Annotated in this window: 46 protein-coding genes and 1 other annotated feature (1 of these 47 running past the window's edge); of the genes, 35 read left to right on the forward strand and 11 right to left on the reverse strand. The window is 52.4% G+C overall.

Features of this window, described 5'->3' with window-relative positions; translation table 11 throughout:
* The coding region (locus AC0YN3_RS28455) for a fibronectin type III domain-containing protein (protein ID WP_475778287.1) at nt 1-2,163 on the reverse strand (2,163 nt) is incomplete at its 3' end.
* Nucleotides 2,164-2,380: 217 nt separating this feature from the next.
* Between AC0YN3_RS28455 and AC0YN3_RS28460 the strand changes: the two genes are divergently transcribed.
* Nucleotides 2,381-2,692, forward strand: coding sequence for a hypothetical protein (locus AC0YN3_RS28460; RefSeq protein WP_475778288.1), 312 nt, complete (start codon nt 2,381-2,383; stop codon nt 2,690-2,692).
* A 321-nt stretch (nt 2,693-3,013) separates the two neighbouring features.
* Entirely contained in the window at nt 3,014-3,331 is a 318-nt protein-coding gene (locus tag AC0YN3_RS28465) for a MazG-like protein (protein WP_475778289.1), read from the forward strand.
* A 95-nt stretch (nt 3,332-3,426) separates the two neighbouring features.
* On the opposite strand, the gene AC0YN3_RS28470 is transcribed toward AC0YN3_RS28465, so the two are convergent.
* Genes AC0YN3_RS28470 through AC0YN3_RS28480 form a run of 3 tightly spaced genes read right to left on the reverse strand, consistent with a single transcriptional unit; the run spans nt 3,427 to nt 6,513 of the window.
* On the reverse strand, nt 3,427-4,575 hold the full coding sequence (locus AC0YN3_RS28470) for a DHHW family protein (RefSeq protein ID WP_475778290.1): 1,149 nt from the start codon (nt 4,573-4,575) through the stop codon (nt 3,427-3,429).
* 25 nt (nt 4,576-4,600) lie between these two features.
* On the reverse strand, nt 4,601-5,983 hold the full coding sequence (locus AC0YN3_RS28475; protein WP_475778291.1) for an MBOAT family O-acyltransferase: 1,383 nt from the start codon (nt 5,981-5,983) through the stop codon (nt 4,601-4,603).
* 5 nt (nt 5,984-5,988) lie between these two features.
* On the reverse strand, nt 5,989-6,513 hold the full coding sequence (locus AC0YN3_RS28480) for a DUF4358 domain-containing protein (protein WP_475778292.1): 525 nt from the start codon (nt 6,511-6,513) through the stop codon (nt 5,989-5,991).
* A gap of 363 nt (nt 6,514-6,876) precedes the next feature.
* Here AC0YN3_RS28480 and AC0YN3_RS28485 point away from each other — a divergent pair, with 363 nt between their 5' ends.
* From AC0YN3_RS28485 to AC0YN3_RS28545, 13 genes are read left to right on the forward strand one after another with little or no spacing between them, the layout of a single operon-like run.
* Entirely contained in the window at nt 6,877-8,232 is a 1,356-nt protein-coding gene (locus AC0YN3_RS28485; protein ID WP_475778293.1) for an AMP-binding protein, read from the forward strand.
* Nucleotides 8,232-8,501, forward strand: a complete 270-nt coding sequence (locus AC0YN3_RS28490; RefSeq protein WP_475778294.1) for a phosphopantetheine-binding protein — start codon at nt 8,232-8,234, stop codon at nt 8,499-8,501. Before AC0YN3_RS28485 ends, AC0YN3_RS28490 begins: the two co-directional genes overlap by 1 nt.
* On the forward strand, nt 8,498-9,556 hold the full coding sequence (locus tag AC0YN3_RS28495) for a Gfo/Idh/MocA family protein (RefSeq protein WP_475778295.1): 1,059 nt from the start codon (nt 8,498-8,500) through the stop codon (nt 9,554-9,556). Before AC0YN3_RS28490 ends, AC0YN3_RS28495 begins: the two co-directional genes overlap by 4 nt.
* Before the next feature lie 14 nt (nt 9,557-9,570).
* The gene (locus AC0YN3_RS28500; protein WP_475778296.1) at nt 9,571-10,698 is read left to right on the forward strand and encodes a DegT/DnrJ/EryC1/StrS family aminotransferase; all 1,128 of its coding nucleotides are present in this window, start codon (nt 9,571-9,573) and stop codon (nt 10,696-10,698) included.
* A 57-nt stretch (nt 10,699-10,755) separates the two neighbouring features.
* On the forward strand, nt 10,756-11,040 hold the full coding sequence (locus AC0YN3_RS28505; protein WP_475778297.1) for an acyl carrier protein: 285 nt from the start codon (nt 10,756-10,758) through the stop codon (nt 11,038-11,040).
* The gene (locus AC0YN3_RS28510) at nt 11,037-11,996 is read left to right on the forward strand and encodes a DUF6005 family protein (protein WP_475778298.1); all 960 of its coding nucleotides are present in this window, start codon (nt 11,037-11,039) and stop codon (nt 11,994-11,996) included. The genes AC0YN3_RS28505 and AC0YN3_RS28510 overlap by 4 nt, the downstream gene beginning before the upstream one ends.
* Nucleotides 11,980-13,350, forward strand: coding sequence for a glycosyltransferase family 4 protein (locus tag AC0YN3_RS28515; protein ID WP_475778299.1), 1,371 nt, complete (start codon nt 11,980-11,982; stop codon nt 13,348-13,350). The genes AC0YN3_RS28510 and AC0YN3_RS28515 overlap by 17 nt, the downstream gene beginning before the upstream one ends.
* On the forward strand, nt 13,337-15,154 hold the full coding sequence (locus AC0YN3_RS28520) for an ABC transporter ATP-binding protein (protein ID WP_475778300.1): 1,818 nt from the start codon (nt 13,337-13,339) through the stop codon (nt 15,152-15,154). Before AC0YN3_RS28515 ends, AC0YN3_RS28520 begins: the two co-directional genes overlap by 14 nt.
* Nucleotides 15,151-16,758, forward strand: coding sequence for a class I adenylate-forming enzyme family protein (locus AC0YN3_RS28525; RefSeq protein ID WP_475778301.1), 1,608 nt, complete (start codon nt 15,151-15,153; stop codon nt 16,756-16,758). The genes AC0YN3_RS28520 and AC0YN3_RS28525 overlap by 4 nt, the downstream gene beginning before the upstream one ends.
* On the forward strand, nt 16,712-16,975 hold the full coding sequence (locus tag AC0YN3_RS28530) for an acyl carrier protein (protein ID WP_475778302.1): 264 nt from the start codon (nt 16,712-16,714) through the stop codon (nt 16,973-16,975). Before AC0YN3_RS28525 ends, AC0YN3_RS28530 begins: the two co-directional genes overlap by 47 nt.
* A complete protein-coding gene (locus AC0YN3_RS28535; protein WP_475778303.1) occupies nt 16,972-18,111 on the forward strand; it encodes a phenylacetate--CoA ligase family protein in 1,140 nt (379 codons plus the stop codon). The genes AC0YN3_RS28530 and AC0YN3_RS28535 overlap by 4 nt, the downstream gene beginning before the upstream one ends.
* A 47-nt stretch (nt 18,112-18,158) precedes the next feature.
* A complete protein-coding gene (locus tag AC0YN3_RS28540) occupies nt 18,159-19,109 on the forward strand; it encodes a hypothetical protein (protein ID WP_475778304.1) in 951 nt (316 codons plus the stop codon).
* Nucleotides 19,109-19,981 carry a sugar phosphate isomerase/epimerase family protein gene (locus AC0YN3_RS28545; RefSeq protein WP_475778305.1) on the forward strand — a complete coding sequence of 291 codons (873 nt, stop codon included), beginning with the start codon at nt 19,109-19,111 and terminating at the stop codon, nt 19,979-19,981. Before AC0YN3_RS28540 ends, AC0YN3_RS28545 begins: the two co-directional genes overlap by 1 nt.
* Before the next feature lie 27 nt (nt 19,982-20,008).
* Here AC0YN3_RS28545 and AC0YN3_RS28550 read toward each other — a convergent pair whose 3' ends face one another.
* Nucleotides 20,009-20,860, reverse strand: a complete 852-nt coding sequence (locus tag AC0YN3_RS28550; protein WP_475778306.1) for a helix-turn-helix transcriptional regulator — start codon at nt 20,858-20,860, stop codon at nt 20,009-20,011.
* 118 nt (nt 20,861-20,978) lie between these two features.
* Between AC0YN3_RS28550 and AC0YN3_RS28555 the strand changes: the two genes are divergently transcribed.
* The 9 genes from AC0YN3_RS28555 to AC0YN3_RS28595 all read left to right on the forward strand — a co-directional run bounded on the left by AC0YN3_RS28555 (nt 20,979) and on the right by AC0YN3_RS28595 (nt 35,082).
* Complete coding sequence (locus AC0YN3_RS28555; RefSeq protein ID WP_475778307.1) at nt 20,979-21,251, forward strand: acyl carrier protein; 273 nt, start codon at nt 20,979-20,981, stop codon at nt 21,249-21,251.
* A gap of 45 nt (nt 21,252-21,296) precedes the next feature.
* A complete protein-coding gene (locus AC0YN3_RS28560) occupies nt 21,297-22,427 on the forward strand; it encodes a hypothetical protein (RefSeq protein ID WP_475778308.1) in 1,131 nt (376 codons plus the stop codon).
* On the forward strand, nt 22,342-23,508 hold the full coding sequence (locus AC0YN3_RS28565; RefSeq protein ID WP_475778309.1) for a class-II aminoacyl-tRNA synthetase family protein: 1,167 nt from the start codon (nt 22,342-22,344) through the stop codon (nt 23,506-23,508). Before AC0YN3_RS28560 ends, AC0YN3_RS28565 begins: the two co-directional genes overlap by 86 nt.
* 376 nt (nt 23,509-23,884) lie before the next feature.
* Nucleotides 23,885-28,162: an alpha/beta hydrolase-fold protein gene (locus AC0YN3_RS28570; protein ID WP_475778377.1), complete on the forward strand. Its 4,278-nt coding sequence runs from the start codon at nt 23,885-23,887 to the stop codon at nt 28,160-28,162.
* 147 nt (nt 28,163-28,309) lie between these two features.
* Nucleotides 28,310-30,109: a sensor histidine kinase gene (locus AC0YN3_RS28575; RefSeq protein ID WP_475778310.1), complete on the forward strand. Its 1,800-nt coding sequence runs from the start codon at nt 28,310-28,312 to the stop codon at nt 30,107-30,109.
* A gap of 5 nt (nt 30,110-30,114) precedes the next feature.
* Nucleotides 30,115-31,704, forward strand: a complete 1,590-nt coding sequence (locus tag AC0YN3_RS28580) for a response regulator (protein ID WP_475778311.1) — start codon at nt 30,115-30,117, stop codon at nt 31,702-31,704.
* 144 nt (nt 31,705-31,848) lie between these two features.
* A complete protein-coding gene (locus AC0YN3_RS28585) occupies nt 31,849-33,204 on the forward strand; it encodes an ABC transporter substrate-binding protein (protein WP_475778312.1) in 1,356 nt (451 codons plus the stop codon).
* A gap of 138 nt (nt 33,205-33,342) precedes the next feature.
* Nucleotides 33,343-34,224, forward strand: a complete 882-nt coding sequence (locus tag AC0YN3_RS28590) for a carbohydrate ABC transporter permease (RefSeq protein ID WP_441946447.1) — start codon at nt 33,343-33,345, stop codon at nt 34,222-34,224.
* 15 nt (nt 34,225-34,239) lie between these two features.
* A complete protein-coding gene (locus tag AC0YN3_RS28595; protein WP_475778313.1) occupies nt 34,240-35,082 on the forward strand; it encodes a carbohydrate ABC transporter permease in 843 nt (280 codons plus the stop codon).
* On the opposite strand, the gene AC0YN3_RS28600 is transcribed toward AC0YN3_RS28595, so the two are convergent.
* On the reverse strand, nt 35,083-36,342 hold the full coding sequence (locus tag AC0YN3_RS28600) for a DUF3895 domain-containing protein (protein ID WP_475778314.1): 1,260 nt from the start codon (nt 36,340-36,342) through the stop codon (nt 35,083-35,085).
* Between the two features lie 263 nt (nt 36,343-36,605).
* Here AC0YN3_RS28600 and AC0YN3_RS28605 point away from each other — a divergent pair, with 263 nt between their 5' ends.
* From AC0YN3_RS28605 to tyrS, 7 genes are all read left to right on the forward strand, one after another.
* Nucleotides 36,606-37,265 (forward strand): pentapeptide repeat-containing protein, encoded by a 660-nt coding sequence (locus AC0YN3_RS28605; protein ID WP_475778315.1) that lies wholly within the window; start codon nt 36,606-36,608, stop codon nt 37,263-37,265.
* 388 nt (nt 37,266-37,653) lie between these two features.
* Nucleotides 37,654-41,346: an S-layer homology domain-containing protein gene (locus AC0YN3_RS28610; RefSeq protein ID WP_475778316.1), complete on the forward strand. Its 3,693-nt coding sequence runs from the start codon at nt 37,654-37,656 to the stop codon at nt 41,344-41,346.
* A 155-nt stretch (nt 41,347-41,501) separates the two neighbouring features.
* A complete protein-coding gene (gene thrC / locus AC0YN3_RS28615; RefSeq protein ID WP_475778317.1) occupies nt 41,502-42,899 on the forward strand; it encodes a threonine synthase in 1,398 nt (465 codons plus the stop codon).
* 203 nt (nt 42,900-43,102) lie between these two features.
* On the forward strand, nt 43,103-43,591 hold the full coding sequence (locus AC0YN3_RS28620; protein WP_475778318.1) for an SRPBCC family protein: 489 nt from the start codon (nt 43,103-43,105) through the stop codon (nt 43,589-43,591).
* Nucleotides 43,592-43,645: 54 nt separating this feature from the next.
* Nucleotides 43,646-43,899, forward strand: a binding site (T-box leader).
* 87 nt (nt 43,900-43,986) lie between these two features.
* On the forward strand, nt 43,987-45,666 hold the full coding sequence (locus tag AC0YN3_RS28625; RefSeq protein ID WP_475778319.1) for a glutamine--tRNA ligase/YqeY domain fusion protein: 1,680 nt from the start codon (nt 43,987-43,989) through the stop codon (nt 45,664-45,666).
* A gap of 230 nt (nt 45,667-45,896) precedes the next feature.
* Nucleotides 45,897-46,985, forward strand: coding sequence for a hypothetical protein (locus AC0YN3_RS28630; protein WP_475778320.1), 1,089 nt, complete (start codon nt 45,897-45,899; stop codon nt 46,983-46,985).
* A gap of 72 nt (nt 46,986-47,057) precedes the next feature.
* Nucleotides 47,058-48,347 (forward strand): tyrosine--tRNA ligase, encoded by a 1,290-nt coding sequence (tyrS, locus tag AC0YN3_RS28635; protein ID WP_475778321.1) that lies wholly within the window; start codon nt 47,058-47,060, stop codon nt 48,345-48,347.
* Nucleotides 48,348-48,404: 57 nt separating this feature from the next.
* Here the strand turns inward: tyrS and AC0YN3_RS28640 are convergent, their stop codons facing one another.
* The 4 genes from AC0YN3_RS28640 to AC0YN3_RS28655 form a co-directional block, all read right to left on the reverse strand.
* Entirely contained in the window at nt 48,405-49,601 is a 1,197-nt protein-coding gene (locus AC0YN3_RS28640) for an MFS transporter (protein ID WP_475778322.1), read from the reverse strand.
* Between the two features lie 72 nt (nt 49,602-49,673).
* On the reverse strand, nt 49,674-49,955 hold the full coding sequence (locus tag AC0YN3_RS28645; RefSeq protein WP_183565423.1) for an ArsR/SmtB family transcription factor: 282 nt from the start codon (nt 49,953-49,955) through the stop codon (nt 49,674-49,676).
* A 149-nt stretch (nt 49,956-50,104) separates the two neighbouring features.
* Nucleotides 50,105-51,082 carry a phosphotransferase gene (locus AC0YN3_RS28650; RefSeq protein WP_475778323.1) on the reverse strand — a complete coding sequence of 326 codons (978 nt, stop codon included), beginning with the start codon at nt 51,080-51,082 and terminating at the stop codon, nt 50,105-50,107.
* A 260-nt stretch (nt 51,083-51,342) separates the two neighbouring features.
* On the reverse strand, nt 51,343-52,425 hold the full coding sequence (locus AC0YN3_RS28655) for a branched-chain amino acid aminotransferase (RefSeq protein WP_475778324.1): 1,083 nt from the start codon (nt 52,423-52,425) through the stop codon (nt 51,343-51,345).
* A gap of 119 nt (nt 52,426-52,544) precedes the next feature.
* On the opposite strand from AC0YN3_RS28655, the gene AC0YN3_RS28660 reads away from it, so the two are divergent.
* From AC0YN3_RS28660 to AC0YN3_RS28670, 3 genes are all read left to right on the forward strand, one after another.
* On the forward strand, nt 52,545-53,453 hold the full coding sequence (locus tag AC0YN3_RS28660) for a LysR family transcriptional regulator (RefSeq protein WP_475778325.1): 909 nt from the start codon (nt 52,545-52,547) through the stop codon (nt 53,451-53,453).
* Between the two features lie 2 nt (nt 53,454-53,455).
* Nucleotides 53,456-54,820, forward strand: a complete 1,365-nt coding sequence (locus tag AC0YN3_RS28665; RefSeq protein WP_475778326.1) for a UTP--glucose-1-phosphate uridylyltransferase — start codon at nt 53,456-53,458, stop codon at nt 54,818-54,820.
* 144 nt (nt 54,821-54,964) lie between these two features.
* The gene (locus AC0YN3_RS28670) at nt 54,965-56,290 is read left to right on the forward strand and encodes a serine hydrolase domain-containing protein (RefSeq protein ID WP_475778327.1); all 1,326 of its coding nucleotides are present in this window, start codon (nt 54,965-54,967) and stop codon (nt 56,288-56,290) included.
* A gap of 22 nt (nt 56,291-56,312) precedes the next feature.
* On the opposite strand, the gene AC0YN3_RS28675 is transcribed toward AC0YN3_RS28670, so the two are convergent.
* Nucleotides 56,313-56,552, reverse strand: a complete 240-nt coding sequence (locus AC0YN3_RS28675) for a hypothetical protein (RefSeq protein ID WP_475778328.1) — start codon at nt 56,550-56,552, stop codon at nt 56,313-56,315.
* Between the two features lie 104 nt (nt 56,553-56,656).
* On the opposite strand from AC0YN3_RS28675, the gene AC0YN3_RS28680 reads away from it, so the two are divergent.
* Nucleotides 56,657-57,671 carry the 5' portion of a GerAB/ArcD/ProY family transporter gene (locus AC0YN3_RS28680; RefSeq protein WP_475778329.1) on the forward strand. It continues 80 nt past the right edge of the window, so only the first 1,015 of its 1,095 coding nucleotides appear in the window; its start codon is at nt 56,657-56,659; its stop codon lies beyond the right edge, outside the window.

Raw genomic sequence — 57,671 nt, forward strand, 5'->3', positions numbered from 1 at the left:
TGCCGCTACGATGTACTTCAAGGCTTCACTTCCGCTTGCGGTTGCAAGTTTTGTCGTGCCAACTGTGTCGCCCGCTGTCCAGCTAAGCCCCGTCAAATCAGGTGCGGGAACTGGCTGAGGGTTGTAGTCTACGTTCAGCTCAAGAGAAGGATACATGCCGTTTAGGTTAAGGAAATTAAAAAATGACATTTGTTCAGCTTCTACCTGTTCATCGCCTACAAAAATAAGTACTAATTTGTTCTCTTGCTTGCTGATGCTATCCGCTACCAATGAAGTAATATCGATCGTTTGCCAATCGGAAGCGTTCAAATTGGCAAGGGCTTCCGTCGCGATTAATGTCCGTTCAGGCGCCACTCCGTCCTGAGGCTTCCAGTTGGCATCCCCTTTATAGATCTTCAACGTAGGGGAGCCGGCGTTCGAAGTCGTGTTATATATGTTCGTAATAAACAGCTTAAGCTTGGCATCTATCAGAGCTCCGCTCATAGCTGAAAGATCAAAGGAGAGCGTGGATTCAAGCGTCTTATGCTGAAGGCTGCCGCTTACTTGTTCAACGGCGGTACCTACTTGCAGCGTATCCGTGCTGCAAGTTAGTTGTGCGTCTGCACGGTCTGTCATCCATCTAATGGCGCAGGCATCCGTTATTGACGGCATGATGGTGCCCGGTGAAGCTTTCACTTCCTGCGAATAGTCGCTCTCTAGCCCATTTTTAATGGCTTTAATGGCAAAATAATAGCTGCTGCCGTTTGTTAAACCTGTCACTGTGTAGGTGCCGCTCGTTCCGTCTACCGTTTCTACAGGCGTTGCTCCGTAGTTGCCGCTAGCCGTTCCCTTATAAATCTGATAGCCTGTGATGCTGCTGTCTATAGACCAATTCAGCGTTACCTTCCCATCGCCCGCGGCGGCTGTTAAGCCGGTAGGAGCTTCAGGAGAAGCAGGTGCATCCGGAATGTTTCGCTTATAGACACGCAGCTTGCCATTGGTTACGAAGCTCAGATACATTCCGCTTTCGCTGTTAACAAGCACATATGGTGAGCCGCCGGTTTCCGTATCGGGAATCCCGCTGTTCGTTTGCACCCAGTTCGCGCCATCGAACTTCAAAGCTTTAATCTGGAACGCGTAGCCCGTTATATCCACCCAAGTAACTATTAATTGATTATTATCAGCGGTCATTTGCGGATTCTGCGCATTGTTTACGATCGCGGGATCAAGCGTTCCGCTGCCAACCGTAGTCCAACTTGTGCCGTCGAAGCTTTTCATTTGAAGATATTTGTTTTTGCCGTCTCTCCAAAGCACATATAAGGAATCTTTAAATACGGCCAGCACCGGGCTAGCAACGGATAAGTTTGTTTCGCTAATCCCAGTCGAACCGGAAACATTTGCCCACGCGGAGCTGCCTGATTTTTGAAATACGGCGATATGAGTACCCGTTGGAGCATATTCGAACCATGTCAAATAAAGCTTGTCGGAATAGATGGCCATTTGTGGGGCAAATGCTTCGCCACTTCCGGTTAAGGCGATATCAGCAGCATCTGTTGTCCATGTATTCCCGTCGAATTTTTTGATTTGCAGCTTTCCGTTGCTCCCAGTCCATGAAGCGTACAGGTGATCTTGGTAAGCAATAATCGTCGTGCTTCTCCCGCTGCCGCTAAGAAGCGCTCCACCTGTAAGCGGTGCCCAGCTCGTTCCGTCGAATACTCGAAGCTGGACGGAGTACGCGCCAGAATTAGGATCTTGTTCGCTCCAAATCGCGTAGAGCTTGTTTTGGAATACAGCCATAGAGGTATTCATAACCGTTTGAGTTGGGTCGCTATTCAGCGCTGCGCCGTCATCAGCCGATAACCATTGCTGCCCATCCCAGGTTTTGACTCTCACTTGACTCGCATTCGTGTATGTATCTTGATCGAAGTACACTTCGTTCCAAATCGCATAGAGTTTGTTGTTCCATTCCGTTAATTGTGGGTCGCGTGCGGAACGATTAGAATCGTAATTGACAGAATCTCCTCCATCAATCGGAATCCAATCATCCTGTACAGGAGGAAGGGGACTCGGTTCTGCGCCTGCGTATTCCGCAGCTGGCAGCAGGATGCTCCAAAGGAGCAGGAGACTGAGAAATGCGGTTGTTGTTTTCGTTGCAAGTGCTCTTGAACGCTGGATGCCTGACATTAAGTAGCTCACCTCTTCAATGAATTTGACTGCTTGAAACCATACGCTGCAGTATATCAAAACTTCACTGAACATTTTCCAAACATTGTTGTTTTTATGCCATTATTCGACAAACTATTATTCGTAATTGAGATTAGATCGATTTATTCAAAAATCGTAACGGCCATTAAAAAATAATGATAAACTATTTAAATAAATGGAAAAGGAAGGGGCTGCTATGAAAATAAATTTACTCATTTTCGTTTCTTCCGTTACCCAGCAATATGAGAGTAATGTCCACGCATCGCTCGTGAAAACATTCGAATCCGCCCATCGTCCCATGCAAGGGGATATCATCCATGATCCAGGCTTTGACCCTGATTATCACAATGGCTACGAAGTGGTCAAAATCACGATGAATTATGCCTCTGATGAATGCTGGGTCTCCTTGTCTCCGCTAGTCATCGAGTTGGAGAACATACCTGTAGAATCGTATATCGCGAAACTTAAGGCTAACGGTTGGCAGCCTTTCGCGAAGAATAATGGCTAGTCTTTTTCAATATAAAAGCATTTATATGTTTCACACATAAATGCGCTTATTTGTCTCAGCGAAACGACTGCTTTAGCCACAGAGGACGGCGGCGGCCTTTTACGGTTGACGCATAGGAAAGGCTATGATTTTGTTCAAGCTTTCTCTATACGTTTCTCCAAAACGATGGCTTTTATTGTAAGGACGCCGTCAGGCGTTTCTTCTTATAATATGACATACAGTTGTCTTATTAAGAGTTGTATATTGGAGATAGGAGTGAGAGTGAGTATGTTCGCTCAGCATTCCTATTTTTTACGATAGAAAAGAAAGAGGATGAAGCAGATGGCATTCACGGAAGCAGTTGAACGTTCCGTTCAAATTAGAAAAAAATATCATGCTTTGGAAAAAGCGCATCATGGAACGGAATGGACAATCGAAGAAGATGCGTTGGCTTTTTTGACAGACGCCGGATTGGTGGGGAGGCTGACGATGTCTCAGCAGGGGCGCTGGCCAAAAAGCGGAGAACCCGCCTTGGAGCTGGAGCATAAGCTTGGCGAGTGCATTTGGTGGCTGACAATCTTAGCCGATCGGATGAACATAGACATCATTGAAGCAGTGGACCATTTCTTATCGAAAACGGAAGCACGGTTAGCGGAGTAACGTACGGGGAGCAGAAGGCCAAATAGGAAAGCATTGACCGACAAAACAGCGGCAGTCTTGGTTTGGAAAAAAAACCGAGGCTGCCGCTGTTTGCTTTAATATTTCAATTTGAGCAGGTTGCGCTCGCCAATAAACGTTGTCGTATTGAAAAGCATCAGTACATCCTCAATGCCATTCTCCGCCATATAGTCACTGATGCTGCCGTTATAGTAGCGAATGTCAATGACATGGATATCCCGCACATGCAGTGTCAGAAATGGCAGGAAGCTATGGGCGTAAGAGTCTTTAATGACGAGCATCTTATCCAGCTGAACCCGGTTAGCGGGAAGATCGCTGTGCAAAGTCATTAGCGCATGAACGCCGCCAAGGAAATACGAATACTTATCTTTTTTCGCCAAAAAGCTTGCATCGTACATGCTGTTGACCGTTTGGTCCGTGTCGGCAATATACATTTCGGTTTGGATGCCGCTCTTGTCCTTATAGGCTTCAATGGAATCCGGCTTCACGCCGCTGAACTGGCTGCGCGTATGGTAGCTGCCAAGAAACGAATCTGTAATCGTTTCAATGGCAAAGTCGCTCTCGGCAGCCGGCGTCCAGCCCATCTGCTTGGCATATGCCGCATAGGCTAGATAAGCGCCATAGGTAGTCCAGTGGTGGTCTGTTTTATAATAAATAGGTTTGTCAGAGCTTGCTGCGCTGCCGAGCAAATCAAAGCCGTCCATAAAGGCCATGCTGCCTTGCACCTGTTTGCCGATAAAGCGATTGACCTCGTCCTGCGGATATGCCTCAGCGAGCCATGGCAACCGCTCTGGATACAATCCAATCGAGGTGGGGACAAGCATGAACGTCATATTGGCATTCGGGTGATTCTGCGCATACAGCTGTACCGCAGCGGCGTATTCCTTTATTTCCGCATAAGCAGGCGCGCTTAGCTTTTCGAATAGATAACCGTCCGTCCCTTTGTAGATGCCGTTGTTTTCCTGCTGGAGCCGCAGCTGCTCAAGCATAGACTTTGTCCACACAAATTGGTTGCGGAATGGAAAATGGTCGGTAACGTAGCTTTCCGATTCGTCTGAGAATGTTTTGGACCACAGATTGTCCCAGGTAAGCTTAGGCGCTTTTTGCAGCGTACGGTTCTCCACATCAGAGAACGCTTGGATCGGCAATAGAAAGAACAATAATGACATTGTGAACAAAAGGCCGACGAAGCCCCACACGTATACGCGATCCGCGATCCTGCTCAATGGGAACAGCCTCCTTCCATGTTCGTTAAAACCTGAAATACAAGAATGGATTAAATGTAGCATCGACTAAATAAGCCACTGACATGAAGAAAAGCATCGCGTGCCAGCCAAGCTGGATGACCGGCCTCAAACCGGGTTTTTCCCGGCGCTGCGGCAAAGACGCAATGACCAATAAGACGAGCAAAATAGCGTTAGTATATAACAGATACAGCGACTCATTGTTCCACATAGGCTGATGATTCATGCCGAACATGGCGGCAAAATACGCACCCATCGCCGGTAAATCCTCAAAGGCGAAAAATACCCAGCCGATTAGGATAAGAAGCAGCGCATAGACATGCCGGACCCAAGCAGGTATTCGCAGCAGAAGCTTCAACGCGAACCATTTCTCCAAAACGAGCACGACCCCGAAATATAAGCCCCAAAGCAGGAAGTTCCAGCTTGCCCCATGCCAGATCCCGGTGAGCAGCCAGACGATCATAATGTTGCGAAGCTGCTTCCAAGGGCCTTTGCGGTTTCCGCCTAATGGAATGTATAGGTAGTCCCTGAACCAGGTGCTAAGCGATATATGCCAGCGCCTCCAAAAGTCGGTGATGCTTTGGGCCGTATAGGGGCGGTTAAAGTTTTCATTGAAACGGAAGCCGAACATCATGCCGAGCCCGATCGCCATATCCGAATATCCGCTGAAATCGAAATAGATTTGAAAAGCAAACGCAATAATGCCGAGCCAAGCGGTAGTGGCGGGAAGCGTATCTGCACCCGTGCCGGAAATGGTATTCCACAATAAGCCAATATTGTTCGCTAACAGTACTTTTTTGGCTAATCCGATAATAAAGCGCCTTACGCCTTCCGCAAACAGCTCTGTGTTGACGGTACGATGGCGAAGCTGCTCGGCAATCGTCGAATATTGCACGATGGGTCCCGCGACAAGCTGAGGGAACAAAGCGACGAAGGTGCCGAAGTCGAGCCAGTTGCGCTGTGCTTTGGCCGTTCCCCTATAGACGTCAATAATGTAGGACATCGATTGAAACGTATAGAAGGAAATACCGATTGGCAGCGCTAGCTCGGTTAAAGGAATTTGCGTGCCGAGCAAGCCGTTGACGTTCTGAATGAGGAAATCGGCATATTTGAAATACCCAAGTAAGCTTAAATTGACGATGATCGAGGCGACAACGATCCATTTCCGCTGCGGGCTGCTGCGCTTCGGATTGCTGAGCAGCAGTCCAAAGCTGAAGTCCGTAACCGTAGAGAGCAGCATGATTGCAATGTATACGGGTTCGCCCCATGCGTAGAAGACAAGGCTTGTCGCGAACAAAACAAGATTTTTGATTCGCCATGGGGACACGAAATAGAGCAGCAGCACGGCAGGAAGGAATAGAAAGAGAAACAGTAGGCTGCTGAATACCATACTTGTTATTTTTGCTCGAAATACGTATCGAAGGCAGCAAGGAATTGATCAGCTTCTTCGGAAATAACGAATAATACGTAGTTGCCTTTCGTGACGAGCTTATAGTTTTTAGCATTTTCATATTGATCCTGCAGATACGTTTCGAACGTTTTTTGCACGTCGGAGGCACGTTTTTTCACGCCTTCTTCAACGGCTGCGATATCCTTGGCGTCCTTCACTTTGAATAAGGCAATTTCATTGGTTTTTACATTCATCATCGGGGACATGATTGTATATTCTTCCAACAGCGCGGGGTCGACATAGAACATTTGTTTCACCATATCGCCGGTCATTTCGATTAACGCAGGCTGCTCGATGGTAGCCAGCATGCCGTCCACGATTTCTTTGGTTGTTTTCGTCGTAACGGCGGCTTGCTCTTTATTCGTTGAGCTGTTACCGCCTGCGGTATTATTCGAGCCGGCATCCGAGCAGGCAGTCAGCGCCAATCCTAGCGCAATAACGAGCATAAAAGCGAAGTAGTTTTTTTTCATTTTGTTTAATCTCCTTGGTGTCGTTTATTTTGTTTTTCAAATAATAACAACGAAACTAAAACCGTTATTGTTGCTGTTCGCGTTATTATGGTAAAAAATGACGCATTGCATGCATGTTCGCTGTTAAGGACTGCGTAGGCGATTTCTTGTGCGCAAATGAGCACAAGATGCGCTGGCATCCATGGCTGGCTGTGCAAAACGGAATCGAATATCCGATCGAAAAATGGGAAGTCCCGTCGATAGGTGTCGGTTGTATCCGGGACGCCTCGCCAATCCTGAAAAATGGCGCACATTCTGAAGAATTATATATTGAATAAGAAGGTAGACAACCCTAGAATCGTAAGAAAAAGGAGTTGTTGCTCGATGGATCCCATGCTGAAAGTAGACGGCAATACCTGGAGCAAAGCGCAGTTCGCCTCGCGGATGCGGGTAATCGGGGAACTGGGGCCATGCCGCTCGCCCGAAGGGCACCGGTACGCGATCCGGCTGCGTGATCCGGTAGATATTTTGGCTGCGGTCATTTACTTCCGCGAGCATCATGCCTCGGCGCTGCTGCTTCACGGAGACACGCCGGCCGACGAAGCGGCGACGATGGCGGCGAATGCAGGCTGCCGGGCGTTGCTTTTAGACGCGCCACTGCAAGCGCTTACTTTGGAGTTTCCGGAGCACGGGCTCAGGGTGCCGGGACAAGGTGCAAGCCGCTCAACGATCATTAGGGCTGCGGCAGCGGGAGAGAGGCAATTTGAGCCCTCGCTGCTGCAGTTCAGCTCGGGCACGACCGGCGATCCGAAGCTAATCAGCCGAGCTTGGTCCGATATAGCATGGGAAACGTTAAGCTACAATAGCGCGCTTGCAGCGGGAGGCGGGGAACCTCCGCTTGTGCTTGTGCCGGTGTCCCATTCATACGGCCTTATTACGGGCGTGCTGGCTGCTTGGGCGAGGGAGGATATCCCGCATGTCGTCCAAACCCGGAATCCGAAAGCCGCATTGCGCCATATCCGTGATAATCCGGACAGTATCGTCTATGCGGTTCCTTTCTTATACGGTCTCATGGATTCGCTTAGCAAAGGCGAGGTTCGTTACCGGAAGGCAATCACCTCCGGTGCTCCCTTGACCGAAAGCATGCTGGCGAGGCTGAGGGTGACGGCGGGCGAGGTATGGCAGCAGTATGGCTGCTCCGAGGTCGGCTGCATCTCTCTTAAGGCAGGGCCGGAGCGGCCCGACGAGGCGGGGCGGCCGCTGGCCCATCTGCATGTCAGAGCGGAGAGTCTACCGGCGGAGCATGGCGAAGGCGCGGCCTCAACCGAAGGCGCCGCGGAAGAACTCGTGGCAAGAAGCGGTACGCAGATAGTGAGGACGGGGGATATCGGCGCCGTAACGGCAGGAGGCGAACTTCGGGTGCTGGGCAGGCTGGATGATTTGATCAATGTGTCGGGGCAGAAGGTTATGCCTAGCGAGGTGGAGAGGGCGATTGCCGGAATGGATGGCGTGAGGGAGGTGGTCGTGTACGGAGCTGCGCACTCCGTGTGCGGGGAGACAGTTAAGGCAATGATCGTGGCCGACGGTAAGATCGGCGCGGAAGCGGTCCGGGCCGAGTGTTCGAAGCTGCTGCCCGGCTACAAGGTTCCGAGCGCCGTGCGGCTCGTGGATGAAATCCCGCGCAAGTCGTCGGGAAAAATAAGCAGAAGATGGCTTCGTAAATGGGAGGAGGAACAATAATGGAACGCAATCGCATTGTAGAAGGGCTCCGCAAGGTTATCGCGGAGGAGCTGGATGTCGCAGCCCCCGCTGAGCTAAACGAAACGGATAGGCTGAACGAGGATTTGAATCTGGATTCCATTATGATTTTGCAGCTTGCCGTGTATATAGAAGAATATTTTGAAGTGGCTTTTCCCGAAGATGACGTCGATCCCAGCGTGTTCGCGACGGTCGGCAGCTTGACGGATTTTGTTATTTCCCTACAAATTTCGGGAGCCGCCCTCCGATGAAGCAGGTTAACCTGGGGATTGCGGGATTTGGTCGCATCGTCGAGCTAACCCATCTGCCGCTTCTGAGGAAAATGCAGGAATATCGCATCTGCGGCGTATTCGATCTGACGCAGCAAAGGCGGGAGCTGGCGGAGCGCAGAGGCTTGACCGCTTGGGAGGGGCTCGATGAGCTTCTGGACGGCGAGACGGACGCGGTACTGATAGCCACGCCACCGCGCAGCCACTACGCGATTGCGTCAGAGGTGCTGCGCCGCGGCAAGCATGTGCTCGTCGAGAAGCCGGTGACCGTCAACGCGGAAGAAGCGATGCTGCTGCGTGAGCTGTCCCATAAGCATGGCGGGATCGTCACGGTATTTCACAACAAACGGTTCGACCCCGCGATGGCAACCCTAAATGAGGTGCTTCAGAGCGGCGTGCTCGGCAGGATCCAATTCGTTGAACGGCGGCATCATCAATTCGGGTCCGGAGCCTCGTTTGGCGTACAGTCGTTCCGGCCTTCCTGGCGGGAGGAGAGCGCCTATGGCGGGGGGGCGCTGCTGGATTGGGGCGTTCACCTGATCGACCAGCTGCTTCATCTCAAGCTCGGAAGTCGGACAAGCATGACAGCGATGATCCATCGCCTGCGCCTCGGAAAGGGAGACGCGGAGGATTGCGTAACGGCCCATCTTGAGCTGGATAACGGCATATTGCTTATGCTTAACATCCACTTCGGTTCCCACGCGGCTGATCCGCAGTGGATCGTCGGAGGGGAGTTTGGAACCCTCCGGATCACAGGGCAGGGCGAAGCCGTCCTGCAGCTGGCGAACGAGCCGCCAAGCACCCTTCCCTCTTCATTTTCCGGCAAGAAGAGCTATCGGGGAGACATGGACGCGGTGCGCCATATTTATGGCTCGTTCGCTGCCAAGCTCTCCGGAGAGGGAGAGCTTGCCGTTACGTTGGAGGAGGCCATTGAAGGCATGATCGTCATGGACGAAATCAGAGCGTCTGCCGCACAGGGAGATTCCGGGCATCGCTTGGCTGCCGGAGATAAGCCGCTTACGCAGGGAGCAGTCTAACAAGGAGGGAATGTATGGGGATATTGTTCGCGGGACCGCAGTTGGAATTTGAACAAATTAAGGAAGAGTGGTTTGCCGCAGCAGGACAATTGGCCGCGAAGGGCGTCTTCGTCGGCGGGCAGCCGGTCACGGCATTCGAAGGGGCATTCGCCAGATATTCCGGAGCGTCGCACGCGGCTGGCGTCGGCAATGGAACCGATGCACTGTTCCTGACGCTCAAGGCGCTCGGTATAGGGCCGGGAGACGAGGTAGTCACGGCAGCCAACACGTTTGTCGCGACCGCCGAGGCGATTCATCATACGGGAGCGACGCCAGTGCTTGCGGACTGCGACTTGGGAAACTATCTCATCGATCCGGAGAGTCTGATGGAGAAGCTGACTCCACGCACGAAAGCCGTCATTCCCGTACATTTATACGGTCAGATGGTGGATATGTCGCCATGGATCTCGCTTGTGCGGGAGCGGGGTATCGCTATTGTGGAAGACAGCGCACAGGCTGCGGGAGCGAGAATTGGCGGCATGCCCGCAGGTAGCAGGGGCGATGCGGGCTGCTTCAGCTTTTATCCGGACAAAAACTTAGGGGCGCTCGGCGACGGAGGAGCTATCGTCACCTCGGATGAATCGCTGCTGTCGACCGTTCGAAAGCTGCGCAATCACGGCGGAGAGACGCGGTATACGCATGACATACCGGGCTACAACAGCCGGCTGGATGCGTTGCAGGCGCTTGCGCTGAGCCTGAAGTTGGAGCGGCTGGACGAATGGTCGGCGCATCGCAGGCGGATAGCGGGGCTTTACGAACGCTATTTGGGCGAGGTCGACGGAATCGTACTGCCTGCGCACCGAGGCGATGACAGCCATGTGTTTCATCTGTACGTGGTGAGATTGCCTGCGGAGGCAAGGGACAACGCTCGGCGTTATTTGCAGAAGAAAGGCATCTTGACCGCGGTGCAATATCCGCTTCCCGTACATCTTCTGCCGGCGTTCCGCTATTTAGGATACAAGCAGGGAGACTTTCAGATCGCGGAATTCTGTTCGGAGCGCATACTGTCCTTGCCCATGCACATCGGCATGAATGAGGAAGCGGTACTTGAGGTTGTGGAAGGGCTAAAAGGGGCGCTTGCTTCTCCTGCTTATCGAAGCTGACGGCCCGTTGTCATGTGAAGAAGGAACCGGATACGAGCATGGGGGGCGTGAGTGATAATGGCAGGCATGGAACGGGAAGAAGAACGAGAGGGCATTATGAATAGCCTGCGGGAAGACATTGCGGAGCTAATCGATGATGCTGGGCTTGCGGGACGAATCGGTGAGAATGACCTGCTGGAGCATGCTGGCGTGGACTCGTTTGTCATGATTAATCTAATCCTTCGCGTGGAGCAGCGGTACGGATTGTCGCTACCCGACGGAGAGCTGCGATCCGAGGTCGTCGGGACGTTGGGGGGACTGGCGGACAGCATACGCGCCAAAAGAGGGGAGGGTACCGCATGAGCGGTCCGCCGATTCATTGCTTATTGGATTGTTTGGCTCACCTTGTTCGGAAGCGGACAGGTATGGACCCGCGTCCCATCTACCTAGGCGTCTGGAATGCTCCGTTCATTGCGGGTGAAGACGGGTTTTCCTACTATTCGGAGGAGATCGATCCCGATATCGACCTGCGGCGGTTCGAGCAGTTATATGGACCGTGCCTGACTCGCTGGCTGGAGCCGGAATGGGAGAAGGAGCGGAAGTTCGCGCGGCTGGAGGAAGAGTTGTCGGAGGCGGGGGAGACGGTATCCGTTATTGCGCTCGTTGATCTGTATTACATGCCGCATTCCGCGATTTGCTACGGGCTGAAGCACATGCCGCATATGCTCATCGTGGAGCATGGCCAGGATGGCGGCTTGCGTGCGGTCGATCCTTTCTTCGGTTGGGAGGGGGAGGTCACGCGTTCGGTGCTTTACGAAGCCTTTACTTGCGGGGGGCTGAGCTCAGGCATTACGATTCGCTTGGACAAAGCATCGGAGCCTAGCCGGTTTGTTGCGGGAGAGGCGTTCCGCATGCATTTCGATAGGGGTACGAGTCCGTTGATACAGGGCGTAGATGACTATTTGCGCCACATTGAGAACGGTACTCCGAACTATACGGCGGCGAAGCTGTATGCCAGTATCGGGCAAGTGGGGGTCATTGCGAAGCGCTGGAAGGGTCTCGGCGAAGCGGCCCGTTATTTGGCAGATACAGGCGGCGGGGATGGGGCACCGGTTCTGGAAATGCTGGATCAACTGCTCGTCAAATGGGAAAACATCGTGCTGGTCATCGTGAGGCTCGGCGTGCTTGGCAACCATGCCAAGCTGACCGATGCGCGGGCGAAGCTCGCTAGGCTGGCTGAGCTGGAGCGAGACATTCGGAGCGCGTTATGGACGCTATTCGAACGATGGGAGGCGGCAGGGCATGAGCGGGTCGTATAAGAAGCTCCGTATCGGTTATTCCTCCGGCTCGGCGAGAATGGTGAACGAGCGGGCAATCGACTCCAATTGGGTCCGTTATTTGGGGCAGCATGCCGAGCTGGTGCCGATTCCCCCGCTTATGCTGTACCGTCTCTTCGGCGGCTCGGTTGAACGATTCGTTCGGGAGTGGCCGAAGTCGCTGCGGCGTATGTCGGAGGGGCTTCTGGAGCTGCGGAATCATTATGACGTGCAGACCTTGTATCTGAACATTCCGGCCCTTGTCCCCTATCTGTTCATGGGCAGGACAGCGGGCGGCATCGATCTGGGCTTCTTGTTTATCGCACATTCGGTGGCCTCCGAGCATTGGCTGCGGCAATGGCTGGGCATTGCCCCGTTCCTGAGCGAACGGGACGTTCTGTTATGCTCGACGCCGAGCAGCAAGGACGCGTTGTGCCGAATTTCTCCTCGCTACCGGCTGGCCAAGGTTATGCCGCTGGCTATAGAACGAAGAGATTGGAGCAAGGTAGAGGAGGCGCTCGGACGAAGGAACGGGCGAAGACTGTTGTCCATAGGGCGGCTGGAGGACGTAAAAAACATTGAGCTGCTGCTGCGGATGTTCGCTGCCGTGCGCGACGCAATGCCGGATGCCAGACTGACCGTTGCAGGGGAGTATACCGGGAGGGATAGGGCGCAAATCGAAGGCTATGAAGCGTTAATCACAGGGTTGGTTTCGAGCCTTGAATTAGACCGTCACGTTATTTTCGCAAACGCTGTTGAAGGGGAAGTCAAGGAGTCCTTATTCGCGGAAACCGATGTGCTCGTCAACGTCTCGACGGATCCCGGAGAGACGTTCGGTTACAACCTGCTGGAAGCGAAAGCATGGGGAGTACCCGTCGTCTGCGCGGGCTGGAATGGGTTCCGCGACGTAGTGAACGACGGGGAGGATGGCTTGCTGGTTCCTTGCGAATGGATTGGGCCAAGCCCTGTCGTGGACGAGTGCCAGGCTTCGAAAGCAGTCCTGTCGCTGCTTATGGACGACGGCTTGCGGAGACGCATGTCCCGGCAGGCTGCGGCATCGGCGGAAAGGTATGACTACCGGAACATATTCCCGGCAGTCGTCCGGGAGGCCGAGCTCGCCGCGGCATCGGTAATCAGCGAACCGGAGCAGATGAACGTCGTCGCGATGATGGGGCAAAGCCTGCCGCAGCTGGGAAGGCTGTATCGGCTGGAGCATTTGCGGCAGCTGCCATTCCTTGAGCAATCCCTTCTGCGAATCGTAACAACTCGATCCGAGACGCCTCTTACGGAATGGATGCCGCTCGTCAAACCGATTGCTAGCCATTATGCGGGGAGGAACGCTTATGCAGAGCATTAAATTGTTTATGCGTCTGGCGCCTTATGTCCGCATTCGTTGGCCGCTCACGGCAGCAGCATATGCTTGTGCCTTGCTGAGCCTAACCTGCAGCTTGGTGCAGCCGTACCTTTTCCTGATGCTGATCGACCGGGTTTTGACGGGAGGCGAAAGGGAGCTGCTCGCTCCTCTGCTGCTCGCTTCGGGAGGACTCGCGATCGGCTCCATGCTGCTTGGGACCGTTCAAGCTGCCATGTTCCGGTACTTGGGCATCCGGCATACGCTGGACCTGCGCGAAGTTATCCTGGCGCATCTGCGCCGATTGCCGATGGCCGAGATCGAACGGCATGGCGCAGGCAAATATTCTGCGTTGATGGGCATGGACACCGCAACGATGGGCAACTTTCTGAACCATGTGGTCAAGGAGCTGCTCACCCAGTGGTACACGCTGATTTTCGCGCTCGCGGTCATTTTTTACCTCGATTGGCAACTTGCGCTAGCGGCACTCGCGGTTATCCCCATTCTGCTGGCGATTCCCCGGGTGTTCCGTTCGCTCATTATGCGCCACACGGGCGCGGTCAGGGCGCACAACGAGGAAATCGGCACGTATTTGTACGAAAGCATCGAGGGCTCGCGGGAGATTCGCGTTCACGGACTGGAACGATGGGAGCGGGAACGAAACGAAGCCCGCTACCGCAATCTGGTGGGAGCTAGCGTAAAGGATACGCTGTACCGGGTACTGTCGGCATATTCAGGCTCGCTCGCGGTAAGCGGAATCGTCGTGGTCGTCTACGGCTTCGGCTCCGGCAGGGTGCTGGACGGAACGATGACGATCGGCATGCTCGTCGCTTTGGTTCAATATTTAAACAATGCGCTTGCACCCGTGCAGGCCATGAACCACTTCGTGGGGGAGCTCCAGGGCGGAGAGGTGGCCATGAAGCGAATCGAGGAATTTCTCTGCTCGCCAGAGGAGCCGATGCCCCGGGAAGGCGTTGCGGCAGAAGCGAAGGGACAACCTTGGCTGCCGTCTGTCGAGGCTGCGGGTCTGACGGTTGCAGGCGGGGAACGGATGATATTGGACGGCGTGGACTTTGCTCTGAAGGAGGGGCAGACGGCCGCGTTCGTCGGCCGAAGCGGCTCGGGCAAAAGCACGTTGTTCCGCGCGATCCTCGGCTTCATGCCGGTAGAGAACGGCGTAATCCGGCTTGGAGGCGTGCCGCATACCGCATGGTCAAGGGAGTTTCTCAATCGCCGGATCGGAGTGGTATTCCAGGAGAGCTTTCTGTTCGCGGGCAGCATCCGCGATAATATCGCGATCGGACGGCTGGACGCTACGGATGAGGAGATTTACGAGGCTGCCTGCAAGGCGGACTTAGGGTCATGGATCGACAGCCAGCCCGCCGGGCTGGCTACGATATTGGGCCATCGGGGCGACGGATTGTCGGGAGGACAGCGGCAGCGGGTCGCCATCGCCAGAGTATTCCTGCAGCGGCCAGAGCTGCTAATACTGGACGAGCCAACCTCGGCGCTTGATCGGGGGACGGAGGGACAGGTGCTGCAGGCTTTGGCCGAGCTGATGAAAGGGAAAACGACGCTGATGTCCACGCACAGGCTGCAAACCGTGGAAGAGGCCGACGTCATCTATGTAATGGAAGCGGGGGAAGTGACGGATAAGGGCAGTCATGCCGAGCTGTTGAAGCGCGGAAGCGCGCCTTACCTTGCGATGCTTAGTCGCCAAAGCCGTATCCCGGAAGCGGAAAACCTCGAAGACGGGTTACTGTCTTCGGATCTGCCGCTCGAATTGTCCAAGAGGGAGTTGCCGGCATGAGCACGATACCGATTTCGTTTGCCGAGTGGCTGCAGGATACCGCGAGAGCGGATCGCGGCATGTTCTACGACTTGGATGGCGTACGCCGCTATATGGGTTTCGACGAGCTTTACCGGGATGCGCTGCTTATGGCGGAGCGTCTTCGAAGCCTGAGGCTTCCGGCAAGGTTTATCGCGCCCATCTGGATGACGCCTTCCCCGGCTTGCTTCCGTGCCATCATGGCCGTTACGCTGGCGGATGGCATACCGGCCCCGCTTCATGCGGCTTCCGCCTTCGCGGAAATACCAGCGCTGCTGGACGGGCTGGAGGCCGAGCTTTTCCTCTATAGCCCGTCGTTGCTCCCTGTTTCGCGGCAGCCGGAAGGTTGGGCCTCGCTTGCGGGACAAGGAAGGCTGCTTGTAAACGGTGAAACCGATGAAGCCTTGATGCCGGCGACGCAAGACCGGGCGCACGGGCTGCCGGAACGAACGCGCCGGTATATACCGCCGCATGATACGGCGTTCATCTTCATGAGCTCCGGCTCCACAGGCACGCCTAAGGGCATTATGCTGAGCCTTCGCAATATGTGGTCCAACGTCCGGTCCATCATGCAAAGCCTGGAGCTGGGGGAAAGCGACAGCGTGCTCATTACGAAGTCGCTGGGCTACTGCTCGACGGTAACGGGCGAATGGCTGCTTGCGCTGCATGCGGGAATGAACATTGCTCTCGCGCCAGGCTTGACCCATCCGTTGCAGCTCATTTCTGCGATCCGGGAGCATCGGCCCACGTTTCTATGCACCGTGCCTGCTGTCATGCTGCCGCTTGCTAAATCCGCCAAGTGGCAGGCGGAGGATTGCCGAAGCTTGCGGAAGCTGATCGTCGTCGGTGCGGCGATGCCGCCCGATACGCTGCTGCTGATGCAGAGCAGGCTGCCGGAGACGGACATCATGCCATGCTACGGGCTGACGGAGGCATCGCCGCGAGTGACGTATCTGCCCACGCGCTGGCTCGCAGCCAAGCCCGGTTCGGCAGGGATGGCCGTTCCCGGCGTCGAGCTCGCCATTTACTGCCAAGGACAGCCATGTCCTCCGGGCGAGACGGGGGAGGTCGTAGTCAAGGGAGATAACGTGATGCTGGGCTACTACAACGACGAAAAGCGAACGGCTGAGGCATTGACGCCGTTCGGATTACGAACGAAGGACGAAGGATGGCTGGACGAGGACGGCTGCCTATATTTGACCGGCCGATCGGACTATGCGTTCAACGTAGCAGGCCACCTGTTCCATCCGGAAACGCTGGAGAGCGTGTTGCTGTCGCATGCCGCCGTTGCAGAGGCTGCCGCGGGAGGCATGCCTGACGCGGCAACGGGAAGCCGCCCCTTCGCGTTTGTTGTCCTGGAAGAGGGAGTATCCGAATATGACGATGCCAGAGCCGTTACTGAGCTGCTCGAGTATTGCCGGGAGCGGCTTCCCGCCTCGGGAAGGCCCCGGGACATTATGATCGTCCCGGCGCTTCCCCGTACGAAGACGGGCAAGCTGGACCGGAAAGCCATTCAAGAAAAAGTAGAGGAGGGGTACGATGCTTACGGAAGAAGAGAAATCTCCGTTGCAGTTGACGGTCATTGACATTATGGCGGGGCTGCTGAGGCGGCAGCCGGAGGACATTCGGCTGGAGCATTCGCTGCTGAACGACCTGTATTTGGATTCGCTGCATGTGCTGGAGCTGCTTACGCTGCTGGAGCAGAGGTTCGGCTTCGAAACCGACGCCGAGGACCTGCAGCCGCATGTGTTCGTTACGGTGGAATCCGTGGTCGCGTTCGTTCGCGAGAAGGCGGCGTCATGACGGGAAGCGTGATGGCGGAACGACTGGAGCGGACCGTGGCTACGGCGGTCGAGCAATATCCGTTTTATCGGCGGTTTCAAGGTGCCGGCGCATCCTTCCGCGATCTGCCCGTCATGGACAAGGCGACGATCAACGCCAATCGGGAGCTGCTTGAGCTTCCCTCCCGGGAACCGTTGCTTATCTCCCATACCTCGGGCAGCACGGGCACGCCCTTCCGCTGCGTGAAGACACGGGAGGAGCAGCGGGCTTTGGGGCTAGCGATCCAGCGGAGCCGGAGAAGAGCCGGCGTGCCGACAAACGGACGCATGCTGCTTCTGGGCAACGCCTTGCTAGCGGATCGCAGGATGGTAACGCTGTACGGCAACCGGATGATGCAGGAAAAGCCGCATCTGATTCAGGGGCGCTGCTCGGGGCTGTACGAGCTTGCCATGCATGTGGAAAGGAACGGATTGCCGATCGCTGACTCGCTCGTCGCCTTGCAGAACTGGGGGGAATACGCGCAGCCGGGGCAGCGCAGGGAGATCGAGCGCGTCTTCGGCGTGCCGATGCTGGACTATTACGGCATGGAGGAGATCTGGCTTATCGCCTTCGCAGGCATGGACGGCGTGCTTCGCATCGACGAATCGCTCGTATACGTAGAGGTGCTGGACCCGGTCACGCTGCAGCCCGTCCCCGAAGACGACACGGGTGAGCTGGTCGTTACTTCCTTCGTCATGAACAGCCTGCCTTTCCTACGCTACAGGACAGGGGACATGGGGAGAGTCAGGCGCGACGAAGGCATCGGCGGGCCGATCCTTACGCTGATGCCTTTCCGGCAATCCTCCATCAAGCTTCCCGGCAGAGAGGTGCAGTCCGCCGTACTGCGTTATCTTGACGGATTCTACGAGTGGCTGGAAACGGATCTTGGGGTCAGGCAGTTCCAGCTCGTTCAGGAGACGCATTATGAATTCCGCCTCCGTATTGCAGGTAGCCAAAGCAGCGGCGCGGAGCTGGGAGAGGCGGCGGACAAGCTGGCGAATTTGCTTAAAAAGGTGCTTCTGGCAGACGAACTGCGGATCGCCGTGGAGCATGTAGAGGAGATTCAGCCCCATCCCGTCAGCGGGAAGTGCCATCCCTTCGTCAGCCATGTGTCCTGATTTCGTAATCTCGTTCAATCTAACTATTGGGGAGGAGGCAGACGGATATGGTTACTGTTGTTTATCGTCCCGAAAGCCCGGCTGGGCTAGCCGCGCTGGAATGCACGGCATCATGCATCGTAGCGGCGATATCGCATTCCGGCGGTGATCCGCGCTATTTTCTACTGGGCTACTGGCATATCGGATATTATGACGGCATGCTGATGTCCGTTCGGAACATGAAGTGGATTGATTTGCGCTTCGAATACGGAATCCGTTTCTACCTCACCTCGGGGAGCGCCGAGGAGGTAAGCTCGCTGCTCGCAGAAGGCGGAATGGCGATCGTATTATGCAGAGCCTCCAGGCTGCGATTTTTCCCGAAATCCATGCTGGGCTTCGAATCGGCAGGCTTCTACCATAGCATTCTGCTCCATAGGCGGAGTGAAGGACAAGGGGAGGGCTGTTATGACATCGTCGACCCGGTAGCCGGTTACGCGGGAATAATGACAGCGGAGGAGCTCTCGCACGCCAGCGTGCGAAGGAATGAGCTGGTGTACTGCAAGCTGGCTTGGGACGCTGTTTATAGCCGTCCTTCTCGGCAAGCGTCGCTGCGCAAGGAGTCGGCTGCGATTCTGAACGGTTACCGGAAGGAAGCAGGCAAAGCCTTCGAACTCTTTTGCGCCGATGTTGCAGCCAGTGCCGATTGGGAAGAAGAACGGCGCAAAACGTGGGCGGAGCAGAACATGATCGCGCTCTCCGCCTTGATCCGGATGCGTGGTCTCGTATGGCAAAGCTACCTGGAGCTTGGAGCGTACTCGGAACGGGAAGCGGCAGAAGGCGCCCGAAGAGCGGAAGATGTGAAGCGCGGCTGGATGAACGTGAACCTGCTGCTGGCGAAGCTTGGGAAACGCCGTCCGGCAGGGGATCTTCGGGAAGGGCTGCTGCGCAAGCTGGAGGGAGCCCGGCTTGCGGAGCTTGAGCTTCTCGAATATTTGGCGGCGAGAGGCGGGTCTGAGTGATGAACATTCATCTATGCTCCATTTCGTTCCGCCATGAGCTGGTCTCGTTCCCGGAGCTGCTTGATTTCGCGGGTCTTAACGGATTCGCAGGGATTGAGCTGTGGGGCGCGCATGCCGCGGCCATGGCCCGCCGCATGCCGATGCAGGCGGCCCGTGCCGTGCTCGGCATGCGGCGAAGGGGGCTCAAGGTTGTCATGATCAGCGGTTACGTGCCGCTGCTGGCAGAGACGGAGGAGCTTTATGACACTCTAGTTTGGCGGCAATGGAGAGACTTGATCGCGTTGGCGCGCATGTTCGAAAGCGACAAAATCCGAATATTCGCCGGGCACAAGTCTAGTAGCCAGTCCCGGGAGGAGGACTGGCGGCTTGCGGTTAGCAGACTGAGGGAGATGGCGGGGCTGGCGTGGAAACACGGCATTCGCACCGTCATCGAGACGCATCCCGGCACGCTGGCAGACGATTTGGCGTCAACGCTGCGGTTGGTTAGGGAGGTCAACCATCCGATGCTGGGCGTGAACCTGGATTTCCTGCACCTGTGGGAAGCAGGCGACGATATCGCGAACGCGTATCAGAGACTGTCCCCATGGACGATGCACTACCACTGCAAAAACGTACGCAGCCGCCACGAGCTTGCCGTCTTCTCGCCGGACAACGTGTATGCTCCCGGCGGGACGAGGGAAGGCATGGTTCCGCTGGCGGAAGGCGCAGTCGACTATGAAGCCGTATTTTCACTGCTCCAAGGCGAGGAGCCCTCAGCCTCCTTGTCTTTGGAATGGTTCGGAAGCGATCCCTACCGCTATTTATCCGAAGAGATTGCCTGGATCAAGGCACGGCCTTGTACGCACGCGCTGAATCCTGCGTCAGGCCGCTAAGAAGGATAAAAGAGCGGACCGTTTGTCTCATAGATCCATCGTCTTCGCCCGATATCGCCTCCGGTATTCGATGGGCGTCATGCCAAGCCTGTTTTTAATCATGCCGGTGAAATTGCCGGGATTGCGGATGCCGACATGCTCGCAGATCTGTTTGACCGGAGTATCCGTATTCTCTAAGTAATAGAGAGCCTTGCTTACGCGCAGCTCGTTCAGATGCCGAATGGGAGACACGCCGAAAATATGGCTGAATTCCTGGCAGAAGTAGTTGGGATTATATCCGATTGCGCTGGCGATCTCCTGAAGCGAGAGATCGGGATTGCCCAGATGCTTGCGCATATACCGGACGGCATATACGATGGGCAGACTGCTTTTTTTGCGCTTATGGGCTTTGGACGGGTGGGTTGGGGACTCTCGTATTTCCTCCGCCTGGGGGAGGGCGGAATGGCTGTCCGGCAGAAGAAAGCACTCCATCAGCATGAAGAACAGCAGGCTGCTGACTTGCACGCGCGCGACGATATCCTCCCCAGCCATAGTCAGCTGATAGGCTTGGAGCTGCAACAATATTTGCTTGCTGAGCGGATTGATGTGACCCTTCAGCGATGGAGGGAAGCTGTCTAATTCAAGAAGGGAAGGGAATTGGAAGTCTGCTGCCTGGAGAGCAGGCGACTCATCTGAAGCAAGCCTGACGGTCTGCAGAGGCGCGATCAGAAGCGGCTGGCCAGGCGCCAGGATCTGTATGGAATTGCCGACATCGCAAGAGAAGCTTTGCTGCTGCGACCATAGCAGTTGAAAGCCGGAGCTTGTCCACTCATTCCGGGAGATATTTTGGAAGCGGTCGAAGCTTAGCGGAATGAACCGGGAAATCTGCCATTCTAACATGAATTATCCCCCTTAACCAACATCATGAGGCCGGCACTTAGCTGCGGATTCCAGATATAGCTATTATAGCTAAAAAGGGCGAGGCGAAGGAAACAATTAATAGACGGGAGTGTGCCCCATGTCCATACATGCCGCGAGCAGCGATACGGTTCAATATTTGAAGAAAAAGATAGCGGAAATGACCGAAAATCCGGTTCTGGAATTCGATGCGGATATCTATGCCCAGATTCGCGATATGGGCGTGGACTCGCTTCGAATGATTCAACTGCTTGTCCACATCGAACAGCATTTTGACATCGCGTTCGACGATGACGAGCTGATCATCGATTATTTCGCCACCATCGATCAGTTTGCCGCAAGCATCGCCAGAAAGCAGGCCTCAGCGGTCTAGGCAAGAGGTGTTCGTTAGGACAATCCACACAAGGAGGATGACGTCATGACAACGAAACGGCTGCCCATGCACGACCACGATTACAAGACGTATCCCAACATCGCCCATTTATTCTGCATGATTGGCAACCGGGAGGAGACGCTCCCGTGGGTGTACAACAACTTTATTCAACTCGTTTATTTCGGGTCGCTCCGCAAAATCGACTATACCAACAAACAGGACGGCTTCTTTGACCCGCTTTTGTTCGACTGCCCGTGGCTCCAATTTCAATTCATGCACCGGGACACCGTAGCGCAAAAATGGAACGGAAGCATCGTCCAATTTGCGATCGATGCCATCGATATGGGGCAGTACGTGTATCTGCTGGCCGATCAGTCGCATATTCGGGAATCCGACGCTTACGGCAGGCATGCGCACAATCACGACATGTTTATTTACGGCTACGATAAGACAGCGGGAAGGCTGCATATCGCGGACAATATGCGGAGAGGGAAATACATTGAGGCGTCCTGCTCCTTCGCGGAGATGGAGGCTGCCTACGCGGCTGCCGACCCGGACAGCGATTGGTTTGACCGGCGCGTGATGTCTGTGTCCTTTAAGCCGAAAACGTATTTTCAATACGAAAGAAATACGGCCTTCGATTCGTTGTCCGCCGTGGACGCGATGGACCGTTATGTCAGGGGATGGAAGCCGCCCACTTACTTATGCATGGAAAACACGTACGGGATCAAGGTATACGACCGTATTGAGGAATATTTGCAGGGGATTGAGCAGGAGCGGGACGTGGTGGATATCCGCTTGCTGCATATTTTGTGGGAGCACAAAAAGCTCATGCGAAGAAGGCTCCGCTTCATGCTCGAGCACGATTTCCTGCGGGACGCATCGCTCGAATCGGCTTATGCAGAGGTGGAGAGAGGACATGGGATCGCGGTAGGCGTGCTGCTCAAATATTCGGTGAGCGGAGACAAGAGGAGCATCGCGAAGGTATCCTCCCTTTTGTCCGAAGGGGCAAGGCTGGAGAAGGAGCTATTGAATAAGGCCATTGCAGGGACGCATCATCGTCCCATGTATGATAAGGGAGGCGCTTATAGTGGAGAAAATTCGGTTGTCATGCAAGGGCATACTGACCGCAAACCAGGCAGAATCGCTGATGTCCAAGCTGGCATACAGCATTGAAGGCGTCCGCGGCTGCGACTGGAATTCCGAATTGATGGAGGTTGTCATTGAACCCGTAAGCATGGAGTCCTGCGAGGCGATTGCAGCGACGGTAGAAGCGATGATCGCCGAGGAACGGGGGATCCGCACGCTTGGAAGCAGGACGATTAAGGAAACGCCCGCCAGATCGGGCATTTCGGAAGGGAGCTTCGATGCCGGCCGCGAGAAGACACTGCAGCAAGCTTACGCGGCGGACGGAAGCGTCAAGCGCGATTATGCGGTAAAGCTGATCGCGCTGCTCGACCGGTTATTCGAAGAGATGGCTGTCCGTAGGGGGGCGGGACTGCGCCGATACCCCTCCATGATTGGACTCGACACGCTGGAGAAATGCGGTTATATCCGGTCTTTCCCGCAAAATCTGTTCGTGGTGGGCGAGTTTCCGCATCGGTATGACACGCTCAGGCAGGTCAAAACGGCTGCGGACCCCGCTGCGCTCGCAAGGCAAAGCCGGCATGCCTTGGCGCCAGCGGTATGCTTTCACTGTTATGCCGAACTGTCCGGGCAAGTGCTGGATGAGCCTGTGCGGCTTACCGCGATGGGCAATTGCTTCCGTCACGAGGCGGAGTGGAGGGTGGGCAACCACCGGTTAACCGAATTCAGCATGAGGGAAGCCGTATTCGTCGGAGATTCGGATTTCGTGGAGGAGGAACGAGGCTGGTGGATGCAGGAAATTTGGTCGTTGTTTGTCGGGCTGGGCTTGCATGGAAGCTTAACGACGGCGAATGATCCGTTCTATTTCTCGGAAGACGCGCTCAAAATCCAACATCAGAAGATGGCGTCTATGAAATATGAATTGCTGGCGGAAACGCCGGCCCGCAGCACGTTCTCCATCGCTTCTTTTAACCATATGGGGGACTCGCTCTGCAAGCCGTTCGACGTCAAGGGTCCCGCTGGCTTGCCGTGGTCATCGGGCTGCGTCGCCTTTGGCATAGACAGGTGGGCATTTGCGCTGCTGGCGCAATACGGTGCATGGGACGAATGGCCGTCAGCCGTTAAGGATAGGCTTCAGGGCCATGCCATGATGCCGGTCACGCAAGGATGAAGGGATCATTTATTTAACAAAAGCAAGACCAAGGCCGGCTGGGAACGTATTCCTGGTCGGCTTTGTTGCGCGTGTCGATTCTGCCGGTCTGTAATTCTCCGAATACCTTGCAGACGGGGAGATACCAAAAAGCGCAAGACAGGTTAAACGCCTATCGTCTTGCGCTTTTTTAGTATCCATTTAGTAAAGTTGGTAAAAAAATGTTTGAATTTTAGTAAAATATGTGATAAATTCGATTCGTGAATATATGAAATCGCTTTCAGAATAGCGAAGGCTGACAGGCATGGAGCCCGGAGAAGCGAAAGGAGCGGTAGGAATGGGCAAATTCCGGGCTGTATAACGAATTTAAAATCAGGGAGGCATTACATTGGACCATATGTTCAGAATGAAAGTGAAAAGAGTGCAGCTTATGCTGCTTGCCGTATTGATCATAATAGCAGGCATTCCGGTTTATGCATCGGCAAGCGCAGCAGCAGAGCCGAGATTTTACGTGGATCGCTACTTCTCTGCCGCGCTTGGCAAAGAAATGACATACCGTGTTTATTTGCCTGAGGGCTACGGCGATGACAATCAAAAATATCCGACCGTGTATATGCTCCATCAGGAAGGAAGCTCCAGCCAGCAATTCGAGAACGACAGGATTGATGCTGAGCTTGATCGTTTTATGGCAGAAGGAACCATACAGAAGATGATCGTGGTCATGCCCGACACGAGCGGTGACAGCTGGTTCGTCAATCAAGGCGATGACCGCTGGGAGGACATGCTGGCCAATGACCTTATTCCGGTCATCGACGAGCGTTACCACACGATCGCATTGCCTAAATACAGAGGGATTTCGGGCGTTTCCATGGGCGGCTACGGTGCCTTTGTACTCGGTCTGAAGCATCCGGAGCTGTTTAGCTCGATTGCGAGCCATATGGGCGCGCTTGGCAGCAAAGTATCCGACCTGAAGCCGATGGAGCTGATTAAAGCGAGAACGGCAGCACAGCTTCGGGCATACCAGTATTACTTTGACGGAGGCACGGACGACCCGTTTACCTACGCGGTTGATTCGACGAACGACATCCATGCGCAGTTCCGCTCAACGAGCATCGCTCATGGCTATCAGACAAGACCTGGAGGCCATTCGAGCGACTATTACTTAACGTATCTCAACCGTTCGTTCATGATGCACAGCAGCAATTTCTCAAGCGGTTTGCTCAGCGGCAGCTTCAAGGCAACCCCGCAAGCGATCCAGCTTGGCGACAGCCAAGTAAAAGTTGACTTCACCGCTAACTTGAACCGGACAGCGGTTACGAATTCCGTGTACACGAATCCAAGCAATTCTGACTTCCATCTCGATGTTCAGCTCAAAGTTGAGAATCCTAAAGGGGATATTGTCTATACAGACAGAACGACGCTAGGCAATGTGGTGACCAGCTCGAATCAAAGCAGCTATACGGGCAGCTTTAACATTCCTGTAGCCGCACTGGGCGCTGATAAAAACTACAATGTTTCGGTAGATGCCCGCCTGCTTGGCACGAAGTTCTCCCTTGGCAAGCGTCCTTTGATTAAAATAACGCCAACGGGAACGCTTCCGGAGGACACGCAAATCGATTTGCTCGGAGATTGGCTGTTTATTAAAGACAATTATCCCGTGGCGGCAATCGACGGCACGAATCCGCAGCTTGATCGCAGCGCATGGCGGACGGTACAGCCGGGTCTAGATTGGTGGACCGACGGCTTTGGCGATTATAGCGGTTTGAACAACTATACGGGAGCTGCCTGGTACTACAAGGAATTCGACGTGCCGGCTGATTTCCCGGAGAAAGATCTGACGCTGCTTGCAGGCAAGCTGGATGACGCGGACCAGACGTATATCAACGGCCAACTCGTTGGCGAGACAGGCTTCAAGGATGGCGTCTATACGGCTTCCTTCTGGGCAGCGTCACGGGTATATGCGATTCCGTCTAACCTGCTGAAGCGCGGCGAGAAGAATACGATAGCGATCAGGCTTTACAATCAGAGCGGCGGAGGCGGCTGGTATGCCGGCCCGGTTGGCATTTACTCGAAGGCGGCGCTTCAGAAGGCTAACGAGCTGCCATCGAATGTGCCGGACCAGGCTGTCATTAACGCAGTCAACGCGCTGGCGGAGAAGCAGTTCAATACGCTGGTGAATAAGGATCTTCAGGCGTATCGGGATACGCTGTCGAACAGCTATTTCGAGAACGGCTTAAACAAGCTCGCGCTGCTGGACCGGAAGGCGCAGTGGATGGCGGACTTTAAATCGATTGATGCAGCGGTAAATGCCCCATACGTATTCGAGCGAGACGGCCGCTATTTGTATTCGGCTAACATTGAGCTACTCGGAACGCGCGAGGATGGTTCGAAGGAGACGCTGCAGCAGGGCGAGATCGCCCAGTATTACAGCTATGAAAGCGGTGTATTAAAGGAAACAGGCAACCAAAAGCTATTTTTCATCCAATCGTTTTATTCGGAAAGCGCAAAACGCGACGTGAAGTTTAGAGTATATTTGCCAAAAAGCTATCTGACTGAGCCGGATAAGCGTTATCCGTCCGTCTATCTGCTTCATCAGTTCAACAGCGATAGCGAATCCTATGCCATCGACAAGGTGGATCAAATTCTGGACAATGGCATTGCAGCAGGCGATATGAAAGACATGATCGTCGTGATGCCGGATTCCTCGGGATCAAGCTGGTGGGTGAACGGCACCGGTGAAGAAGGAGTCAAATGGCAGGATATGGTGACCAAAGACTTGGTTCCGTATATCGATCAAGCATACCGTACAATTGACGATGCCCGTTACAGAGGGACTTCAGGCGTTTCTATGGGCGGCTTCGGTTCTTTCGTCATCGGCTTGCAATATCCAGACCTATTCTCTACGGTTGTCAGCCATATGGGTGCCTTGAACAGCACGAACGCGGGACAGAACCCGATTACGATTGCCAAGAGCTATCCGGTCGATGCTTTGAAAAGATACTCGATCTATTTCGATTCCGGTAATTTGGATGTTTACCGTTTCGATGTTCCAGTCAATACGCTGCATAAATACTTGGTGGATAACCAAATTGCGCATTACTCGGAAATTCGCGACGGCGCGCATGACAGCCTGTTCTATACGGCTACCATTGGCAAATCCTTCGCTCAGCACAGCAGTCATTTCAAGAGCGCGAACGTGCAAGCGGGCGCATTGCATGGCGAGTTGGCTGTCGCAAAAGCAAACGAGCAAACGGTCATTTCGTACAAGGTTGCCGGCACGGAGGCGATTGCGGCCTACGAGGATCATATCCCATCTTCGCCGTACGTGAAGGAGATGAATCCGAAGCTTAACGTTCCCGTCGTTGTTGATCTGTATAATGCCAAAACGAATGAACGGCTCTACAGCAAGGCGGAATATATTCAGACTGGCGTTTCGGAGTCCTTTGAAGGCGAGTTTGATCTCCCGCAGCTTGCGAATGGAAGCTACACCGTCGTATTGAAAGCTGCGCTGCTGGATCAAAGCATGGAGCTAAAACGCGTAAGCTACACGGTTGGCGGCGGCAACAACGGCGATACCGGCGGCGGAGTCGTCGTTCAGCCTGAGAAGCAAGGCGAACAGATTACGGCGACTAAGGCGCAACTAACGCAAGCTATCGAAACGAAGCAGCCGCTTATTCTTGCTGCTCCAGGCGGCAGCACGCTGCGTATCCCGCTGGAGACGCTGGAGCAAATATCGAAATCGGTAGACATGACGAATCTCACCAGCCTGGCATGGACGTTAACGCCAGTTACCGATGCTGCCCAAACAGCTGCCATACAGAAAGCAGAGTCTGCCATGGGCGGGAAGCTGCAAGCTGCCGGAGCGTTCACGGATATGACGTTATCCATTGTCCGCAATGATAAATCCACGGAGGTATTGAACCTAACGTTCGCGAAGCCGGTTCGTCTCCAGCTTAAAGTAACCGCGGGCATGGACACTGCGCTTGCGGGCATCTATTACTGGAACCCATCCGGCAATCCGGAGCTGCTTCCAAGCACGTATGATTCAGCGACGGGCACGCTCACAGCCGAGCTCGCGCATTTCAGCACGTATAGCGTTTTGGTGTTTAAGAAGAGCTTTACCGATATTGCTGCTGCGCACTGGGCACATAGGGCAATCGAGGTTCTGGCAAGCAAGCAGGTCGTATCCGGCATAACGAGAGACGAGTTCGCTCCGGACCGGAACGTGACGCGTGCCGAGTTCGCCGCGTTATTGGTGAGGTCGCTTGGCCTTAAAGAGCAGACTGAAGCTGCGGCTAATCCATTTGCAGACGTGAGCGGGAACAGCTGGTATTATTCCGCGGTAGCCACTGCCTATCAGCATGGTATCGTGAAAGGCTCGGGCAACAAGCTTTTCTCTCCTCAAGCGACGATTACGAGAGAAGAAATGGCAGTCATGATCTACAATGCTTATCAAGTCCATCACGAAGCAGAGCTTGCGGACGAAACAGATACGCTGAAGCGTTTCTCCGACAGCGCCCACATTCATAAGTGGGCAGAGACAGAGCTGCGATTCGCGGTTCAGATGAAGCTTATGCAAGGGAAAGACGTCACGACGCTGGCTCCGCTTGCAACAGCAACAAGGGCAGAGGCTGCGCAGATCATCTTTAATCTATCCTCCGTTTTAACGAGCTAATAACGAATGTGGACTGCTCTTTAAGGTTGATCGCAACCTAAGGGGCAGTCCTTATTTTTATTTACCATTGATTAAGCGCTTACGTTCGCCGTATATTATTTAGTAAAATGAGTAAAAAAAAGCTTAGCCTGCTTAGGGGGGCATCTAGTGAATGTATACAACCGGCTGAAACGGTTCGAATGGTTCCGCAATCGATTAATCCGCAACAAAATTACGCTCGTCTATGTTCCGCTTATTATTATTCCCTTGTTCGTGCTTGGCTTTGCCTCCAACCAGATCTATACGAATGCGATCGTGGAGAGAACGGTAAAGAGCGTATCGGATAATTCATCCTTGATCATTACCCAGATTAACGGCAAGCTCGCAAATGCAGTCAGTGCGGCGAACATGCTAACGCTGAATATGAATAAGGTGCTGGTCGAGGACCAGTCGGGAGCAGGAGGGCGAATGTCGGAGCTTCAGCTTTATACCAAAATCACGAATCAGCTAAGCTTCGCGCTGGTCGTATTTCCCGATGTGGAGTCAGCCGCGTTCATTGATCCCGGCTATCATATATTCGGCTCCAATACGAGTATGGAAAGCAAGCAGGAGCTTGCGGCCGGAAGTGAGCTGCTTCGCCGGCTGCAGCAATCAAACGGAGCGAATATTTGGTTTCCGATGCAAAAACGCAATTATCTCGTGAATAATGAAACGGAGCCGATCCTTACGCTTGGCAAGCGCATCGTGAATATTAATACGGGCGTTCTGCTCGGCTACGTCGTTCTGAATATTAGGGAGAGCGCCTTGTCTGCCGTGTATGAGGATATCGGCTCGATCAAGGAAGGCTCTTATTATATCGCGGATACGGCTGGGCGCATCGTCTCCTCTAAGCAGGAGGAAGAGGTGCTGCAGCCGATTACGGAGCCATCCTTATTGGAATGGGTGCAGAAAAGCGCGGTCGGAGCGAAGGCCCAGTCGTCACGGGATGGCGATATGCTGCTGATCAGCAGCGATATGCAGGGTTTGGGCTGGAAACTGATTTCCCAGGTGCCCTACGATTTGCTAACGGAAGATACGAGAAAGATTACAAAGCTGATTCTGCTGATCGGCCTCGTTTGTTTTGTTATCGCGCTTTTCGTTGCACGACTGCTGTCCAATGTCATTTCCAAGCCGATTGTCCACTTGTCGCGCCATATGAAGAAGGTGAAAGAAGGGAACCTTGACCAGCAGATCGAGGTGAACTCCGGCGATGAGATTGGTCTGCTCGCTTCCGGCTTCAATACGATGATGGGGCGGGTCAAGGAGCTTCTGGCGAACATCAGCGCCGAGCAGAAGAAGAAGCGGGAGTATGAGCTGGCTCTTATGCAGGCGCAGATCAAGCCGCATTTCCTGTATAACACGCTCGATGTGATTTATACGCTGTCTGAGATGGGACGGGCTCGGGACGTGCAGCGCACGACGAAGGCGCTCGCGGATTTCTACCGGGTTGCCCTCAGCCAAGGCAAGGATCAGATCAGGCTGGAGGAGGAGCTGCGGAGCGTCAAGGATTACTTGTCCATTCAGCGAATCCGCTATTCCGACGTCTTCAATTATGAGATGGACATCGAGCCGGAGGTGCTCGGTAGCATGATTCCGAAGCTGACCATTCAGCCTTTGGTGGAGAATGCGATCTACCATGGCTTGAAGAACAAGGCGACGTTTGGACAGCTTACGATTACGGCTAGGCGCGAGGAGCAGAAGGTTGTCTTGATTGTGAAGGATGACGGGGCGGGCATCGCGGAGGAGCGCCTCCATGATCTAAGGGCAAGCATGGGCGGCTCGCAGCAAGTTGGTTATGGTCTAAGCAGTGTGCATGAACGAATAAAGCTTTACTTCGGCGAGCCGTATGGCATACAAATCGAGAGCGAGAGCGGGCTCGGCACGACGGTGACGGCAGAGCTTCCCTATCAAGCAGAACAGGAGCGGTAGCAGCGATGCAGAAAGTAATGATCGTGGATGATGAGGTTATTTTTCGAGACTATTTGAAAACGGTGCTGGACTGGGAAACGCTCGGTTTCGTTATTAGCCAGGAAGCCAAGCATGGCCAAGAGGCACTGGAGATGGTTGCATTCGAACAGCCGGATATCGCCCTCGTCGATATTACGATGCCGTTTATGGACGGTCTGGAGCTGGCCGAACGGCTGCGGGAGCAATATCCGGAGATCAGCATCGTATTGATTACGGGGCATAATGAATTTGAATATGCGCGCAAAGCGCTTAAGCTTGGCGTTGAGGATTACATCCTGAAGCCTTTCTCCAAGGACGAGCTGCTGCTCACGCTTGTGAAGCTGAGGCAGCAGCATCAAAAGGCGCAGGAGGAGAAGGTTACGCTTCGCGAGAACACGGAGCTGATGAAAGAGAGCTTTCTCAGCCAGCTGATAAGCCGTGAGTACGCGCTCACGGAATCGGAGACCATCAAGCGGCTGCAGCAATTCGGCGTGTATGCGGAATCCGGTCTCTATGTCGCGGCCTGTATCGAGATCGACCATATGGACCGCAAGTGGAGCAAGGCCAGCGACCGTCTGCTGATGAAATATGCGGTCACGAATGTGCTGAACGAGGCGATGGAGGAGAGCGGCAATTATTTGATATTCAACGGGCCTGAGGGACGAATCGTAGCGCTGGCTCGCCACCAGGGAGGCCTTGCAGACGAAATTCCGATGCTTGAGGGCTACAAGAAGCTTTGCTTTCTCATCAAAAAATATTTGAAGTTCACGATTACCGTAGGCGTTGGCCGAAGCAAGGACGGCTTCAAGGGAGTAGCTTCCTCTTACCTCGAAGCGCTTGAAGCGCTGCAGAACAAGTTCGTGCTCGGCAATGACCGGGTCATCGCATATGGGGAGCAGCTGCCGAGCAGCGGCAACCAGCCTTTTTATCCCACTGAGGTGAACGAGGAGCTGCTTGTGCTGCTGCGCCTGAACAGCTGGGAAGCCATTGAGCGGAAGCTAGGCGACGTGTTCCAGACGATACGGGAGCGAAGGCTGCCTATCGATTATATTTATGTCATATGCATGGGACTCGTATCGGTGAATTTATCTTACTTCGAGGAGTCCGGCCATCCTGTCGAGGACTGCTTCGGCGACCAGTTCTTTCCGTATAACGAGATTCGCAAGCTGGAATCGGCTGAGCTGACTTTCGATTGGCTGAAAGAGCTGTTCCGCAAGGCGGTAACTTACAATAGCAAGCATCGCAATACCCGCTCTTCCCAAATCGCGAAAGCAGCGAAGGCCTACATGGAGCACCATTATGCGGACCCCGCGCTGCAGCTGGACCAGATCGCATCGCATGTGTTTATTAATGCCAGCTACTTGAGGGCGGTATTCAAGAAGGAGATCGGAATTACGGTCAGCGATTATTTAACGCAATACCGGATGCAGCAGGCGAAGGAGCTGCTCAGCCGCAATAACGTACGGTTAACGGACATTGCGGAGAAGGTTGGATACAACGATTCGGGGTATTTTAGTAAAAGTTTTAAAAAGTTTTACGGATATTCCCCAAGCGAGTACGAAAAGAGCCGCCATTAGCGGCTCTTTATTGCGAAAACCTGCGGATTTTACCAAAAGCACGCAGTTTCTTCATTATCAACCTTCGTTGTTTTCCTTATACTCAGAAATGTAAAGAGCGTGATCAGAAAGCTTTGGCTAGAACAAACTTTAGGGGGTCAAACGATGAAAAAGCTTGCAATTGCGGCGATGAGTTTTTGCATGGTGTTTTTGGCAGCCTGCGGCTCCGCGGGCAACAATGAAGCTGTGAACGACAAAGCGGCTAATGAAGGAAACAAAGAGACGGCGACAAACGCCGCGCAGGAGGAAACAAAACCGGAGGACGACGCGAAGCCGGTTAAGCTTCGGATTTATGCGCAGTATGCCGATGACGATACGAAGCTTCCTTACGATTACGCGGTAGCGGAATTGAAGAAAGAAATGCCGAACGTTGAGCTTGAGCTTGAAGTGCAGGCACAGGATGACGGCCAGAAATTAAAGACTTACGCGGCAACGGGCAATCTGCCTGACATTTTCCAAGCGGGTCTTGATATCATTACCACCTTCAAAAAATCCGGCAACATTCTTGAGCTGGACTCTTACGTGGATGAGCTTGGCTTCAAGGACAAAATGTTCCCAAGCACAATGAACACGCTCGTAGCGGACGATGGCCATACGTATGCCTTCCCGTATGCCGGCAATGAATTCGTATTGCTCTACTACAACAAAGAGCTGTTCGAGCAAAACAACGTAAAGGTTCCCACCACCTACGACGAGCTGATGACGGCAGTTACAACGTTTAATGCGGCAGGCATTACGCCAATGTCGATCTTCGCCAAAGAGAAGTGGCCGACGGTTGCACTGTTCGACATGTTCGTCACGCGCAACGAGCCGCAGGGCATCCTGAAGCTTGATAAAGGTCAGGCAAGCGTGAGCGATCCGGCATACAAAGAAGCAGCGGATAAAATTATCGATCTTGTGAAAGCGGGCATGCTTCCTAAGGGCGCAACGAACCTCAACTATGACCAAGCAGCAGCATTGTTCCACCAAGGCAAAGCGGCGATGTTCCTGAACGGGCAATGGGAAATTGCCGAATCCACGAAGCAGCTCGGAGACAAAGCAGGCTGGATGTACTTCCCGGGCAAGGACGCAGCGAACTACGAAGCTAGCAAATACGCGTTCAGCGGCGGCGGCGGCCCAGGCGGCTATGCGGTAAACCCGGATACGAAGGACAAGGATTTGACGGCTAAGGTAGCCGCATTCATCTCCCTCAAATATGCGGAGTACAAATATACGGAGCGCGCCAATCCTCTCGTTTCCACGAAGGTAGAAAAAGCGATCGTTACCGAATATCCTCCGATGATGAAGCAGCTGTCTGATGATATCGCCAAAATCACAAGCACGACTTCATTCGCATGGGGCTTGTCCGATGCGAAGTTCAAAGCAGCGATCGAGGATGCTTCGCAAAGCCTGATGACCGGCGCATACAGCGCAGAGCAGTTCATCTCGGACGTGAGCAAGGCCGTCCCTGCAGCGAAATAGCGGCAAACGGATGAAATGAAATAAAGGGTACACGAGGCGGAACTCACTCCCATAAGCAACAACCGGAGTGGGTTCTCGTTCTCTAACGGCATAACGCAGCTTGGAACGGATAGTCAGACTTGCAGAGGAAGTGATGAAATGAACAAATTTCTGGGGAACAAGACAGCGATACTTTTGTTTATATTGCCTGCTCTCCTCTTATACACCGTGATGGTATTTTACCCGATCGTCCAGACGTTTTTTCGCAGCATGTATGAGTGGGACGGACTTTCGGAGGGCACTTTTATTTGGTTCGACAACTACACGAGATTGTTTCAGGATAGCTTGTTTTTCACTTCCCTTAAGAATGGCCTAATCTTCGCGGTAATCATTACGGTGACCCAGATCGGAATCGGATCCATTCTTGCTTTTGCGGTAGCTGACGCGAAGTTCAAAGGTCGCAAAATTTTGCGCATTAGCTTTTTCATACCGGTTGTGCTTTCGATTACGGTCGTTTGCCAGCTATGGCTGTCTATTTATAACGGCGAATATGGGCTGATCAACAAAATATTCGAAGTAATTGGGCTTGAATACAAGCAGGATTGGCTTACGAGCAGCAAGTCAGCAATTATCGCCATTGCGTTCGTTAATGCTTGGCAGTATATGGGCTATCACTTTGCCCTTCTGCTTGCGGGCGTGAAGTCCGTTCCTGAACAATATATGGAAGCTGCCCGCATCGACGGGGCAACGAAGCTGCAAGCCATTCTGAAGATCAACATTCCCATGATGGCGGAAACGTACAAATTTTGCCTCGTATTCGCGATTACCGGCGGGCTGAACGCCTTTGCCAATATGTATATTATGACAAGCGGGGGACCAGGAACCTCGACTTATACGCTCACTTATCTCATGTATCGTTCTGCATTCCGAGTAGGAGAGTTTGGTTATGGCAGCGCGGCGGCGGCAATTCTCGTCATTGAATGCCTGATCGCGACGCTTATTATTAACCGACTGATTGCTAGAGAACGCATTTCATACTAGAGGAGGCGTGCCCAGATGACCTGGATGATGAAGCTTAGAAAAAACAACCCGAGCATGCAAATCTTTTTATGGCTGTACGCCATATTGTCCGTGTATCCGCTCGTATGGATGATCTTTTATTCCCTCAAAAACAATGATGAAATATTCGTAACGAATCCGTTTGGACCGCCTGTGCATTTGCGGTTCGAAAATTACGTGGAAGCATGGTCGAAATACAATGTACCTTCATATTTCGTGAACAGCTTATTGGTAGCGGTAGCGACGGTAGCGGGGGCCATTCTGCTTGCTGTTATGTTCTCTTATGCGGCTGCAAGGCTGCGCTGGCGGTTCAGCAAAATCGCGCATACGTATATTCTTGTGGGCATGTTTATTCCGATTCAAGTCATTATGATCCCGCTCGCGATTCTCGTGAGGGACTTGAACCTGGCTAACACTTACGGAGCGTTGATCATTCCGTATATCGCCTTTAACATTTCATTTGCTTCCATGGTCTTTTACGGCTTCTTCCGCAGCATTCCGATTGAAATGGAAGAATCGGCCTGCATTGACGGCGCGAGCATTTACCGGACGTTCTTCAGCATCATGCTGCCGATCATTAAGCCTGCGCTTGCAACGATGGTCATCTTTATTTTCCTCAATTCATGGAATGAGTTCACGATGGCTGTCATTCTCATTACCAAGGAAAGCTTGAAGACGCTGCCGCTCGGCCTGCTGTTCTTCCAAGGGCAATTCACGACGGACTGGGGCGCTATGGGCGCGGCAATGACCATTGCGAGCCTGCCAACGGTATTGATCTACATCCTGTTCAGTGAGCAGGTTGAGAACGCGCTTACCGTCGGCTCGGCTGTCAAAGGTTAATTATAATTTCTCGTACACGCGATCCTCGGAGTTGCTGGATGTGAGCTCACAAAGGCGTTCTGCCGAAAGCTTGTCCATATGGGCAGCGACGGCAATATAAATCGCAGGCTTGCCGGTAGACATTCGCGTATCCTGCACGAGCTTCTGCTCGATGAGGAAGTTGGAGATGGCAAGCGTGCTGATGCGTCCGTATTTGAGAGCGTCGTTCACGACGCTTTGCGCCGCAGGAGGCAGATAGAACGGACTGGAACGTTTGGCGTCCGAGCTGCTTGTTTCTGTCTCTCTCCGCATGGCGGCGCCGAGCTTCCTGCCGGCCTCCTCGAATGCAAAGGCATCTTGGCTAGGCGAGGAGGAAGGTTCATCGAACAGAAAAGCGCCTTGGCTCTCCGCTTCCTCGTCGAAGACGAACGCGCCTTTGCTGCCTGCCGGTTCATCGAACACGAAAGCGGCCTGACCGCTATCGGATTCTCCGAAGCTGAAAGCCCCTTGCTGCACGGCTTCCTCGCCAAAGAGGAAGGAGCCCTGTACGGTTTCCGGTTCTGCTTCCGTGAACGGCTGCGGTGGCGGATCGCCCGCTGTATCCGTTATTTGCATAAACTCAGGTTCCCGGGGGTCATCGCCTATATGCGCTGGCGCGTCATAATAAGTCAAAGCGGCCGCAAGCCGCTTTTTTCTATTTACGACATCAAGCTCGTGCAGCCTTCTTCGGATACGGGCAAGCTGGCGATCGAGCAGCGGAAGCTTGGCGTCGATTTGTGCCTGGATATCAAGCGGCACCTCCAGCTCCTCGGGAAGCGGCAGGAACAGATGCTGTCCGAGCTGCCAGCCATTCTGGTATTTGCTAAGTACCTCGTTCAGTTCCCCGTCAAGCACGTCGAAGCCTTTCATAATGTCGGCGATAGCCTTCGCGTCAATCCCGGTATGAAGCTGCAAATGCTCAATGCCGAAATAACGAATGGTATTCGTTGGCACATGGAGCACCTGATGCTGATAGCGCAGCGAGCGCCCGCATTCGCATTTGGTGAGTGGGGATACCTCGCCGCTGTCGGTAAACCCGATATAGTCCCACTCCTCGATAAAGGATTCGATGTCCTCGAACTGCGCATCATCGGGAATGAATTGACATTTTTTACGCGCAAGCTGCCTTGCAAACAACGTTCTTCTGCCGCGAACTAGCTCATGGTGCAAGAAATGGCGCTGCTCTGCTGATAGCTGCCCCATGATGCGGTCGCGCTGCTCCAATGTCATCTCGTATTTCATCGCGCACCTCCGTATCTCTATGACTATAACCCAACCATTGAGCTGAACGGCTCTGCCCAAGTCTGAATTGTATTGTGACGTGTTAGTTTCTTCATTATAGATGGGGAGGATTAATAAGTCATCAAGGATATGGATGCAAGCCGCAAAGCGAACGTCATGGAATTGCCATCTAATGAGCCTGCATGAGCGGAGTTTTATCCGATATAATGTAGGTTAGGAAGAGCGGCTAGCTAAAAAGCTGCCTCAGAAGGAGGTTGTTACCCATGTCCGGCAAGGAAAAAAAGCTTGATTTGCCTAAGATTCCAGAAGGTCTTACGGCGCTTGACGTGCCCGATTACGAATGGGCGGACGAGCATGAAATTAGCGACAGCATCATAGAGGATTGCGGCATTCATAATCAATCGGCGTATAAGCCATGCTTCGATAGAGTCGTGTTTCAAAACGTAGTGTTTCGCGGGACGAGCCTGCGCAAAGCGGAGTTTACCGATGTTCGGTTCGTAAACTGCGATTTATCGAATATCGATTTGAGCGAGGTCATCCTGCACCGCGTTTCCTTCCATAATTGCAAGCTGCTCGGTATGGATATAACGGGCTCCACGCTGCGCAACGTTTGGTTCGAGCAGTGCTACGCGGATTACGCGGTGCTGCGCTTTACGAATGCCAAGGGCGTGAAATTCGAGAAGACGTCGTTGGCCAAGGCGGATCTCTCCAATATGACGATCGCGCAATTTTATTTGAAGGAAGCCAATATTGACCAAGCGCAGTTCTCGCAAACGAAGCTGGGCGGCGTTGACATTAGCAGCTGCGAGTTTAACGCCATTGGCGCGGGATTGGAAGACTTAAGGCGCTGTATCATTTCACCGGCACAGGCGATTACGTTTGCGGCGCATTTCGGCTTAATCGTAAATGATGGTACGAACTAAGCAGCTTCAAACGGCAGCATAGGGGGAATTGAAAGATAGCCGCGACCATGCGGCTATCTTCTTTCTGCTGCATGGGGAGGTTTATGCTCTCTTCGATAATTCGCTTTGGAGACGCGCAGATCCATGCGGATAACTCCAAACGAAAAGGTACGGCCTAACTCTCACCTGGATGCGAACAGCGTTTTTTGGTTTGTGAATATATCGTACCTGAGTGAACATTATGGCGTTTCAGGGGCCGAAATATGACGTATTCTCGGGAGTTCACCCTCGTTCGCATTGTTCAGTTGAATCGCTGTTTCATCTTCGTTATCATTCGTGATGACGTTCAACAGCCAAAGTGAAAGCGTAATCAATACGAGCGATCAAAAAGGTTGAAGGAGGAATACGATTGTTTAAAAAGAAGAAATGGCTGTCCTTGGCGTTATGCTGCTCCCTACTTGCTTCCTTTCTGTCATCATGGACGCCTGCATATGCAGATAACGATGAGCAGGGTACAACGACAGCCATAGCCGCTGATTTCACGGATCAGGAGTTGAAAGATAACGACTACATTCTTTATTTCGTCAATGCGGGGGACCAGACCCCTGCGACCGTAGAGGGATCGGATCAATTCGGTCTCTATAGCTCCGTGACGGAGCAGGTATACGGGATTGATCCCGTCACGACCAAGGCATGGGGCTTGGTTACAACAACGAGCGGAACGAACGTGCGCGACGCATCGACCAAATCAGGCTCAGTACGATACTATAACGGCACGCAGGTGAGAGATAAAGCGCTGGCCTATGATTTTGAGCTGCCGGCAGGCGAATATGACGTAACGTTCGGCTTCAACAACCCTTGGAGCGGACGCAGCGTTAATCTCCTAATAGAAGGAAATAACGTCTCGGGCGGAGACTTGGCCATCGGCGCGGAAGGCGCAGAGAAGGTCGTCACTTATAGGAAGCTTAGCGTAACGGACGGATTGTTGAATGTACGCATTCAAGGTCCTTCTGCTGCGGCGCTTAGCAATTATAACGATCCTCTCATTAGTTATTTAATCATTAGACAAAATATTACCATTCCGATTTCGGAGTTGGATAACCGAATTACGGCTGCTGAAGCGGAATTGGCGAACACGGATTACACGCCTTACAGTCTTGCGGAGCTGAACCGGGTTATTCAGGAAAGCAAGTCGCTGAGTGAGACACTGCTCGAAAGCAATGCCGACGTGACGGAGCCTGCTGTTCAGGAGCAAATCATCGCGGCAATTGCCGCTTTGAAGAAGGCGGTAGCCGAGCTTGCGATCAACGCGCCGAACGCTTCGTTTAAGCCGGGCGCAGTGTGGCGGGATACGAACGGCGCGCTCATTCAGGCACATGGGGCAGGCATGATGTACGACGAGGAAACCGAAACCTACTACTGGTATGGCGAGGACAAAACGTTCGGTTACTTGCCAGCTAGAGGGGTGAGGGTCTACTCGTCCAAGGATTTGTACAATTGGGAGGATCATGGACTTGCGCTGACTGCGATCGGATCCGCGGATGATTTTATTAATGATCCGCTTATATCTGAATTGTATGCGGGCCGTACCGATAAAGCAGACATTCTAAACGATATCGGCACAGATCGGATTATCGAGCGTCCGAAAGTCATTTACAACGATTTGACGAAAAAATACGTCATGTGGATGCATACGGATGGCCCAAGCGCGACATCTACGGCCAATTACGCGAAAGCGGAAGCGGGCTATGCGCTTAGCGATTCGCCGCTGGGACCGTTTGTTTACCAGGAGAGCAACCGGATGGATCAAGCGCCTGCGGGCGCAACCGATGATGGCCAGCCAAGCCAGCCGGGAATGGCTCGCGATATGACGTTGTTCAAAGACGATGACGGCACGGCATACTTGGTTTATTCAAGCGAGGAAAACTTAACGATCTACATTTCCAAGCTCAATGAATCCTATACGGATGTCGTCGGATGGCATAAGGATGGCAACGTCCAGCGGGATACGCAGTATAAAGCGGTGCACGGCGTCGATTATGTACGCGTATTCCCGCTTGCCCAGCGCGAGGCTCCGGCTTTGTTCAAATACCAAGGCAAGTATTATATGATTACGTCCGGCGCAACTGGCTGGGCTCCGAATGTCGGCAAGTACACGGTCGCTGACCATATTATGGGACCGTGGAAGACGATGCGCGACGTGGCGCCGGGCAGCGCTACGACTTTCGGCTCGCAAAGCACGCAGGTCATTACGGTTGATGCAGCCGCAGGCAAATTCATTTACATGGGTGACCGTTGGAACCAGAATGATCTGGCTAATTCCAGGTACGTCTGGCTGCCAATCGAATTCGGCCAGAATGACGAAATCGCGATCCGCTGGCAAGACGAGTGGACGCTTGAAATGCTCGAAGGAATGGGCAAGGTGACGGTTAATACGGTGCTGCCAACAAGCACGGTAATTGGCAAAGCTCCTGTATTCCCGAGCACGGTCAACGTAACGCTGTCAGACGGAACAATTAAGAATACGCCGATTGCTTGGAATGTAAGCCCCGAATCATTCCAAAAGCCAGGAACGGTACGCGTAAACGGTACGCTGACGGAGCTGGCGAATAAGAAAGTCGAGCACCAGCTTTACGTTATCCCAGAGAGCAGCGCTTATTTCGTAAACGCAGGCGGCGCGGCAACCGCGGACTATTTGGACATGATTGCGCTCATGGGAGCGGGGAAAGTACTGAACGGTGAAACAATCGACCAGAAATATGATCCGGAGAACAGCCAAAGCTGGGGCTATATCGGGGATAACACGCTGACCTCGGGTACGAGCAGCGGCGATATTTTCAGCTCGCTTAGGTATTTGAAAGCGAATGCTGGGGATGATCTTGCTTATCGCTTTGATCTAGAGAACGGCGACTACGAGGTTTATGTCGGCCTTTATGATCCGTGGTCTCAATATTCAAACGGCAAACGCATTGCCGATATCATTGTGAACGGGGATGTCAAGACAAGCGGTTATGTCTTTACGGCAGCAACAGACGTGCTCAGCTACGCGGATGTAGCTATCGCGGACGGAAAGCTTGATCTTACCGTACATCGTTCGGCGAATGCAGGCACGTCCAGCTCCGATCCCCAAATTAGCTGGATTATCGTGGCGAAGAGCCTTGGTATTCGCGTAACAGGCGTTTCCATCGACAAAACCGAGCTTACGCTTAAGGAAGGAGAGCAGGAACGGCTAAACGCGACGATCGCGCCTCTCGACGCGGCCAATCAGGAGGTTACATGGTCAAGCTCGAATGACGCCGTTGCATCAGTAAGCGACGCAGGCATGGTCACTGCGGCTTCGAATGGAGTGGCGGTTATTACCGCAACTTCGGTAGACGGGGCGCATACCGCAACAGCGGCAGTAACCGTAGAGAAAGAGGAAGAGACAGGCGGAGAAGCGACACCAACACCAACGCCGACACCGGAGGCCACCGCATCGCCAACACCGACACCGGATGCAACCGCAACTCCAACGCCGACGTCGCCGTCTGTGTCTAGCCCAAGCCCAAGTGCTAGCCCAGAACCAAAACCGGTGTTCTCGGATACCGAAGGGCACTGGGCAACTGCGGCTATCAACAAGCTTGCCGATAAAAACATACTTGGAGGTTTCCCAGACGGCAGCTTCAAGCCGGATAAGCAGATGAGCAGAGCGGAGTTCATGGCCGTTATGTACAGATTGCTCGATCTGGACACCGCAGCAGGAGATTCGAGTTTCGGCGATATTCCGGTTGCGGCTTGGTATAGCAAGTACGTTAAAGGATTATATGAAGCGGGAGTGGTAACGGGATTCCAGGACGGCAGCTTTAAGCCTAATCTGGAGATGACGAGGGAGGAAGCCTTTGTCGTCTTGTACCGGGCGCTGGGGGAGAAATTGACCGAGACGGCGGGAACAAGCCCGCAAGCCTATACCGATCTGCCGGGCGTATCCAGCTGGGCGAAGGAAGCGGTCGACGCATTGACGAAGGCCGGCATTATCGCAGGTTATGCGGACGGTACGATCCGTCCTAAGGATAAGATTACCCGTGCCGAAATCGCGACGATCGTAGCAAACGTTATAAAATGATAAAACAACGAAAGGCATCCTGTATTTCTGGATGCCTTTCGTTTATTTTTGACCAATAAAAATGATATACTGTGGTGAAAAGAATCGATTATTATGGAAAACGATGATATGATTTAAATAACGATAATGGTGCGCATGTAGGAGGCTATTTACAAATGGAGTACATTAGTACAAGAGGCAACGTTGGCAAAATAGGATTTATCGATGCGTTTATGATGGGCCTTGGCAATGACGGCGGCCTGCTCGTTCCGAACGAGATCCCCGTTATTTCGGCAGAAACCTTAAAGGAATGGCAGGAGCTAAGCTATCAAGAGCTTGTGCTTGCCATATTCTCGCATTATACGAATGGGGAAATTCCGGAGCAGGATTTGAAGGACATGGTGTACGCGAGCTATTCAACCTTTCGCGATCCGGAAGTAACGCCGGTACGCAAGCTGAAGGATGATCTTTATTTGCTGGAGCTGTTCCACGGGCCAACCTTCGCATTCAAAGATATCGCCCTGCAATTCATGGGCCAGCTGTACACTTACGTAGCGGCAAAGCAGAATAAGAAAATCCATATTCTCGGAGCTACCTCAGGCGATACGGGAGCTTCGGCTATTGAAGGCGTTAAAGGCAAGGATGGCATTAAAATTTGCATCCTTCACCCGCATGGCAAGGTCAGCAAGGTGCAGGAGCTTCAAATGACGACGGTTCAGGAAGAGAACGTACTGAATTTGTCCGTAGACGGCAACTTCGACGATTGCCAGCGCATGATCAAGGATTTGTTCGCAGATCTCGATTTTAAAGCGACGAATCAGCTTGCTGCGATTAATTCCATCAACTTTGTGCGTATATTGGCACAGACCGTTTACTATTTCTATGCCTACTTCCAAGTGGTGAAACAGACCGATGCGAAGCAAGTGAACTTCAGCGTGCCAACCGGCAATTTCGGCGATATTTTTGCTGGTTATTTGGCGAAGCGCATGGGCCTTCCCGTGGGTAAACTAATTCTGGCAACGAATGAAAACAATATATTGGAGCGGTTCATACTGGAAGGCGTGTACAAGCCGGGAGATTTCCGCAGCACGTACAGCCCGTCCATGGATATCCAAGTAGCAAGCAACTTCGAGCGGTACCTGTATTATGTGCTGGGCGAGGATGCCGCGCAAATCCGGACGCTGATGGAGCAATTCAAAGCAGAAGGCCAGATCGTAATTGCCGGTGAAGCGCTAAGCAAGGTGCAGGCGGAATTTGGCGCTCACGGCGTACAAGGCCAAGAATGCTTAAGCACCATTAAGAAATACAAAGCGGATAGCGATTATTTGCTTGATCCTCACTCGGCCTGCGGCGTTGCCGCGGCTGACAAATACGGCGACGGCTCGGAAATCACCGTGTCGCTCGCAACCGCGCATCCTGCGAAGTTCAATGAAGCGATCGAGCTATGCGGCATCGAGCAGACGTTTCCTGAACAGATCGCGTCGCTATTCCACAAAGAGCAGCGCCAGACGCGCGTAGACGGATCGCTGGCTGCGGTTGTTAGCCAGCTGGAAGCATTTTATAACGCAAAATAATTAATGGATAAAGAAGCTGCAGTCGAAGGATCGATCCTTCGGCTGCAGCTTTTTGGCATCGTCCGTGGGAGCGGGAATAGCGAGCAATGCTCCGATTATCTTTCTAATTTGAAACGGTTTATTTTGTATTTTATACTAGTTGATATGGTTATTGATGGATTTTTTTGTTGCGTCAAAATGCGGAATGGAGGAGGACAAAGGTTATGCTTGCAACAATCACACAAGCAATAGAGGGGTATCAGGTTCGATTCGAACGCCATATCAAGCATTCGGCCGAGCAAGTATGGGCATGGCTGACTGAAAACGACAAGCTGGTGCAGTGGTTTTCGGAGCTTCGCGTTCAGGATTTGCGCGAGGGCGGGGTGATTACGTTCGATATGCAGGATGGAAGCTTTGAGGAGCTTGCGATTCTGGAACTTAAGGATCAGGAAGTGCTTGCTTTTACATGGGACAAGGATCAGGTTCGTTTCGAATTGCTACCGGAGCCGGGCGGCTGCCGATTAGTTCTGGTAGAGAAGCTGCACACGATTACGGCTCATACGCCGAGAGACATTGCTGGTTGGGATGTGTGCTTGGATGCCATTCAATCGCTCGTAGAGGGCAGCGCTTTCCCAAATCGTAAGGATAGCTGGCAAATCAAGTATGATCAGTACGTTCAAGCTTTCGCGGCGATAACGGGGGAACAGTCTTAATAAAGCTACGCCTATTGCGGGAACGGTTCGGATTTGTTAACCTATATCAAATATGAAAAGGCGATGACGAGAAGAGTAAATAAGACCGTTCTTTCACAGAGAGCTCCGGCAGCTGAAAAGGAGCAAGGAATGTTTTATGGAAACAAGTCTCTGAGCCTCACAGCGGAACCTTTGCGAGGGGATGCTGTGACGGGAGCTCCTGTTATAGAGCTAGAGTATAAGCATCCATAGGTGCCGTACTTGAAGAGGTTAATATGGCGACATATTAATGAACCTGGGGTGGTACCGCGACAAATTTCGCCCCCAAGACGAGAGGTCTTGGGGGTGGAATTTTTTTATTTTCGCAGGAAACCAGCTTTATGATCGGCCATTAGCCTAACTATGGAGGTTTTACGATGAGTAGGGAAAACGAAATTGCCACTGAGCATTTTTTGGACAAAATCATAATCGAAGACAGGGAAGCAGGGCTATTCAGCCGTGTCATGTGCACGCGCTTTCCGCCTGAGCCGAATGGTTATCTGCATATCGGGAGCGCGTATGCGATCCACACGAACTATACCCTCGCTCATAAATATAACGGAAATTTCCATTTGCGCTTTGATGATACGAACCCGTTGAAGGAGGATATCAAATATGTGAATGCGATTATCGAGGACATCGAGTGGCTGGGCTATAGTCCGAAGGGGCATGTCTATTACGGTTCGGATTACTCGGATGAGATCTATGAAGCAGCCATCGCGTTGATCAAGAAAGGGAAGGCATTCGTATGCGATTTGTCGCCGGAGGAGATGACCGGCTATCGCGGGACGCTGACAGAGGGCGGCAAGAACAGTCCGTTCCGGGAGCGCGGGGTTGAAGAAAACCTGCAATTGTTCGCGAGTATGAAAAACGGGGAGCATAAGGCGGCCTCCAAGGTGCTGAGAGCGAAGATTGACATGAGCTCTCCGAACATGAACCTAAGAGACCCCGTTATCTACCGCATCATTCATGCAGAGCATTATCGGAGCGGCAGCAAATGGTGCATTTACCCGATGTATGATTTTGCCCATCCGATTCAGGACGCGATCGAAGGCATTACCTATTCGTTATGCTCGAACGAGTTCAAGGACCATCGTCCATTGTACGAATGGGTCCTTCAAGAGCTTGCGGTCAACGAGCCGCCAAAGCAAAGGGAATTCGGAAGGCTTAATCTAACCGGTGTCGTCACGAGCAAACGTTATTTGAGGCAGCTGGTAGAAGGGGGCTTCGTAGACGGCTGGGATGATCCGCGGCTGCCGACGATTCGCGGCTTAAGGAGAAGGGGCTTCACCCCGGAGAGCATCAGAAGCTTCATCGAAGGAATAGGAATGATCCGCACGCAAAGCTCGGTTGATATTGCCATGCTGGAGCATGCGGCAAGGCAGGATTTGAAACCCGCGGTTAAAGGTTATATGGCCGTTATCAACCCGCTAAAGGTCGTTATCACGAATTATCCGGAGGGGGAAACAGAGCTTCTTTCGATAGCCAACAACAGCGAAAACGAAGCGTTGGGGAGTCGGGAGGTGCCCTTCTCGCGGGAGCTGTATATGGAGCGGGAGGATTTTATGGAGCAGCCCTCCAAGGGCTTTCACCGTTTAACGACGGGGTCGGAGGTAAGGCTGATAGGCGCTTATTTCATCCGCTGCGAGGAAATCGTCAAGGATGAGGCAACAGGTGCGATCATCGAGCTTCGATGCACGTATGACCCTCAAACCAAAAGCGGTTCAGGCTTCACGGGACGAAAGGTAAAGGGAACGATTCACTGGGTGTCTGCGGCACATGCAGCCGCGGCCGACATTCATTTGTACGATCGTTTGCTCCTCGATGAAGAGGGACCGAAGGATGAAGCATTCGACTGGGTACGTGCAGTTAACCCGCAATCGCTGCTTGTCAAGCGGAACTGCATGCTGGAGCCTGCCGCGGCGCTTAATCAAGCGGAGGACAAATGCCAGTTTGTCCGGCATGGCTATTTCTGCGTAGACAGCAAGCATGCGGCAGACGGCGAACTTGTGTTTAACCGGATCGTAGCCTTGAAGGACAGCTGGAGAAAGCCATAAAACAACTACAGGAATTCCCCTGCTTTTCCTATGAATGGAGTCGCAGGGGGATTTGTTTTATCCACTAGTATGGCAAGGTTTTATTTGGTTCATTTTGCAGCTCTGTTACAAGCGGAATGGAGAAAAAGATCGTAAACGTATGCCAACGAGAGCGCGAAATGCTAAAATAAAAGGATGGAGCTGCCATCACGCTAGCCATCATACCAATCACAAGGAATGGGAGGGACGGCATGCCGCGAAACGTAAGTTTAGCCGCCAGAGGACGGCTTCAGCCGTTTACGCTTGTAGCTGCTATATTGATTCTGCTTATGGGACCGGCAACGGCCAGCGCGAATGGCGGACCACTATATGAACCTACCGAAGGATACGGTTTGCTGCAGCTGGATGAGCATTCGAAGGTTAGCTTGGTTCATGAGAAGGTGCTCTTCGAAATCGGTAAAAGCATCAACGATTATAAAGGGCGCGCCGATATTACGGTTTCCTATGAGCTGCACAACGGATCGAATGAACGGAAGGATATTCGGGTGTTGTTCCTGACACCCTCCAAAGAAGCGCTGACTGTTACAGAGAACGGAGAGCAGGTTGCCGTGAGTCTCGCGCAGGAAGCTAAGCCTGCCAATTGGCAAGCAGAGGCAACGGATACGGTAATAGACCCGGTTAGCGGAAAAGCGATTACGTTGAATCAGGGATGGACGAGCAATCAAGCGCCTGTGGGTACGCAGTTTCCGCTTTCTTTCGGTCCTGGCGAAACGAAACGTATCGTTATTCAGTATTCGGAGGGTGGAGGGCTGTACGAGAAGGGCGTTATCCATAAAATACGCTCCCACCTGTATTATTTGACGCCTGCCGAGTTTTGGGAAGGGGAGCCGAATGTAGAGTTGGAGGTGCAGCTGTTTGCAGCGGGTGCTAAGCTGCATTCGAATCTACCGATGGAGAAGGCGGGCAGCAGCGTATACAAAGCTTCGTTCCGCGCGCTGCCTAACGAGGATTGGTATTTTTCCTACGTATTCCCAAGCAGGCTGCTGTTTCGGACGAACATCGAGATGGAGCATAATCTGCTGACGCTCGGAACGGCGGCGATAATGGCAGCAATTGCGGGAGGCTTAGCGCTTTTATTGCGCAAAAGCTATATTTTCACGGTAAGCATGCTTGGGATTTTGGCGTTTACGGTGTATTATATTTCAAGGATGGGCGGATATCCGTTTAATTTCATTTTTGTGGCCTTTACCGATATTTTGGTAGGCGTATCCTTGGTCATCTGTGATGTTTTCATTAGAAAATCGATTCGCAGGATCAGGCCAGGCAGCATGAAGATTTAACCGCGAGCGGCGATCCTATGGCCTTATTGGGGCTTGGCGCTAGCTGGATGAAACCATAGAGGAGAGAGCTGTATGACAAACGAAACAGCAATAGTTAATCAAGACGATCTTTTGGCGGATCTGGAGTACAGGGGATTGGTACAGCAATTCACGAACCGCGAGGAATTACATAAAAAGCTGACAAGCGAGCGCGTCGTGCTGTATTGCGGCTTTGACCCGACGGCGGACAGCCTGCACATCGGAAGCCTGCTTCCGATTCTATGCTTGCGGCGCTTCCAGCAGGCGGGCCATATTCCGCTCGCGCTTGTAGGCGGCGGGACCGGTCTGATCGGTGATCCGAGCGGACGCTCTTCGGAGCGGTCGCTTAACACGTCGGATACGGTAGCGCAGTGGACGGAAAGTTTGAAGCGCCAGCTTTCGCGTTTCCTAAACTTCGATGCTGCGGACAATGCAGCCAAGCTGGTGAGCAACTACGACTGGATTGCGCCGCTCGACGTGATCACCTTTCTGCGGGACGTTGGCAAAAACTTTACGGTAAACTACATGCTCGCCAAGGATTCCGTTGATTCCCGGCTGTCATCTGGCATTTCCTTCACCGAGTTCAGCTATATGATTCTGCAAGCCTACGACTTCCACAAGCTTCATCAGGAGCATGGCTGCGCCTTGCAAATCGGCGGCAGCGATCAATGGGGCAACATCACTGCCGGGCTCGACCTAATTGGCAAAATGGGCGGCGGAGATGCTTACGGCATGACGATGCCGCTTGTAACCAAAAGCGACGGTAAAAAGTTCGGCAAATCTGAATCCGGCGCGATTTGGCTGGACCGCTCCAAAACGTCGGCCTACCAGTTTTATCAATTTTGGATAAACACCGAGGATAACGATACGATTAAGTTTTTGAAATATTTCACGTTCCTCTCGCGAGCGGAAATCGAGGCATTAGAGCAGGAGCTCGAGGCTCATCCGGAAAAACGGGTGGCGCAGCGCGAGCTCGCGCGCGAGATTACTCGCCTTGTACACGGACAGGAAGCGCTGGACAGCGCGGAGAAAATTACGCAGGCTTTCTTCTCAGGGGATGTTAATCAGCTGAGCGAAGCGGAATTGATCGAAGCGCTGCAGGATATGCCTACGACAGTCATAAACGGCCGGGACGAGCTTCCGCTTATGGATCTGCTGATTGAATCCGGAGCAGCGCCATCTCGCCGCCAAGCGAAGCAGGACATTACGAGCGGTTCGATATCGATTAACGGAGCCAAGCAGAATGATGCCGAAGCCGTAATTGGCACAGGGGACAAGCTGCATAGCAAATACGTCGTGCTTCGGCGCGGCAAAAAAAATTACTTCTTTGTTCGCTTTGAGTAAGGGAAAGACAAACAAGCAGGCCGCCCTAGATGGGCGGCCTGCTTGTTTGTAGACGCATTACTTGGCTGGAGCAGCTACTGTGCGCTCCGTTTCTTTGCGGCGGGAGCGGGAGTGGGAGACTCCGAAAAATGTGGCTGCCGTTGCAGCGGCAAGTATGACGCCAGTCGCTCCGATCCAGGTAATCGAGGTGAGCGATGCTTGCTCGACGATTACGCCGCCAAGACCCGCGCCTGCTGCCATGCCCAGCTGGAGAACAGAGCTGTTCAGGCTAAGCATGATGCCTGATGCTTCCGGAGCGAGTGACATTAGGTGATACTGCTGCGTTGGGCCGGATGACCAAGCGGTGAATGCCCATAGCATAAGCAGCGGGAAGACGACAGCCGGCGATTGCCCGGCAAACGAGAGAAGAATGAGCGCAACGGTATGGAATAGCATACCGCTGACGAGCGTTCGCGGAGCCCCCCATTTGTCCGTACTGAATCCGCCGATTTTGGAGCCGATGAGGCTCGCGATGCCGAATGCGAATAATCCGATGCTGACGCCTTGCTCGCTAAGCTTGGTGACGGTTAGTAAAAAGGGTGAGATGTACGTATATACGATGGAGTAACCGCCGATCCATAGAAAGGTTACGGTTAAGGCGATAGCGATTTTCGGCTGCTTCAGCAAGGACAGCTGTTTGCGAATCGGAACGGGTGCTTCGCCGTCGGATTGGGGAATGGAAGTGACGATAATCAGCATCGCCAAAAGTCCAAGCAAGCCGATTACTCCGAAGATGAGCTTCCAATCGTAAACGGAAGCGGCCAGTCTGCCGAGCGGAACGCCAATGATTAAAGCGGTGCTGAAGCCCATCACGAGCGTCGCAATCGCACTGCCTTGCTTGCCTGCGGGTGCCAGCTTGGATGCGACGGTTAACGCGGTGACGACAAAGACACCTGTGCTGAGCGCCAATACGATCCGGGATACGATCAGGAAAGTAAAGCCAGGCAGCATAACGGCAATTAAGTTGCCGACAGCGAATACGCCAAGCGAGTAGAGAAGCAGGCTGCGCCGTTCCATGCGTGCGGTAACCGCCATGAGGATCGGGGTACCGAATGCATAGGCGAGCGAGAATACGGTAATTAATTGGCCAGCCGCCGAAACCGATACGCCAACATCGGCGGCAACCTTATCTAGAATGCCGGCGATAATGAATTCAGAGGTTCCAACCAGAAAGCTGATAATAGCCAGCATGTAAATTTTCCAAGCGTTAGACATACAGATGTTGCTCCTTTCTCCACTCCAATAATTTTATATTTCTAAATATATAGAAATAGTAAACAAAAAAAATTACTCCAACAAATAAGGCGCGTACTTCTTCGCCAATTCGCGGTTCACGCTGTAGTAGATATACGTTCCGTCCTTGCGGAGATTAAGCAGTCCGCATTCCGTCAACTGCTTCAAGTGGTGAGAAAGAGTGGAGCCGGCTACGGATTCAAGCTTGGAGCCGATATCGGAGCAGCACAAATTTCTCTCTTCTGTGAGCAGCAGAGCGATTTTGAGACGAGTAGGCTCGCCAAGCGCTTTATAGACTTTAACGGCTTCGCGTACGTTCGCATGATCTTCTGACATGGCGGCTTCACCTTTTTCTACGGTTGTTATTTCTATATGCGTAGAAATAAGATAGCATACCTTTTTTATAAAGTAAACAGGCGATTCAAAAAGGAAAGAGGGATGGAGCAAATAGGGTTAGGGGTTAGCTACAATTTGCTCCGTTAAGATTAAAGCTGATGCTTTTCCACCCATGCATACAAAAACCTTAGCTTTCCATCAAAATATCCATCGTCCTGCCATGCACCCCAAACCGGGCTTCGGCCGGTATGCAAGCCCATCAGCCATATCTGCCTAACGGCGACAAAAACGGGAATCATGGCGAGGTCCTGCTCGCTCATAGGCCTTTCCTCCAAATAGCTCTTTAAAAAGGCATCCCAGCACTCATCGTCGTAGCTGCCGTCCTGCCTGCCATGCACGCGATCCCATAGAAAAACAGACAAGTCATAGGAACGCCAGCCCATCCCGCAGCAATCAAAGTCAAAATGGGTGAGGCTGCCGTCATCGCCATGAAACACATTCCATCCATGAAGATCGCCGTGACAGATTCCCCAGTCATAGGACGTAATCGAGGCGCCTTCGAGGTTTGACTTCAGTCGCTTGGCAATTTCTTGCACGAGCTTCACGTCAGAGGGGCGATGATGCAGGAAAGGCAGCAGAAGCCGCAGCGGCTCGTGCAGCAAATGATCGGCATCGAGTGCGAAGCGCTCATGGGTCGGTACGTACTGATCCATGGCCAAATGCAGCTGCGCGACGGCACGGCCGTAGGAGCTGCTTGTTTCTAAGTCAACTTTCCCAATCCCTTCGGCAAAAGTGAAAAGCGCGGCATAACGGACGCCTTCCGGCGCGTTCAGCTTGGACAGCAGTTCTCCGTCTTTTCGAAGCAGCGGACGGGACACGGGCATATCCCAACTTGCCAGGAAGGAAAGCAGCTCCAGCTCGAACCGGACGTCGGCTTCGCTGCGCCAAGCATGCTTGTAGATGCGCAGAATAAATGTACCGGCGGTTGCCTGAACCTCGTAGGTATCGTTCAAGCCGTTCAGGATAAAGCGGCTGCGCAGCGGTGTCCCGATATCATACCTGGCGGCTATCGCCTGGAAGAGCTCTTCTTTCTGAAAAACCGTATGCACAGCCGTAATGTTCAGCATGTCTAATCATCCCTTATCTGATTCAATACGTTTATCCTACCGGAAAAGCAGGACTAAAGGGATGGAATAAATGGATATAATTATTCTTTACTGAAATGCTTATGGCTACCAGATGAAAGGGATGCTCTATTTGTTATGCCGGATCCTTATGGGAAGAGCTGCGACCAGTTAGCGGAATGAAGCGGATTTATTGTTTCGGAAATAAGCAAAGCCAGCAGCGCTTGCTGCTGGCTTTGCTTATCTGTTCCGCGTGTGTGGGGTTATACGCTTACCGGCGTCGCTTCAACCATCCAGCCGAGCGGGTCTTCCAGCTTGCCCATTTGGATACCGGTCAGCGTATCGTATAGCTTTTTGGAAAGCTCGCCTGTCTGTCCGTCGTTAATGATTAGGACGTCATCCTGCCAGTTCAGCTCTCCGATTGGAGAAATAACGGCCGCTGTTCCCGTGCCGAAGGCTTCTTCAAGCTCGCCGTTCCGGCTTGCTTCATAGAGCTCCTCAATCGTAATCGGACGTTCAATGACTTCGATGTTCCAATGACGGAGCAGCTGAATAATTGAATTTCGGGTGACTCCGTCCAAAATACTGCCGTTCAGCTCTGGCGTGTGAACGACGCCCTTCAGCTTGAAAAACACGTTCATGCTGCCGACTTCCTCGATGTATTTGCGGTGTACGCCGTCGAGCCAGAGGACCTGGGAATATCCTTTTTCTTTGGCGATCTCCTGCGCCTTCAAGCCAGCGGCATAGTTGCCGGCCGTCTTCGCTTCGCCGACGCCGCCTTTAACGGAGCGGACGTATTCGGACTCAACGAAGATTTTGACAGGGTTTACGCCTTCCGTATAGTAAGCGCCTACCGGCGACATGATGATGATAAATTGATAATGCGTCGATGGAGCTACGCCAAGCTGCGGCTGTGTCGCAATAATGAATGGACGGATGTACAGCGATGTGCTTGGTGCTGTCGGAATCCAGTCCTTATCGACGGAGATAAGCTGCTTCAAGGCTTCAATGACGATGTCTACATTCAGCTCAGGTACGCTGAGGCGCTCGTTGGAGCGGTTCATTCTTTGTATGTTTTTATGAGGCCTGAACAAAAGTACGCGGCCGTCATCCGTTTTATACGCTTTCAAGCCCTCAAATATCGTTTGTCCATAATGGAACACCTTTGCCGCAGGGTCTAGCACGATCGGTTGATAAGGCTGGATGCGGGGCTTATGCCAGCCGTTGTCCGTCGAATAATCCATAATAAACATATGATCCGTGAAATGATTGCCGAATCCTAGCTGGTCTGCTGCTGGCTGCTGTTTCTTATTGCTCGTTAACTCGATTTCCAATGATTGAAGCAAGTGGCCCATCTCCCTTTAATGATCGTTAATTGAATGCTAACACTACATGCGATATATTTAAAATATCTATTTTATTGAAGGTCCATACCTTTTGGGTATAGATGAACGGAGTGATTGATATGGACATGCGTCAGTTGAAATACTTCTTAACTATAGCACAAGAAGGACAGGTTACGCGCGCTGCCAAGCTGCTTAATATGGAGCAGCCTCCGCTGAGCCGCCAGCTTAAGCTAATGGAAGAGGAGCTTGGAATCAGACTGTTCGAGCGTAACGGCAAGGGTCTCATCCTTACCGAAGCGGGGGCGTTGCTTAAACAGAAGGCGGAATCACTGCTGCTGCAGTTCGACGAATCGCTGCGCGAGGTGAAGGGACTCGACGAAGGAATCAGCGGAGTGCTGTCTATCGGGTCTGTCGTTTCGTGTATTTCTTTGCTGCCGAAGCGGATCGAGCTGTTTAGGGAAAAGTATCCCCAGGTCACGTTCAAAATATCGGAGGGCGATCACTTTTACTTAGGCGATAAGCTTGAGAAAAGGGCGATTGACCTCATCGTCGCAAGGCTGCCGTTTGAAGCGCAGAAGCACCCGCAGCAGTATTCGGTTCTGACTTTACCGTCAGATCCGTTCGTGGCCGTTATTCCAAGCTCATGGTCGGCGTATGAGGGAAAGGAGTCCTTGTGCATGAAGGAGCTCGCGCAGTTTCCGTTTCTTACGCTGAAGACGGACCGGACGACGCGCATGCATGAGCAAGTGGTCAATGAATGCAAGCGGCACGGCTTCGAGCCTAATATTATATGCGAATGCTCCAGCGTTGCAATTATTATGTCGCTTATCGCAGGGGGGATTGGAGCGACCGTATTTCCGAAATCGGTCATGTCCTCGTTTCCGAGCACCGTTGTCAAAATGCTCGCAATAGAGGATGCTGATTTTCAATCTGACGTCGGGATCCTTTGGCTGAAGGATCATTATCTGCCGCAGCGTGCGCAGCAATTTATTGAAAGCTTCCGTATGGCGTCATATGAGGGGGGATAGGTGTGGGACTTAACATGGAACAAGTGAGATCATGGCTGGTGGCAAATAATCAAGAGCATGTTCTCGACCGACTGGAGCGATTAAAGGGACCTGCGAAGGACAAGCTTGCCGCCCAACTAGGGAATATTGATTTTGATGCATTGTGTCGAGCCATTAATGGCCCTGCAGGCTTAAGCGAAACGCTAAATGGCCGAATGGAGCCGATTCCCTATGTGAATGAAACGGATATCGGGGAAAAGGAACGGCAGGCTCTTGTCGAGCTTGGCTGGTCGCTCCTGCGCTTGGGCAAAGTCGGTGCTGTCGTTGTGGCGGGTGGGCTAGGAAGCCGATTAGGCCATGAAGGTCCCAAGGGTACGCTGGATATCGGGCTCCCTTCGGGGAAATCATTGTTCCAGCTGCAAGCCGAGCGGCTTCTTAATCTGTCTATTCGGGCAGGAAAAACCATTCCTTGGTATATTATGACAAGCCCGGAGAATCACGCGGATACGGCAATGTTTTTTCATGACGCAGACTGCTTTGGCTATCCGCCCGAAGATGTTTTTTTCTTTCAGCAGCAAACCATGCCGGTGCTGGATCACAATTGGAAGCTGCTTTTTGCAGCAGAAGATGAGCTTTTGCTTGCGCCAAGCGGCCATGGAGAGTGCTTTGCTTCTTTAGGTAAAGCGGGAGCCATCGGCGATATGAAGCAAAGGGGCTTGGAATGGGTGTTCTATTACAACGTGGATAATGCGCTGATTAAGGCTGCGGATCCCGCTTTTATTGGATTGGCTGCTTCAATATCCAACCCTATTGCGACCAAGGTGATCGAGAAGACGGATCCCGATGAGAAAATCGGAATTGTATGCTTGAAGAACGGCCGCCCCGCCGTAGTGGAATACAGCGAGATTCAAGATGACGTAAAACGTTTGAGAGATCAGGCTGGGCGATTATTTTATAATCTCGGGCATATATCCATTCATCTATTCAAGCTGGACTTTATTGAACGGCATGCTGATGCGCGCCTCGATTATCATATGGCTTCTAAAAAAATGGCATACAAAGGAGCGAACGGAAGCTTGGTTAAGCCATCTGAACCGAATGCGTATAAGCTTGAACGGTTTATATTCGATCTTTTCCCCCTGGCATCCGGACTGACGGTGCTCAAAACCAAGCGCGAAGAGGAATTCGCGCCGGTCAAAAATAAGGCGGGTGAGGACAGCCCGCAAAGCGCGCGTCGCCTCGTACTGGATCTGCATAGGAGCTGGCTTAAGGCTGCGGGAATTGCGGCAGAGGAGCTGAATGATCACGAGGTCGAAATTTCGCCTTTGCAATCCTATTCAGGCGAAGGACTACATGAATACAAGGCTAGTGACCGTGCGTCACAATAATCATGAAGCGGAGACAGCGAAAGCTGTCTTTTTTTTGCTAAAAGGAGAGGGAAATGTTTACAATGGGAACATATGTTTGCTAAAATGAAGGAGGAAATGGTTGCAGGTCAATCATTCATTACAAGTGGGAATGGAGATGGTTAGATGTATGCTGCGGGCTTGATTTCCAGTGATCTCTTGCATAAGCAATTGGACGAGCATTGCCGCTTGCTGGCACATTCCGGTTACTTGAACGGCAGCGTATTGGTCGCTTCGGAAGGGCGTATTCTGCTTAGCAAGGGATATGGCATGGCTAACTTTGAGCATGATATTCCGAACACGCCTCAAACCAAATACAGAATTGGATCGCTTACCAAGCAATTTACGGCGATGGCAATCATCATGATGGATGAACTAAAGCAGTTGAGTGTGCATGACCCCATCTCCCAATATATCCCTGGCTATCCAAACGGCGAGCAAATAACGATTCATCATTTACTGACACATACGGCAGGCATCCCGAACTTCACAAGCTTTGCAAACTATGGAGCTTTAATGAGGCTGCATTCTACCACTAAAGATACGATCTCGCGGTTTTCGGCACATCCACTGCAATTCGATCCCGGTACCCAGTTTAATTACAGCAATTCCGGTTATGTGATCCTCAGCTATCTTATCGAGCAAATGTCGGGTCGCTCTTATGAGGACTATATTCATCATGTCTTGTTGAAGCCGCTGGGCATGATGCATTCCGGTAATGACAACGCAAGGCAAATGCTGAAGAATCGTGCCTCAGGCTATGAGATATGGGGCGGCATCGTTCATGCGGAGTTTATGGATATGTCCATTCCATCCGGTGCCGGAGGGATGTACTCCACCGTAGAGGATCTTTATTTATGGGGGCTTGCGCTGCATGCGCAGCGACAGATCAGTGAGCAGTCTTATGAACGCATGATAACTCCATATCATGGGGATTATGGATATGGCTTGTTCATACAGGAAGAAGAGCGGAGTGGCATAAGCAGGAAAATAATTGGTCACAGCGGCAGCGTCAACGGATTTATTTCGGAGATGAACCATTATAAGTACGAGGATTTGACCGTGATCGTATTATCGAATTTGTCAACGACGCCGGCATCAGAAGTAGCGGGCCAACTCGCACGAATAGTACTAGGCGACGAAGTAAAAGCCCCGGTCGTGCAAGCTCCTGTAAAGATCGCCGGAATCCGTCGCAACGCGTTGTTGGGAAGCTACGCTTCGGAGAGCGCTGGGGAGCCATCCTTTTACATATCGCTTGAGAAGGAGAAGCTTTACCTCACGCAGGAAGGATGCTTTAAATACGAGATCTGTCCTTATTACGAAGCTCAGGACGAGGTATTTTTTTTCCTAGTAGGGCTAGAAGGAAAGGTTACTTATTCATCGGTAGGAGAGGAAGTTATACTGAATCTCGAGCTATTCGGAGTAGCGAAGCGGGTGACTAAGACTGGTTAAGCGGCAGAGAGCTTCGTATATTTTAAGGTTTAGGGTCTTGTTTAGCATTAGCGGCAGGCTGATCGACAGGGGTATTGGCAGGCTTCATGCGATCCGCAACAAATAAAACAAGCAGCACCGGAAATAAAGTAATGACGTTTACGATCAGAAAGCCCCAGTTCTCTAACGCAATTCTACGGTACCAATAATAGTTAGAGAAAAACCAAAATACAATTAAGAACCAAATGGCCGAGAAAGCAAAGGAGACGATATATTTTTTCATTTTCCTACCTCCATGTTTATTATGCCTAAGTTGCTAGTCCGCTATGCCATGCATAGTTTACCAATTGCGGCGCATACTGAAGGCATCGATAAGGGAGGTTCGATATGGGACAGCGTATCCAAATCAGCAATTTCCAAATGATGTCGCTCATCGTTATTGCTACGATAGGAACCTCTAGTTTGTATGCACCTGCTACATTGGCTCATTATGCGGAACGTAACTCATGGTATTTGGTGCTAGTGGGTGGAATGGTCGGTTTTTTTAATCTATTTGTGTTTTTGAAGCTGAATCAGCTTTATCCCGGACAAAATCTAATCGGCATATCCAAAAAAGTATTAGGTCCTTGGCTAGGAGGATTATTTTCCTTTTTATTTATTTTTTATTTCTTAGACGTTACGACATGGGTGCTCTGCGAATTTTCGCAATTTTTTATTATTGCTTTGAATCCGATCATTCCGCAGCTATGGTACTTAATTGCGGGTGTCATTATGTGTGCATATGCCGTATATCACGGCCTAGAGGTATTTGCTCGCGTATCGGAGCTTATATTCATCGTCACGATCATCACGTTTCTTGCTATCTACGTGCTTCTGATTAATCAATATCATCCGGAATATTTACTTCCTATCCTCGAGGATGGTTTATTGGAGCCGCTGAAAGGGTTGATGCTTTCTATGTCTTGGTTCGGCGACTTAATGTTTGTGTCCATGATCGTGCAGCATGTTCGCCGAACCAAAAGCACCGCTTCTTATGCCTATGGTGCCATGGGCATTACGCTCTTGCTGATGCTGTTGTCGGTGCTATCTTGCACCATGCTGTTCGGAGGACAAACGACGGCAACCTTTACTTACCCAAGCATCAGCCTTATTCAGAACATCCGGGTTTTTCGTAATATCGAACGGTTCGATGCTGCACTGGTCGTTGTATGGGTACTCAGCTGCTTCACCAAAATAACGGTGTATTTCTGGTCAGCCCACCGTGGTTTAACCGATTTTCTTCGGCTCAAGCAGCCTCGTTTGTTCATTATTCCGCTTGCTGTCGGCTTCGTTGTCTGCGCTCGCTTCAAAGTCTGGGGGTTGGTCGAATTGGCTGCTTTCTATGACAAGCAGGCTTGGTATT

The sequence above is a fragment of the Paenibacillus sp. J22R232 genome (assembly GCF_056269165.1).

What these genes read in the sequence shown, in the direction of transcription:
- AC0YN3_RS28460 (WP_475778288.1), top strand. Translation starts at nt 2,381, where the DNA reads ATGAAAATAAATTTACTCATTTTCGTTTCTTCCGTTACCCAGCAATAT.
- AC0YN3_RS28465 (WP_475778289.1), top strand. Translation starts at nt 3,014, where the DNA reads ATGGCATTCACGGAAGCAGTTGAACGTTCCGTTCAAATTAGAAAAAAA.
- AC0YN3_RS28475 (WP_475778291.1), bottom strand. Translation starts at nt 5,983, where the DNA reads ATGGTATTCAGCAGCCTACTGTTTCTCTTTCTATTCCTTCCTGCCGTG.
- AC0YN3_RS28480 (WP_475778292.1), bottom strand. Translation starts at nt 6,513, where the DNA reads ATGAAAAAAAACTACTTCGCTTTTATGCTCGTTATTGCGCTAGGATTG.
- AC0YN3_RS28485 (WP_475778293.1), top strand. Translation starts at nt 6,877, where the DNA reads ATGGATCCCATGCTGAAAGTAGACGGCAATACCTGGAGCAAAGCGCAG.
- AC0YN3_RS28490 (WP_475778294.1), top strand. Translation starts at nt 8,232, where the DNA reads ATGGAACGCAATCGCATTGTAGAAGGGCTCCGCAAGGTTATCGCGGAG.
- AC0YN3_RS28495 (WP_475778295.1), top strand. Translation starts at nt 8,498, where the DNA reads ATGAAGCAGGTTAACCTGGGGATTGCGGGATTTGGTCGCATCGTCGAG.
- AC0YN3_RS28500 (WP_475778296.1), top strand. Translation starts at nt 9,571, where the DNA reads ATGGGGATATTGTTCGCGGGACCGCAGTTGGAATTTGAACAAATTAAG.
- AC0YN3_RS28505 (WP_475778297.1), top strand. Translation starts at nt 10,756, where the DNA reads ATGGCAGGCATGGAACGGGAAGAAGAACGAGAGGGCATTATGAATAGC.
- AC0YN3_RS28510 (WP_475778298.1), top strand. Translation starts at nt 11,037, where the DNA reads ATGAGCGGTCCGCCGATTCATTGCTTATTGGATTGTTTGGCTCACCTT.
- AC0YN3_RS28515 (WP_475778299.1), top strand. Translation starts at nt 11,980, where the DNA reads ATGAGCGGGTCGTATAAGAAGCTCCGTATCGGTTATTCCTCCGGCTCG.
- AC0YN3_RS28520 (WP_475778300.1), top strand. Translation starts at nt 13,337, where the DNA reads ATGCAGAGCATTAAATTGTTTATGCGTCTGGCGCCTTATGTCCGCATT.
- AC0YN3_RS28525 (WP_475778301.1), top strand. Translation starts at nt 15,151, where the DNA reads ATGAGCACGATACCGATTTCGTTTGCCGAGTGGCTGCAGGATACCGCG.
- AC0YN3_RS28530 (WP_475778302.1), top strand. Translation starts at nt 16,712, where the DNA reads ATGCTTACGGAAGAAGAGAAATCTCCGTTGCAGTTGACGGTCATTGAC.
- AC0YN3_RS28535 (WP_475778303.1), top strand. Translation starts at nt 16,972, where the DNA reads ATGACGGGAAGCGTGATGGCGGAACGACTGGAGCGGACCGTGGCTACG.
- AC0YN3_RS28540 (WP_475778304.1), top strand. Translation starts at nt 18,159, where the DNA reads ATGGTTACTGTTGTTTATCGTCCCGAAAGCCCGGCTGGGCTAGCCGCG.
- AC0YN3_RS28545 (WP_475778305.1), top strand. Translation starts at nt 19,109, where the DNA reads ATGAACATTCATCTATGCTCCATTTCGTTCCGCCATGAGCTGGTCTCG.
- AC0YN3_RS28550 (WP_475778306.1), bottom strand. Translation starts at nt 20,860, where the DNA reads ATGTTAGAATGGCAGATTTCCCGGTTCATTCCGCTAAGCTTCGACCGC.
- AC0YN3_RS28555 (WP_475778307.1), top strand. Translation starts at nt 20,979, where the DNA reads ATGTCCATACATGCCGCGAGCAGCGATACGGTTCAATATTTGAAGAAA.
- AC0YN3_RS28560 (WP_475778308.1), top strand. Translation starts at nt 21,297, where the DNA reads ATGACAACGAAACGGCTGCCCATGCACGACCACGATTACAAGACGTAT.
- AC0YN3_RS28570 (WP_475778377.1), top strand. Translation starts at nt 23,885, where the DNA reads ATGTTCAGAATGAAAGTGAAAAGAGTGCAGCTTATGCTGCTTGCCGTA.
- AC0YN3_RS28580 (WP_475778311.1), top strand. Translation starts at nt 30,115, where the DNA reads ATGCAGAAAGTAATGATCGTGGATGATGAGGTTATTTTTCGAGACTAT.
- AC0YN3_RS28585 (WP_475778312.1), top strand. Translation starts at nt 31,849, where the DNA reads ATGAAAAAGCTTGCAATTGCGGCGATGAGTTTTTGCATGGTGTTTTTG.
- AC0YN3_RS28590 (WP_441946447.1), top strand. Translation starts at nt 33,343, where the DNA reads ATGAACAAATTTCTGGGGAACAAGACAGCGATACTTTTGTTTATATTG.
- AC0YN3_RS28595 (WP_475778313.1), top strand. Translation starts at nt 34,240, where the DNA reads ATGACCTGGATGATGAAGCTTAGAAAAAACAACCCGAGCATGCAAATC.
- AC0YN3_RS28600 (WP_475778314.1), bottom strand. Translation starts at nt 36,342, where the DNA reads ATGAAATACGAGATGACATTGGAGCAGCGCGACCGCATCATGGGGCAG.
- AC0YN3_RS28605 (WP_475778315.1), top strand. Translation starts at nt 36,606, where the DNA reads ATGTCCGGCAAGGAAAAAAAGCTTGATTTGCCTAAGATTCCAGAAGGT.
- thrC (WP_475778317.1), top strand. Translation starts at nt 41,502, where the DNA reads ATGGAGTACATTAGTACAAGAGGCAACGTTGGCAAAATAGGATTTATC.
- AC0YN3_RS28620 (WP_475778318.1), top strand. Translation starts at nt 43,103, where the DNA reads ATGCTTGCAACAATCACACAAGCAATAGAGGGGTATCAGGTTCGATTC.
- AC0YN3_RS28625 (WP_475778319.1), top strand. Translation starts at nt 43,987, where the DNA reads ATGAGTAGGGAAAACGAAATTGCCACTGAGCATTTTTTGGACAAAATC.
- AC0YN3_RS28630 (WP_475778320.1), top strand. Translation starts at nt 45,897, where the DNA reads ATGCCGCGAAACGTAAGTTTAGCCGCCAGAGGACGGCTTCAGCCGTTT.
- tyrS (WP_475778321.1), top strand. Translation starts at nt 47,058, where the DNA reads ATGACAAACGAAACAGCAATAGTTAATCAAGACGATCTTTTGGCGGAT.
- AC0YN3_RS28640 (WP_475778322.1), bottom strand. Translation starts at nt 49,601, where the DNA reads ATGTCTAACGCTTGGAAAATTTACATGCTGGCTATTATCAGCTTTCTG.
- AC0YN3_RS28645 (WP_183565423.1), bottom strand. Translation starts at nt 49,955, where the DNA reads ATGTCAGAAGATCATGCGAACGTACGCGAAGCCGTTAAAGTCTATAAA.
- AC0YN3_RS28650 (WP_475778323.1), bottom strand. Translation starts at nt 51,082, where the DNA reads ATGCTGAACATTACGGCTGTGCATACGGTTTTTCAGAAAGAAGAGCTC.
- AC0YN3_RS28660 (WP_475778325.1), top strand. Translation starts at nt 52,545, where the DNA reads ATGGACATGCGTCAGTTGAAATACTTCTTAACTATAGCACAAGAAGGA.
- AC0YN3_RS28670 (WP_475778327.1), top strand. Translation starts at nt 54,965, where the DNA reads ATGTATGCTGCGGGCTTGATTTCCAGTGATCTCTTGCATAAGCAATTG.
- AC0YN3_RS28675 (WP_475778328.1), bottom strand. Translation starts at nt 56,552, where the DNA reads ATGAAAAAATATATCGTCTCCTTTGCTTTCTCGGCCATTTGGTTCTTA.